This window comes from Streptomyces sp. NPDC017940 (assembly GCF_044328435.1).
In the GTDB taxonomy this organism is placed as follows: Bacteria; Actinomycetota; Actinomycetes; order Streptomycetales; family Streptomycetaceae; genus Streptomyces.
The window spans coordinates 917648-973696 of sequence record NZ_JBIRHJ010000002.1; the positions used below are offsets into that span (position 1 = coordinate 917648).

Sequence of the window (56049 nt, forward strand, 5' to 3'; positions counted from 1 at the left end):
CCGGCTGCGCCGTTCTCCCGGGCGGCCTCCGCGGACGCGTACATCGCCTGGCCCATCCGCTGGCTGACGGCGGCGAGCTTCTCGGCGGCGGCCCGGACGGCGGCGGTGTCGCCGCCGTCGAGCAGCGGCTTCAACTCCGCTGCCGCCGCCTCCACCTCGGCCCTGAGATCGGCGGGAATGCGGCCGCCCCCGGCGGGTGTCCCGGCACCGTCGCCGTCGCCGTCCCCGCCGTTGTCGCGCAGGAACCGCTCGGTCTGGTAGAGGAGCTGCTCGGCCTGGTTGCGGGTCTCGGCGGCCTCGCGGTGCTTGCGGTCCTCCTCCGCGTACTGCTCCGCCTCCCTGACCATGCGGTCGATGTCGTCCTTGGGCAGCGCGGAGCCACCGGTGACGGTCATGCGCTGCTCGCGCCCCGTGGCCTCGTCCTTCGCCGACACGTGCATGATGCCGTTGGCGTCGATGTCGAAGGTGACCTCGATCTTCGGTACGCCGCGCGGCGCGGGCGGCAGCCCGGTCAGGTCGAACACGCCGAGCTTCTTGTTGTACGCGGCGATCTCCCGCTCGCCCTGGAAGACCTGGATGCCGACCGACGGCTGGTTGTCCTCGGCGGTGGAGAAGGTCTCCGAACGGCGCGTGGGGATGGTGGTGTTGCGCTCGATGAGCTTGGTCATGATGCCGCCCTTGGTCTCGATGCCGAGCGACAGCGGCGTCACGTCGAGCAGCAGCACGTCCTTGACGTCGCCGCGGATGACACCGGCCTGGAGGGTGGCGCCGAGGGCGACGACCTCGTCGGGGTTGACGCCCTTGTGCGGTTCCCTGCCGGTGAGCTCCCGCACCAGGTCGCCGACGGCGGGCATGCGCGTGGAGCCGCCGACGAGGATGACGTGGTCGATCGCGGAGAGCTGCACGCCCGCGTCCTTGACCGCCTGGTGGAAGGGGCCCTTGCAGCGGTCGATGAGGTCGGCGGTCAACTCCTGGAACTGGGCCCGGGTGAGCTTCTCCGTCAGGTGCAGCGGGCCGTCCGCGGACGCGGTGACGTAGGGCAGGTTGATGTCGGTCTCGCTGGACGAGGACAGCTCGATCTTCGCCTTCTCGGCGCCCTCGCGCAGCCGCTGCACGGCCATCTTGTCCTTGCCGAGGTCGATGCCGTGCCCGTTCTTGAACTGCCGTACGAGGTGCTCGACGATCCGCTGGTCCCAGTCGTCGCCGCCGAGGCGGGTGTCGCCGTTGGTGGCCTTGACCTCGATGACGCCGTCGCCCATCTCCAGGAGCGACACGTCGAAGGTGCCGCCGCCCAGGTCGAAGACCAGGACGGTCTGGTCGTCGCCCTTGTCGAGGCCGTAGGCGAGGGCGGCGGCCGTCGGCTCGTTGATGATCCGCAGGACCTTCAGGCCCGCGATCTCCCCGGCCTCCTTGGTGGCCTGGCGCTGGGCGTCGTCGAAGTACGCGGGCACGGTGATGACCGCGTCGGTGACGTCCTCGCCCAGATAGGACTCGGCGTCCCGCTTCAGCTTCTGCAACACGCGGGCGGACAGCTCCTGGGCGGTGTAGCGGGCTCCGTCTACGGTGGCGCCGGAGGCGCCCGCTCCGGGCCCGGACTCGGACTCGGGGAAGCGCCAACCGCCGTCGCCCATGTGGCGTTTGACCGAGCGCGCGGTGCGCTCCACGTTCGTGACCGCTTGGCGCTTGGCGACCTCGCCGACGAGGACGTCGCCGCTCTTGGCGAACGCGACGACGGACGGGGTGGTGCGGGCCCCTTCCGCGTTCGCTATGACGGTGGGCTCACCGCCCTCGAGGACCGCCACCACCGAGTTCGTCGTCCCGAGATCGATACCGACCGCACGTGCCATGTTCAACAACCCCTTCCGACGCGGCGCTTCTGCATCCTCCAGCACAAAACTTGAGCGGCCTGTTGTCAATGCCGCCAGCGCACCCGCCGTCCCGGAACCGGCGGGCTCCGGACACGGCGGGCCCCGGACACGGCGGGCCCGGACACGACGAAGCCGCCGACCCCTCGTGCGGGTCGGCGGCTTCGCGCGGGGCGTCAGGCCAGTTTGGCCGAGAGGGTGATCGTCGTACCCGTCAGTGCCTGGCTGACGGGGCAGTTGGCCTTGGCGTCCTCGGCGGCCGCGGTGAAGGCGGCCTCGTCGACGCCGGGCACCTCGCCCTCGACGGTGAGGTGGATGCCGGTGATGCCGGTGCCCGGCTTGAAGGTCACCTCGGCGGAGGTGACGAGCTTGGTGGGCGGGGTGCCCGCGCCGGTCAGGCCGTGGGACAGCGCCATGGAGAAGCAGCTGGAGTGCGCGGCGGCGATGAGCTCCTCCGGGCTGGTCTTCCCGTTCGCCTGCTCGGCGCGGGACGGCCAGGAGACGGCCTGCTGCCCGATCCCCGAGGAGTCGAAGGTCACGGTGCCTGAGCCCTCGGTCAGGCTGCCTTCCCAGACCGTGTGTGCGGAGCGCGTGGTAGCCACGATGCCAAATCCCTTCGGTGAAGTACCTAGGGGTACATCCGATCACACTCCGGGGGGAAACAGCGCGCGTACCCGGGTGCGAGGCCACCCGGTCACGGACTCCCGGCGGGCCGCCCGGACACCGACTCGCGCCGGGGTCCGGGCGGCCGCGCGGCGAGATCGGGCCGTGCGCGTGCCCGGCACGGGACGAGGACGGCCGCCCGGCACCGGCGGTCGCGCGTCACGGTCCTGGAGCGTGTCCTCCTCGCGGTGCTCGACGCGGCCCGTGTGCCCAGCGCGCTCGTCGTGCCGCCCGCCGCCGGGAGCACCCCCGCGGCGCCGGAGTCGCGCGATCCCCGGGAGGCGCTCGCCGCGGCGCAGGACCGGCTGCTCGCCGAGCCGGCGGTGCGCTCCGCCGGGGACGGCGGGGACTGTCCGGCCGTCCTCGCCCAGGACCGGCTGCCCGAGGTCAGGGACGTACCCGGCACGTTCCGGGTGGGCTACGAGACAGCGGGCAACGAGGCTTCTCCGGGCGCCCGCAAGCTCATCGAGATCGGACCCGAGGAGGGCGGGTACCGGACGCGGCGCTGGGTGACGGCGCCCCTGGCGCGGTAAGGGTCACCGGGTGGCGGCCCGCTCCTTGCGGGCCGCCATCCACGCGTACAGGAGCACTCCCACGAAGAGGAAGAGGACGCCCTGGTAGACCGCCGCGTACCCGGCGCCCGCGACGAGCCACATCGAGAAGCCGAACGCGAGCGCGGCGAGCACCGCGTCGCGCACGAGGCGGCCCCGGTCCACGCGCTCGCCCCGGCCGGAGGCGAGGAAGTAGATCTGCGCGGCGGTGGCGAGCAGATACGGCACGGTGGCCGTGAACGTCGTCACCAGGACGAGGACTTCGAAGACGCCCGAGGAGCCCGCCGTGTAGTTGTAGACGGTGAGCAGCGAGGCGAGGACCACGGTGACCAGGACACCGACGGTCGGCACTCCGCGCCGCTTCTTGGCGAACGCGCTAGGGAACAGGCCGTCGCGGGCGGCGGCGTACGGGGCCTGGGCGCTCAGCAGCGTCCAGCCGTTGAGCGCGCCGACCATGGAGACGAGTGCGGCGACCGCCACGGCCGTGCCGCCCCAGGACCCGCCGAACATCGCGTTCACCGCGTCCGAGAACGGCGCCGTGGAGTCGACGAGGTCGTCGTGCGCGACGGTGCCGAAGACGGCCAGGGTGCCGAGCAGATACACGAGGGCCGCGCCGAGGGTGCCGAGGACGGTGGCGCGTCCGACGTTGCGCCGCGGGTCGTGCACCTCGCCCGCGCTGACGGCGGCGGACTCCACGCCCAGGTACGAGAAGAGCAGGATGGCGGCGGACGCGGACACGGCCCCGACGGGGCTGTCGTCGCTCGCCCGGAACGGCCCCAAGTTGGCGCTGTCGAAGAAGAGGAGCCCGCCGAGGGCGACGAGCAGCAGCGGCAGGAACTTCAGGACGGTGGCGACGAGTTGGACGGCGCCGACGTAGCGCGTACCGGCCAGGTTGGCGAGGGCGGGCAGGAGTTGCAGGGTGAGCGCGGCGAGGCAGGCGGTCCACCGGTGGTCGGCCACGGGTATCAGGACGTCGAGATAGCCCACGGCGGCGACGGCGAGGGCCGCGTTCGACACCCAGGTGGTGATCCAGTACGACCAGGCGGCGAGGAAGCCCGCGAAGTCGCCGAACGCGGCGCGCGCGTACACGTACGGTCCGCCGGTGCGCGGGTCGCGGTGCGCGAGCCGCCCGAAGACGAGGGCGAGCGCGACGGCGCCCGCCGTCAGGACGGCGAACGCGACCAGGCTGATGGTGCCGAAGGGTGCGACGGAGGCGGGGAGCAGGAAGATGCCGCCGCCGATGATGTTGCCCATCACGAGGCAGGTGGCGACGGGAAGCTTGAAGCGCCGTGCGTGCCTGCTGTCGTCGGCGGCGCCTTCGCCCTTACCGGCGCGCGGGGTCGGACCGGACTTCGGGGACGCGGGGGAGCCCGGGAGTTCTTCCTGGTGGGGGGCCGGAGCCGACGGGGAAACGGTTCCGGTGTCGTGCATGGGGTGGTGCGCCTCTCGTCGTGCCGTACGCGCGCCCGGGATCGCCGAGCGCACGGCCATGGTCGGGCACGGCCCACGCTGCGCAAAATCAGTGTGTTTTGTCCGGTGCGGCGTGGTCGGCGACCGTAAAAGCTGTCGGGCGGCCGCTGTCCGGGCGGCGAATGTCCACGGGGGTGGCGGGGGTCATGGGAGCCGCGGCGGGAGCGGGTGTGCGCCCGTGCTCCTCCTCGCGCCAGCGGCGCAGCACGGCGTGCACCGCCTCGGCGCCGACGAGTTCACCGCCGTCCTCGACGGCCGGGGACAGCGCGAGCGGTGCGAGCAGGAACGGCAGGGACTGGGCGCCGCCGAGGCCGCCGTGCGAGCCGATCTGTTCCTCGAAGGCGAGGACCTCCCCGTCCTGCGGGTCGTACCAGGAGTTGACCATGATGTCGGCCGTGTGCGGGAAGGAGTCGGTGCGCCGCACGGCGTCGGCGGCGCCCGGCCCGAAGTCGGCGAGGGGCCCGAGGTCCTCGGGGCCCGCGAGGTCGTCGTCCAGGCGGATCTCGGCGCCCCGCGCCCCGAGCACGAGCGCCCCGTGCTCGGCGCTGCGTACGAGCAGGAAGCCGATGCCCGGGTGGTTGGCGAGGGTCGTCAGGAGCGCCGGGTGCCGGCGGTCGATCTCCTCGCGGGTCATGCGGTGCGGCACGTCGGGGAAGGACACCAGGCCGAGGTTGCCCGAGGCCAGGACGACGGGTTCCGCGTGCCGCCGCGGATGGTGCTCGCCCGCGCCCTCCTCGACGGGCCTGCGCAGCGCGGCCCGCACGGCCGAACGGGCCTCGGCTCCGCTGTGGGTGCGCCCGGCGCGGCGGGGCACCGGCAGCCCGGAGCCGGCGCGCACCAGGTCGGCGAGGGTGAGGCCGTAGCGGGCGCGGAAGGTCTCGCCGGGGCTCTGGCCGTGGTCGGAGAGCAGCACGATGCGGTAGGGCCGGGGGGCGTGGTCGGCGACCTGCTCGATCAGGGCGAGGGACCGGTCGAGGCGGCGGAGCACCTTTTGCGCGTCGCCGCTCGTGGGCCCCGAGTGGTGGGCGACCTCGTCGTAGGCGACCAGGTCGGCGTAGACGGCGGCGCGCCCGGCGAGCATGTCCCCGATGACGGCGGCGACCACGACGTCGCGCTCCACGACGGTGGCGAAGGCGCGGATGAGGGGGTAGAGGCCGCCGCGGCGCACGCGCGGGCGGCGCCGGCGAAGGCGGGCCCGGGTCGACTCGACCAGCTCACGGCCGACCTCGGCGACGAAGGACAGGGCGGTGCGGACGGCGTTGGCGGGGTCGGAGAAGTAGGCGAAGTAACCGGCGCGGGAGCGGTTCCTGCGGCCGCGCCTCGCGGCCACCGACAGGACGAGGGCGAGCTGGTCGGCGCCCCCGCCGAAGAGGTTGCCGCGGCTCGCGCCGCCGTCGGCGAGCAGGCCGGGGTCACCGGTGCGGGCGACGGCGCGGCGTTGCAGTTCGGCGGCGGACGCGGGCCGGTTGGAGACCATGACCTCGCCGGTGTCCTTCTCGTACCAGCGGAAGGCGGGGACGTCGTGATTGCTGCCGTGCAGGATGGCGAGCTGGCTCGCGCCGGTCTGGCTCGACCAGTCGGTGCGCCAGGGGACGAGGCGGTGGGTGGCCGCGGGACCCGCCGCACCGCCTGGCCCCGGCGCCGCCCCGAGCCAGCGGGCGACGGTCGGCATGAGCCCCTCGCGCACGGCGTCGGTGAGCACCTCGTGTCCGACGCCGTCGAGCTGGAGGAACAGGAGGCCCGGGGTGCTCGGGCCGTACGGTCCTTCGGCGCGGCGGCGTCTGCGGTCGGCGAGGCGGTACAGGCGGCGGCGGTAGGCGTCGTCGTCGCGGACGGCGAGGGCGCCGCCGGTCGCGGACGCCACGGCCGACATCACGGCGGCGACGACCACCGCGGTCTCGGCGTTGGCGTCGCCGCGGCCGTCGGGGATGAGGCGCAGGGCGAGCAGCAGCACGGAGCCGTTCAGGAAGAACGTGAGCAGGCCGAGGACCAGGGCGGGCACGAGGAGCAGCGCGCGCACCAGGAGCGGCCACACCAGGGCCGACAGGAGGCCGAAGGCGCCGGCGCCGAGGGCCGCGGTGATCGCGATGCGGGTGGAGCTGTCGCCGTCGTCCGACTGGAGCTTGAAGTCGGGCAGGATGCCGGCGAGCACGAGCATCGTGAGCGTGCTGACCGCCCACACGGCGACGACCCGCCACGCGGTGCGGCCCACCTTCCGCCATGCCGTGCGGCCCGTCTGCCACCATCGCCCGTCCCGCACCGCACCCAACCGCCTCACGCCTGTCGACCTGGCCCTCAGCGTGCCACAGGCCGCGGGTTCGCCGCGGTCGGGCGACCTCCGGGGGCGGCAGGACGCGGGGGCGGCAGGCGGGGGCGGCGCGGGGTGACGGGGGTCAGCAGCCGTCGTACCCGGCGGTCGGCATGGACAGGCGGCGGTGCACGCGCGCCTTCATGGGGGCGTCGTACGCCGGCTCGGCCAGGCCCGCGGTCTCGACCCGCACCCCCCGCCGCGCGCACTCCGCGGTGAACTCGTCCGGTGACCGCAGTGCCCGCTCCAGGACCCGGCGGCACGGCACCACGAAGAGGTCGACGAGCCCGGCGTCCACGTCGTTCCACAGGACGGCGTGGTCGCTGCGCAGGCCGTGCACGACGAGTTCGCGCGTCACCACGTACCCCTGCTCGGCGGCCCACCGCGCGCACATGGCGTGCTGGCTGCGCGAGTCCACGAGGAAGGGGTCGGCGTCCAGCTCCTCCAGGGGCGTCAGGCTGGCGATCGCCGCGACCCGCACCGCGCGCGCGGTGGCTGTGCCCGCATGTCCCATGACGTCCCCCTCACCTCCGGCGTCGGCCGCCCCGGGTACCGGCCGTCGACACTACTCCTGGCCGTAGGCTCGGAGACAGTCACACGAAGGAGGAACGGGTGCAGCCCGACGTCACGGTCACTTGGTGGGGCCACGCCACCTGCACGGTCGAGGACTCGGGCATCCGTGTGCTGACCGATCCGCTGTTCGCACGCCGGCTCGCGCACCTGCGCCGCCGCCGGGGCGCGCTCCCGCCGCCGCGTGCGGCCGTCGCGGACGTCGTCCTCCTCTCGCACCTGCACGCCGACCATCTGCACGTGCCCTCCCTCGCCCGCGTCGCCCCCGGCACCCGCGTCCTTCTCCCGCGCGGCGCCCCCCGCTCGGTGCCGGGCCTGCGCAGGCTGTCCCACCTGCGGTTCACGGAGGTCGCGCCCGGCGACGAGGTGCCGGTGGGGGACGGCTCCGGCGGTGTGGTCGTACGCGTCGTGCCCGCCCTGCACGACGGCCGCCGCCTGCCCGTGGGCCCGCACCGCTCCCCCGCCCTCGGCTACGTCGTCGAGGGCCGGGCCCGTACGTACTTCGCCGGGGACACCGGGCTCTTCGACTCGATGGCAGCCGAGGTCGGGGACGTGGACGTGGCGCTGCTGCCGGTCGGCGGCTGGGGGCCCTACCTCGGGCACGGCCACCTCGACCCGGCCCGCGCCGCCGAGGCCCTCGCCCGGATCGCGCCGCGCGGCGCGGTGCCCGTGCACTACGGGACGTACTGGCCGATCGGCATGGACGCGGTGCGGCCGCACGAATTCCACGGCCCGGGCGAGGAGTTCGTCCGGCAGGCCGCCCGCCGCGCCCCGGACACGGCCGTGCATCTGCTCGGGCACGGCGAGTCGGTGCGCGCCGAGGCAGCCCGATGATCCACACCGCGGTGGCGCAGGTGACGCCGGACTCCACTCAGCAGGCGGTGGCCTATCCGTCGTTGTTCCTGCTCGTGGTGGTCGGCGCGCTCGTGCCCGTGGTGCCGACCGGCGCCCTGGTGAGCTCGGCGGCCGTGGTGGCCCTGCACCGGACCGACACCTCGCCGTTCGCGCTCCTCATCGTGTTCGGCGTGGCCTCGCTCGCCGCGTTCTCCGGCGACATGGGGCTGTACTGGCTCGGGCGGCGCGGCATGGGCTCCAGGAACGGTTCGCGCTGGCTGGCCGCCATCCGCGACCGCGCCCCCGAGGAACGCCTGCGGCAGGCCCAGGACAAGCTCGACGACCACGGCGTGCTCGTCCTCGTCCTGTCCCGCCTCGTGCCCGCGGGCCGCATCCCGGTCATGCTGGCCTGCCTCCTCGCGCAGATGCCGGTGCGCCGCTTCGCCCGCGGCAACCTCCCCGCCTGCCTCGCCTGGGCGGTGACGTACCAGCTCATCGGCATCCTCGGCGGCGCCCTGTTCCCGGAGCCCTGGCAGGGCGTGGCCCTGGCGGTGGGCCTGACGGTCGTCATCAGCGCCGCCCCGACGCTGTGGCGACACCTGTGGAGGCGGAAGAGCCCGTCCGGCGTCTGAGGAAGGCGCGCGCGACACGACCTCAGTGCCCTTCCGCGCGCAGTTCGTCCAGCGCCGAGCCGAACCCGGCCAGAGCCCGACGCACGTGCGGCAGTTCCAGGGGGTCGCAGGCGTCGAGCGCGGCGGTGCGCTGCCGCGGGTCCGTGCCGAGGAAGGGGCTCGTGGACAGGCGTACGCGCAGCGCGCCGATGTCGTCGCCGAAGCGGTGGCCGCCAGGTGCGGGCATGCCGAGGCGCTCCTGGAGGTGGTCCTCGAGTTCCTGTGCGTCGGTGGCGCCGCGCGCGGCGAGAGCGGACCGCAACGGCTCCAGGTCGGCGTACAGGTGGCGGCCCGCTCGCGGCGGCCGTACGAGACCGCCCGCCGCGGTCACCCGTTCCCGCACCCCGGCGGCGAGCCGCGCGTGCAGCCGCACCGCCGCGGTGCGGCGCGCGGTGACCTCGTCCGGTTCGGCGAGCGCGTACGCGGCCGCGGCGGCGACCGGCGCGGTGGGGGTGGCGCCGAGCGCGGCGAGCACGTCCAGGGCGCGGGCGCGCAGCGCCGCGGCGTGGCCGGTCGCGGGGAAGCGGGCGATCGCGGCGGGCAGGCCGGGCGGCAGGAACGCGCCGGACAGGTCGCAGACGACGGTGACCTGTGCGGGGGCCATCTCGGCGGGGCCGACGAGCACGGTCTCGCGCGGGCGGTGCAGCGTGTCGCGCCAGGTCTCGTCGCTGACGACGTGCAGCCCCGCCGCTGTCGCGGCCTCGACGGCCTCGTGCACGACCTCCGGCGGCGGCACGGTGGCCGTCGGATCGTCGGCCACCGACAGGACGAGCAGCCGCGGGGCGCCGCCCTCGGCCCGGACGCGGCGGACGGTTTCCAGCAGGGCGTACGGGTCGGGCACGCCACCGCACTCGGCGGGCGTCGGCACGTGGTAGGCGGACCTGCCGAGCAGCCGCATCAGGGGTTCCCACCAGGCGGCGCAGGGGCGCGGCAGCAGGACGTCGCCGCCGACCGCGGCGGCCAGCGCGAGCAGCAGCGGCGCCGCGCCGGGCGCGGCGGCCACGTGCCCGGGGTCGGCGGGCAGGCCGCGCCGGGACCAGTAGCCGCAGGCGGCGTCCAGGAGGCCGCGGTCACCGCCGGGCGGCTGCGCCTCGACCCGGCCTGCGGCGGCGGCGAGGACCGCGGCCAGCTCCGGGAGCACCGGAAGGCCCAGTTCCGGTGGGGGCGGGCCGTACCGGACGGGGCCGCGGCCCTCGTGGTCCGTCCGCCGCACGGGTGCCTCCGCGCGTTTCCGTGGCCGTCCCGGTGCCGTCCCGGTCAGCGGCCGAACCGGCGGTCGCGGCGCAGCCTGTGCACGGCGGCACCGAGGGCCACGACGACCAGGAGGACGCCCGCGGCCAGGGCGGGCTTGGAATCGTTGAAGCCGCCGGTGCGGCCCGCGTGGACACCGCGGGAGACGGCGGGGGCCGTATGGGTGGCGGTGTGGGCGGTACGGGTGACGGTGAACGTCGCCTTCCAGCGGCCGTCGCCGTGGCAGGTGCCGTCGACGGCCCACTGCGACTCCGGGCCCACGGCGTTCGGGCCTCCGCCCTCGAAGGCCTGGGCGTCGGCGATGCGGGCCGTACCCCGGTAGACGGTTCCGGCATTGCCGGTTCCCGTCCCGGCGCCGGTCTCGGTCCGGGTCCCTGTACCGGTCTCGGTTTCGGTCTCGGTCTCGGTTCCGGTCTCGGTCCAGGTGTCCGTCTCGGTCTCCGTCCGGGTCTCGGCCCCCGTCCCCGACTCGGTCCCCGTCCCCGACTCGGTCCCGGTCTCCGTCTCGGTCCCCGTTTCCGTCTCCGTCTCGGTCCAGGTCTCCGTACCGGTGTCGTACGAGGTGTCTGCCCCGTCCCCGGGGGTCGTCCCGCCGCCGGGGTCCAGGTCGTTCGCGGAGGCCTTTCCGGGGCCGGGGACGCCGAGCGGGTCGCCCTCGCCGTTCCGGTTGTTCTGGTGGTGCTGCTCGTTCTGGTGGTGCTCGACGCGCTCGAGGCGGACGGTGCCCCGCTCGAAGGCCTGGGAGTGGGCTTCCATGGTGGCGGGCGCGTTGCCTCCGACGGCCGGGCAGGTGACCGCGACGGTGACGTGCTGACCGGGGGAAACGTGCCGGGGCGTCACCTCGGCGGCGGCGGAGTTCTCCGCGTACGCGGGCGAGGTCGCCGCGAGGGCGCACAGCGCGGCCGTGGTGAGGGTCAGGGCGAGGTGCGGGACAGAAGGGCGCATGAGGCCATTCGAGCGTGGGGCCGCGTCATCCGCGCGGTGTGGCCTCCGGGCGGGTGAGCGGTGAGGTCCGCCCCGCGCCTCCGTGCGCGGGCGATGGCGCCGTCCGCCCCGCGCCAGCGGGCGGCTTCACACCGCCGCCGACTTCAGCTCCCGCTCGAGGCCCCGCCCCTTGGTCTCCACCAGTGCCGCCGCGACCTCGACCAGCTTGCGGTTGGTCTCCTGCGAGATGCGGCGCAGCAGGGTGAAGGCGCGGTCGGCGTCGCAGGTCACGACGTGCATGATGATGCCGCACGCCTGGTCGATGACGGGGCGGGTGCGCAGGGCCTCGCCCAGGTGGTCGAGTTCCGTGAGCGCCGCGCGGTAGTGCCGGTCGCGGACAAGGCCCGCCGTCGCGAAGTCCCCGAGCGCCTGCGCGGGGCCGCAGCCCGCCTCGCCGAGGGCACCGGGACGGAAGCTGAACAGGCTGAGCGTCAGGGTGAGCCCGGACCGCCTGAAGGGCAGGGTGACGCTCGCGCGGACCCCGGAGTCCAGGGCGAGCGCGCGGTACTCGGGCCAGCGCTCGTCGCGCAGCAGGTCCCCCGTGTCGACGGGGGCACCGCGCTCGCGTGCGGCCGGGATCGGCCCGTCGCCGGTGCGCAGCTGCACGGCGACCAGGCGCGCGAGGTCGGGGTGGGTGACCGCGGCGGGCTGTTCCGTGCCGCCGTCGGTGACGGTGGTGCCCGCGCCGCAGCATCCGGCGGTGCAGCGCACGGCCTGTTCGGCGAGTTCCGAGAGCCTGCGGGCCGGCTGGGCGGACTGCGGACCGTCCGTTGCTCGAAGTGTCGGCATCGTGCTGCGCCTTCCTTCCGGTTCCTGCCGCACGGGACGGGGGTCGTGCCGTGTGAGCCTCGTGCGGCCCCGCGCGGCCCTTCCGTGTCCCGCGGGCGCCCCGTCCTTGTCCGACTTCCCGGCGTCGGCCCCCAAAAACGGCGGCAGCCGATACGTTCGACGCATGGCGGAGACCGATCGTTTCGGTGAGGACCTCGCGGACTTCATGCGCCGTGTCGCGGAGTTGAAGGCGGCCCGCGCTGTCCCCTCCGGAGATCTCGGCACCGTCCTCGACGCGGCCCTGTTCGAACTGGAGCACGCGGTGGAGCGGCTGTGGCCGGGCCTGGAGCGGCTGACCGCCGACGGCCCCGCCGCCGGAACGTCGGCCACCCGCGACGAACAGGGGCTGCTGCGCGCCGTCTTCCAGCGGTTCCCGCTCCCCGTGACGCTGGTCGACGGCGAGACCGTGGTGCGGCGCATGAACCCGGCGGCAACGGACCTCACCGGGATGCGCGGCGGGTACGCGACGGGCCGGCCGCTCACCGTCTTCCTCACCCCCGCCGACCGGCCCGCCTTCCGTTCGCAGGCCGCCGCGGTCGCGCGCGGCGAGGGCGACCGGAGCCTGACGGTGCGCCTCCAGCACCGGCCCGAGCTGCCCGTACGGGCGACCCTGACGGCGCTGCGCCCCGGCACCGAGCCCCGCCCCGTGGTCCTCGTCGTGCTGCAACCGCCGGGCCCGCGCGAACCGCTGCCGCGCGGCGTCCGGGGCCGCACCCCCGACCTGGCCGAGGCGACCCGGCACGCCGAACTCCTCGAACTGTCGGACGCCGTGACGATCTCGCTGCTCACCGCGCCCGCCGGGGACCCGACGGCGGTGCTCGGCCGGGTCGCCGACGTCCTGCACGGCCGGTTCGCGGACTGGGTGATCGCCGACGAGGGCGCGGCCCGCCCCCGGCGCCGCCGGGTGCTCGGTCCCCCGGACGGGCCGGTCGCGGACGTCCTCGCGCAGGACCCGGCCGACTGTCCCCTGGTGCGCGACGCGGCCCGCTGCGGCGCCCCCACGCTCCAGGTGCGGCCCGATCCGCCGGAGGGGTTCGGGCGGGACGCGGACGGCGCCCCGGTCCTGGTCCGCGCGAACGTCACGTCCCTGCTGTGCGTGCCGCTCGCGGCGCGCGCCAACGGCCCGGTGGAAGGCGTCCTCAGCCTGTTCCGCACCGGCGCGCGCCTCGCCTTCTCGATGGCGGAGGCGCACGCCGTGGACGTGATGTCACGCCATGTGGCGCTGGCTATGCGGCGTTCGACGTGACCTCGGCGGGCCGCGGGGCGCCGGCGCCGCGGCCGAAGCGTACGGACTCGAGGGTCCCGTCGCCCGCGCCGCCCGCGCTGTCGACGTGTCCCGCGCCGTCGGCCGGTTCGTGGCGGGCCGCCTCCCGCAGGACTTCCTCGCGCATCCGTCCGCAGCAGCGGCTGATCAGGCGGGACACGTGCATCTGGGAGATGCCGAGGTGCTCGGCGATGCGGCTCTGCGTCATGTCGCGGAAGAACCGCATGTAGAGGATGTCCCGCTCGCGCTCGGGGAGCCGGGCCAGGCACGGCTTGACGGCCTCGCGGTCCACGACGGTGTCCAGGGCCGGGTCGGGGCCGCCGAGGGTGTCCCGCAGCGCGTAGCCGTCGTCGCTGCCGGGCAGCTCGGCGTCCAGGGACAGCGCGGTGAAGCTGTCCAGGGCCTCCAGGCCGGTGGCGGCCTCCTCCTCCGTCATCCGGGCCCGCTCGGCGATCTCGGCGACGGTCGGCGGGCGCCCCGACACCGTCTGGGACAGGTCCTGGCAGGCGAACCGCACGCGGTTGCGCAGGTCCTGGACCCGGCGCGGCACGTGCAGGGTCCACATGTGGTCGCGGAAGTGACGTTTGATCTCGCCGGTGACGGTCGGTACGGCGTAGCTCTCGAAGGCGTTGCCGCGCTCGGGGTCGTAGCGGTCCACGGCCTTGACCAGGCCGAGGGCCGCGACCTGGCGCAGGTCGTCGAGTGCTTCGCCGCGGCCGCGGAAGCGTCCCGCGAGGCGCTCGGCCATGGGGAGCCAGGCCCGCACGATCTCCTCGCGCAGCGCGTCCCGCTCGGGGCCGTGCGGCAGGGCGCAGATCCGCCGGAAGGCCTCGGCGGTGTCGGGGGCGTCGTCGTGCGGGTGCCGCGTGGAGCGGCGCGGCCGGGGGATGAGGGGAGCCCCTGCCTGCTCGGGGTGGGCGGACCGCTCGGGGTGTGCGGTGCCGTCGTGCCGGGCCGTGTCCGCGGATCGTGCTGCATCAGTTCGTGCTGCATCAGATCGCATGATGCGTGCAACTCCCTTGGTGCCGGTGCTCGGAGTGGAACGGTCACCGTGGGAGCGCGTAATGAAGCGCGGGGCGTGCGCCTGCCAGTTCCTGGGCACACCCGGGGACGAGCGGAGCCGCTCCCACGGACGTGCCTCCGGTCCGAAGCACTGTTCCCCCGCCTGCCCCCGGCCCGGGACGGCAAACAAACCCCCGCGCACCCGCGACGCGTCCGGGTGTTTCCCATCCGGCCCGCTGGACACCCGGTCCCCAGCACCGCGTGCCCGTTCGCCCCCGGAGGGCCCGGTGAAACCCCAGTGAACCCGGAGGACACCGACATGACCGCGAAGGTCGCCGACCACATCCTCGAACGGCTGCGGGCCTGGGACGTCAGTTGCGTCTTCGGCTATCCGGGGGACGGCATCAACGGCCTGCTCGCCGCCTGGGGCAGGGCCGACGACCGGCCCCGCTTCATCCAGGCCCGGCACGAAGAGACGGCCGCGTTCGAGGCGGTCGGCTACGCCAAGTTCGGCCATCGCCTCGGGGTGTGCGTGGCCACGTCGGGTCCGGGCGCGATCCACCTCCTCAACGGTCTGTACGACGCCAAGCTCGACCACGTACCGGTCCTCGCCCTCGTCGGCCAGACGGACCGCAGCGCCATGGGCGGCTCGTACCAGCAGGAAGTCGATCTGCACACGCTGTACAAGGACGTCGCCGGTGACTTCGTGGAGACGGTGACGGTTCCCGAGCAGCTCCCCAACGTCATCGACCGGGCCGTCCGCACCGCGTACGCGCGCCGCTGCCCGACAGCCGTGATCATCCCGGCCGATGTGCAGGAGCTCGACTACAGCCCGCCCACGCACGACTTCAAGATGGTGCCTTCGAGCCTGGACCGCAGCGCGTGGACCGCGCTGCCCTCGCCGACCGCCCTGCGGCGCGCCGCCGACGTGCTCAACTCCGGCGACAAGGCGGCCCTGCTCGTCGGCCAGGGCGCGGCGGGCGCCCGCGCCGAGGTCGAGGAGATCGCGGACCTGCTGGGCGCGGGCGTCGCCAAGGCGCTGCTCGGCAAGGACGTCCTGAGCGACGAGCTGCCGCATGTCACGGGCGCGATCGGACTGCTCGGCACCCGCCCCTCGTACGAGCTGATGCGCGACTGCGACACGCTCCTGACCATCGGTTCCAGCTTCCCGTACACGCAGTTCCTGCCGGACTTCGGCAGTGCGCGCGGCGTGCAGATCGACATCGCTCCGCACATGATCGGGATGCGCTACCCCTACGAGGTGAACCTGGTCGGCGACGCCCGTGCCACGCTGCGCCAGCTGATCCCGATGATCTCCGAGGAGCGGAGGGAGACGGGCCGCGAGTGGCAGACGGAGATCTGCGCGAACGTGGAGCGCTGGCGGGGCGTCCTGGAGCGCAGGGCCGAGCTGGCCGCCGACCCCGTCAACCCCGAGTTCGTGGCCCGTGCGCTCGACGCGCTGCTCCCCGACGACGCGATCGTCACCTGCGACTCGGGGTCGACCGCCAACTGGTTCGCGCGCCATCTGACGATGCGGGGCGACATGCGGGCCTCCCTGTCGGGGACGCTCGCGTCCATGGGCTGCGGGGTGCCGTACGCGATCGGCGCGAAGTTCGCCCATCCCAACCGGCCCGTGGTGGCGCTCGTCGGGGACGGCGCGATGCAGATGAACGGGATGGCGGAGCTGATCACAGCGGCCAAGTACCGGCACCGCTGGGACGACCCCCGCCTGGTCGTCGGCGTGTGGAACAACCAGGACCTGAACCAGGTGACGTGGGAGATGCGGTCGATGGGCGGCGCGCCCGCCTTCCTGCCCGCGCAGTCCCTGCCGGACGTGCCGTACGCGGACTTCGCCCGCTCGATCGGTCTCACGGGCATCCGCGTGGAGCACCCCGACGACGTGGCCGAGGCCTGGCGTGCCGCTCTCGCGGCGGACGGCCCCGCGGTCGTGGAGTTCCTGACCGATCCCGCGGTGCCGCCGATCCCGCCGCACGCCACCTGGGACCAGCTGGAGTCGACCGCGGCCGCCGTCCTCAAGGGCGACGCGGACCGCACCGCGATGGTGAAGCAGGGGTTCAAGGCGAAGGCCCAGGAGTTCTTCGGGGGCAAGAAGGGTTGAACGGGACTGATCGGGCAACCAGGACACGAAGGAAGAGAGAGGTCTCGGCACCATGGCGGAGTACGTGCGGGAAGTCATGACACCGGCGGTCGTCGCGGTCCGCCCCGACGCCTCGCTGGTCGAGGCGGCGCAGCTGATGCGCGCCCAGGACATCGGTGATGTCATGGTCACGGGCGGCGGTCAGATCATCGGCGTCCTGACCGACCGGGACATCACCCTGCGCGCCGTCGCCGAGGGCGCGGATCCGCTGACGGTCAGCGTCCACTCCGTGTGCACGCCGAACCCGGTCGTGGTGGCCCCCGACGACACCGTGTCGGAGGCCGTGCAGCTGATGCGCACCCACGCGGTGCGGCGGCTGCCCGTCGTCGAGAGCGGCACCCCGGTCGGCATGGTGAGCATCGGCGATCTCGCTCTCCACCAGGACCCCTCGTCCGCGCTGGCCGACATCAGCCGGGCCGAGGCAGGACACCACCCGAACCACTGAAAGGCACATCGACCCATGCGCATCGCATTCCTGGTCGCCCCCGAAGGCGTCGAACAAGTGGAGCTGACCGAGCCCTGGCAGGCCGTGGTGGACGGCGGCGGCGAGCCCGTCCTCGTGTCCACGGAGTCCGGTTCGGTGCAGGGCTTCAACCACCTCGACAAGGCCGACACCTTCCCCGTCGACCAGGTGGTCGGCGAGGTCTCGGCGGACGAGTTCGCGGGCCTCGTCCTTCCCGGCGGTGTCGCCAATCCGGACCTGCTGCGCACGGACGAGGACGCGGTGGCGTTCGTCCGCGCGTTCTTCGAGCTGGGCCTTCCGGTCGCGGCGATCTGCCACGCGCCCTGGACGCTGGTGGAGGCGGACGTGGTACGGGACCGCACGCTGACGTCGTGGCCGAGCCTGCGCACCGACATCCGCAACGCCGGCGGCAACTGGGTGGACGAGCAGGTGAAGGTCTGCGACGGCGGCTCCAACACCCTGGTCACCAGCCGCAAGCCGGACGACCTCAAGGCGTTCTGCGAGGCGTTCATGAAGGAGTTCACGCGCGCCGCGGACCGGTAGGACACGGGGCCGCCCCACCCCTTCGCCCTCACGCCGTGCGCCGTCACGCCGCGCGCGCCCGTGTGCGGCAGACGCCGACCCGGAGGACCATAATGGGCACCACGGACCAATCCCTGCTGCTGCGGCACGGTCGGGCACTGGACCTGTTCACCGAACGGGTCCACGGCGTGGCGCAGGACCAGTGGGGCGGGCCGACGCCGTGCGCCGAGTGGACGGTGCGGGACCTCGTCCAGCACCTCGTCGTCGAACAACTGTGGGTGCCGCCGCTCGTGCGGGACGGCGCCACCGTGGACGAGGTCGGCGACTCCTTCGAGGGCGACGTGACCGGTCCTGACCCCGTCGCCGCCTGGGACACCACGGCGGACGCGGCCCGCGCCGCGTTCGCCGGGCCCGGTGCCCTGGACCGCACGGTGCACCTCTCCTACGGCGACACCCCGGCACGCGACTACTGCGCGCAGATGACCACCGACCTGGTAGTGCACAGCTGGGACCTGGCGCGGGCGGTCGGCGCCGACGAGCGGCTGCCGGACGACCTCGTCACCGCCGCCCTGCACGAAGTGCGGCCGTACGCCGCCGAGTTGAGCGGGAGCGGCCTCTTCGCCCCCGCCGTCGAGCCCCCGCCGGGGGCCGACGCGCAGACGGAGCTGCTGTGCCTGCTGGGCCGCGCGCCGTAGCGCTGGGAGGTCGGGAACGGGCCGGGCGTACGCGGGCGGCGGCCGGAAGTTGCGGGCCCGGCCGGCACGGGGGTTGCCGGAAGGGGATCACGGGCCCGCGACCCGATGGCCGGTCCGCCGGGCATGGCCGGGCCGGAGGCACCGGAGTTCCGTCTGCGGCCGGCGTCCCGGAGGAGACCTCCACGACGACGACCGGTCCGTCCGGCGCCGACGCCAGCCTAGGCGGAGGCCGAGCCGGGCGACGATCCGCTGAGCGCGTCCGTTGTCCGGATAGCGCAGCGGTTCCGGATTCCGGACGCCAGGCCTTCGCCACCCCGACCCACCTCCCTCAGCCCCCTCAGCCCCGCAGGGTCTGCGAGGGCAGCTCCCCGAAACGCGCCCGGTACTGCTCGGCGAAACGCCCCAGATGGGTGAATCCCCAGCGGAAGGCGACCTCGCTGACACCGCGCTCGCCGGGCCCCGCCGCACGCAGCTCGTCCCGCACCCGGGTCAGGCGCACCTCGCGTACGTACGCCATCGGCGTCATGCCCACGTACCGCTTGAAGGCCTCCTGGAGCCAGCGCACGCCGACCCGGGCCTCGGCGGCGAGCTCCGTGGTGGTGTGGGGATGCTCGGGCCGCTCCCGCACGGCGGCCATGGCGCGCTTGACGGGGGTGGGCCGCAACTTGGGGGCGGGGCCTTCGAGCTGGTCGCGGTAGCGGTGCCCGGCGGCCAGCAGAACGCCGTTCAGGAGCGCCTCCTGGAGCGGTGCGGCCACCAGCGGGTGGCTCAGCGTCGCGGACTCCTCGCGCAGGTCGTCGGCGACGGTGCGCACGAGGCGGGTCCAGCCGAGGCCGTGACCCGCGGTGGTGTCGAACTCCGGGTCGAAGGGCACCGGGCCGTGGGCGGGCCTGCCGATGAGCCGCTCCAGGTTCTCCTCGAGGGCGGCTCGGTCGACCTTGACGGCGACCACCCGGCAGTCCCCCGACCACCGGTCGAGGTAGGTGTCCCCGCGGGGTTGCAGGACGGCGGCGCGCCGCGGTCCGGTGCGGAGCACGGCGGGGCGGGGGCCCTGGCGCCAGGCCATGTGCCCGCTGAGCGGCACGTTCACGTGGTACGACCCGAGCTCGCCGAAGCGCATGCGCACATCCGCGCCGCAGTGCAGGTCCCCGATGGTGAGCGCGCCGAGCTGCCCGATGGTGAAGTCCGCGAGGAAGGGGCGCGGGCCCGCCAGCACATCCATGAAGTTGCTGTAGTACGCGGTCCCGAGCAGGTCCCGGGCCTCGTCCACGTCACTGGTCCCGAAGGACGTCCTCACCACCACGGTCTCCCCCACTGCGCAGCGTACGGCGTGGTTCCGCCACGCTACCGCCCGCGCTACCTGGCTCGCGCCACCCGCCTCTCGTCCCATACGGGCTCGGGGGTCTCCCGGACCTGGCCGTCGGCACCGAAGACCAGATAGCGGTCGAACGACCGGGCGAACCAGCGGTCGTGGGTGACCGCCAGCACCGTGCCCTCGTACGCCTCGAGTCCCTCCTGGAGCGCCTCGGCCGACTCCAGGTCGAGGTTGTCGGTGGGTTCGTCGAGCAGCAGGGCGGTGGAGCCCCGCAGTTCGAGGAGCAGGATCTGGAAGCGGGCCTGCTGTCCGCCCGAGAGCCGCTCGAAGCGCTGCTCGGCCTGGCCTGTCAGTTCGTAGCGGCGCAGCCGGGACATCGCGGCGCCGCGGGCCTGGGCGTGCTCGCGCCACAGAATGTCGAGGAGGGTGCGGCCGAACAGCTCCGGGTGGTCGTGCGTCTGCGCGAAGTGTCCCGGCACGACGCGCGCGCCGAGCTTCCACTCACCGGTGTGCCGCACGGGGTTCTCGGCGTTCGCACCGTTCCTGGCGTTCTCGCCGTTCTCGAAGCCGTGCGCGAGCAGGCGCAGGAAGTGCGACTTGCCCGAGCCGTTCGAGCCGAGCACGGCGACGCGTTCGCCGTAGAAGACCTCCAGGTCGAAGGGTTTCATCAGGCCGGTCAGCTCCAGGCCCTTGCAGGTTATTGCCCGCACCCCCGTGCGCCCGCCGTGCAGACGCATCGTGATGTCCTGCTTGCGCGGCGGCTCCGGCGGCGGACCCGCCTCCTCGAACTTGCGCAGCCGGGTCTTGGCGGCCTGGTAGCGCGAGGCCATCTCGTCGCTGCGCGCGGCGTACTGCTGCATGTCCAGGACCAGGCGCTTGAGCTGGGCGTGCTTCTCGTCCCAGCGGCGGCGCAGCTCCTCGAAGCGCGCGAAGCGCTCCTGGCGCGCCTCGTGGTACGTCGCGAATCCCGCGCCGTGCACCCACACCTCGGAGCCGCCGGGGCTCGGCTCCACGCTGACGATCTTCTCGGCGGCGCGGGCCAGGAGCTCCCTGTCGTGGCTGACGAACAGGACGGTCTTGCGGGTCTCCTTCAGGCGCTCCTCCAGCCAGCGCTTCCCCGGCACGTCCAGGTAGTTGTCCGGCTCGTCCAGGAGGAGGACCTCGTCGGTGCCGCGCAGCAGGGCCTCGAGGACCAGGCGCTTCTGCTCGCCGCCGGAGAGCGTGCGCACCTCGCGCCACTGGGCCTTGTCGTAGGGGACGCCGAGCGCGGCCGTGGTGCAGATGTCCCACAGCGTCTCCGCCTCGTACCCCCGCGCCTCCGCCCAGTCGGACAGCGCCTGCGCGTAGCGGAGCTGGGCCGCCTCGTCGTCGACGGTCATGATGGCGTGCTCCGCCTCGTCGACGGCGCGCGCGGCCTCCCTGATACGGGGCTGCGCGACGGAGACGAGGAGGTCGCGGACGGTGGTCCCGTCCCGTACGGAACCCACGAACTGGGGCATGACCGCGAGACCGCCGGACACCGTGACCGTGCCGCCGTGCGGTTGCAGCTCCCCCGCGATCAGCTTGAGCAGCGTCGTCTTCCCCGCGCCGTTCGCCCCCACGAGCGCCACCGAGGCGCCCTCGCCGACGCGGAACGAGACATCACCGAGCAGCGCTCGACCGTCCGGCAGGTAGTACTCGATGTGCGCTGCTTCCAGGTGTCCCATGCGGGTGATTGTCCGGGGGCGGGCCCGGGGCGGGCAAACGGTTTGCGGGGCGCGCGCCGTGCCGCCGGACCGGGGGCGTCGGTCGGGCCGCGGGGCGTCGGTCCGGCCGCGGGCCGTCAGCCGTGCCACTGGGCCGTTGCAGGGGGCGGGGCGGGGGTACGCGGCCGGTATGACCTCTGATGCCGCTCCGCCCCTGTCCTCGCTGGCCGCCCGGGCCCTGTCGACGTCCTCGGTGTCCTCGGTGCCCGCGCCGTTCCTCGCGTCCCCGTCCGACAGGCCGGGGAACCGCCTCATGGCGCTCGACCGCCGGGTGTTCGACGCGGTGGCCGCCCAGCACTGGCCGGGCGCCGACGAGCTGCTGCCGCGGCTCAGCCGGGCCGCGAACCACGGGCGGCTGTGGTTCGGCGTGGCGGCGGCGCTCGCCGCGACCGGGCGCCCGCGGGCCCGGCGGGCCGCCGTCCGCGGCGTGGCGTCTTTGGCCCTCGCCTCCGCGACCATCAACACCCTCGGCAAGCGGACGGTGCGCAGGGCGCGTCCCGTCCTCGACACGGTGCCGATGGTGCGCAGGCTCAAACGGCAGCCGATCACCACGTCGTTCCCCTCCGGGCACGCCGCGTCCGCCGCGGCCTTCGCCGCCGGTGTGGCCCTGGAGTCCCCCCGGCTCGGTGCGGCCGTCGCCCCGCTGGCGGGCGCCGTCGCGCTGTCCCGCGTCTACACCGGGGTGCACTTCCCGAGTGACGTGCTCGTCGGTGCCGCGCTCGGCGCCGGTGCCGCGTTCGCGGTCCGCGGGCTCGCGCCCACCCGCTCGCAGCTGCCCCCGCCGGGCCGCCCGCGCGTCGAGGCGCCCGCCCTGCCCGGCGGGCGCGGCCTCGTCGTGGTCACCGTCAACGGCGCGAGGACCTCGGGTCGGGTGCACGACCTGCTCGACGCGCTGCCGCACGCCGAAGTGGTGACCTGCGAGCCCGGCGACCTGCCCGACGAGCTGGAGAAGGCCGCGGCCCGCGCCCGCGCCCTCGGTGTGTGCGGCGGCGACGGCACCGTCAACGCGGCCGCCGCCGCGGCCCTGCGCCACGGCGTGCCCCTCGCCGTGCTGCCCGGCGGCACGCTCGACCACTTCGCGTACGACCTCGGCGTGGAGGAGGCCTCCGACCTGGCGCGGGCGGTGGAGACAGGGGAGGCGATAGCCGTGGATGTGGGCCGGTTCCGCTCGGCGGCCGGGGAGGGGTACTTCCTCAACACGTTCAGCCTCGGCGTCTACCCGGAGCTCGTGCGCGAACGCGAGCGCTGGTCGCACCACGTCGGCGGCTGGGCAGCGGGTATCCTCGCCGCGGCCCACGTCCTGCGCTCCGACCAGCAGCCGCTGCACGCCGAGATCGGTGGCAGCCGGCGGCCGCTGTGGCTCCTCTTCGCCGGGAACTGCCAGTACAACCGCCTCGGCCTGGCGCCCGCACGGCGCTTCGACCTCGCCGACGGGGTGCTCGACGTACGCATCGTGCACGGGGGCCGCAGGCCCGGCGCCCGGCTCCTCGCCGCCGCCCTGACCTCACCGGTGGAGCGCTCCCCCGTCCAGACGGCGGTCCGCCCCAACCGACTGCGCCTGTCCGGCCTCGCACCCGGCACGAAGATCGCGCACGACGGCGAACTCCGCGACGTCGAGGGCGACCTGGTCCTCGACAAGCTGCCGGAGGCGCTGACCGTCTACCGGCCGGGGCAACCGTCCTGAACCCGACCTGACCCGTCGGCCACCCGACCGAAGAGTGAGACGGGGGTCTCATGATGCGGTACGAGCTGCCTACAGTGCGGCCATGACGCCATCAGAGCAGCCCCGCGCCGAGACCCGCGCCGAGACCGCCGTCTACACCCACGGGCACCACGAGTCCGTCCTTCGCTCGCACACCTGGCGCACCGCCGCCAACTCGGCGGCCCACCTCCTGGACGCCCTGGAGCCGCACCATCACATCCTGGACGTCGGCTGCGGGCCCGGCACCATCACCGCCGACCTGGCCGCCCTGGTCCCGCAGGGGCACGTCACGGGCATCGACCGGGCCCCCGGCGTCCTGGAGCAGGCCCGCGCGACCGCCGCCGCGCGCGCCCTTGGCAACGTCACGTTCGACACCGGCGACGTGCACGCCCTCGCGCACCCCGACGACTCCTTCGACGTCGTGCACGCCCATCAGGTGCTCCAGCACGTGGGCGACCCGGTCCACGCCCTGCGCGAGATGCGCCGGGTGTGCAGGCCCGGCGGGATCGTCGCCGTGCGCGACAGCGACTACGCGGCGATGACCTGGTACCCGCAGGTGCCCGGGCTCGACGACTGGCTCGCCCTGTACCGCCGCGTGGCCCGCGCCAACGGCGGCGAGCCGGACGCCGGGCGGCGACTGAAGGCCTGGGCCCGGCAGGCCGGTTTCACGGACGTCACGGCGGGCGCGGGCACCTGGTGCTACAGCACGCCCGAGGAGCGGGCCTGGTGGAGCGAGCTGTGGGCGGACCGGACGGTGGCGTCCGCGTACGCCGGGCGCGCGACCCGGGGGCACACGGACGCGGCGGGTCTCGCGGCGATCGCCGCCGCCTGGCGGGAGTGGGGGCGCGCGGAGGACGGCTGGTTCGTGGTCCTGCACGGTGAGGCGCTGTGCCGGGCCTGAGCGCCGGCTGTCAGCCCCTGGGGAGCAGCGGTCCCAGCGGTCCGAGGTCCAGGTTCAGGTCCTCGGGCCGCAGCCCGTACCGTTCGCGGAGGCGCTTCATCCGGTCCTCCAGGAGCATCAGGGTCATGCCCACCCGCTCCTCCTGGTCCTCCGTCAGCTCACCGGTGTCGAAGCGGCGGATCGCCTGCCGCTCCATGAGCTGGCGCAGCAGCTCGACGACGGTGAGGACGAGGGCGACGAGGTCCCGTTCCACGGTGTCGGGTTCGAGGTCGAGCTTGGTGGTCTGCTTGGGCTGGGGCGTCTGCGCGGCCTGGGGCGTCTGCGCCGTCAGGGGCGTCTGCGTCGGCTGGGCGGTCTGCGCCGTCCGGGCCGACTCGGCCGCCTGAGTCGTCCGGCCTGCCTGAGCCGCCTGGTCCGCCTGAGCCGCCTGGCCCGCCTGAACCGTCTGGCCTGCCTGAGCCGTCCGGTCTGCCTGAGCCGTCTGCTTCATGTCCGTCGTCACGACGCCTCCCTCTCGTCGAGCAGCCCGCGAAGGCCGTTCTGCTCGCCCACGTCGGGCCACGGTGCCTTCACCTGTTCGTTGACCGAGCTGATCAGCGCCTTCAGGTCGATACGGACGAGGTCGACGTCCGCGATGCGCAGCGTGATGTCACCCGCGAGGACCACTCCGCCGGCGAGCAGCCGGTCGAGCAGGTCCACGAGGGCGATCTCCCGTTGGGCGAACGGGTCGCCCACGCCGCTCATGACGCCTCGCCGGGACCCCGGCTCGCCACGCCCGCCGTACCCGCTGTGCCTGCCGTACCCGCTGTATCCGCCGTACCCGCTGTGCCTGCCGCCCCGTTCAGGGGCGCCTCGGGTTCGGCGTCGTCCGTGAAGGAGTACGCGGCCCACGGCCCCGTCACCTCCACCTGGAGGCCCGGCCGGGTGCCCTCCGCCCTGCCGACCAGTTCGAGGAACTCCTCGGACCGGGCGCGCGGCACCAGATACGCGGAGTTGAGGACGTTGCGGCCCGCGCCCGCGTCCGTGAGCGGCCCGCTCTGCGGGGGGTGCAGCCGCGCGTCGGACGCGTACCCGGCGAGGTCCTCGTGCAGCTGCCGGGCGAACGCCTCGGCCCGCGCCGCGGACTCCTCACGCGCCGCGTTGCCGGCCCGGCGCCGCCGCAGATAGTCCCGCCCCGACTCCGGCGCGCCCGACGGCTGCGGGGCGGCGGCCCCGGCCGTGCTCTCCTCGCCGAGCCACACCTTCACACCCCACTCCACCTGGCCGTCGATGCGGTCCAGGATCCGGCGCAGCCGCTCGGACTCGTCCTGGAGCATGGCGCGCACGCCGCTGTCGTCACGGAAGACGGTGCCGAGCCGCAGCGGCAGCGGGCAGGTCACGGTGGTCAGCGCGGCCACGACCCGCTGGTGCGCGCGGGCCGTCTCCGCCAGCCAGTCCAGGTCCTCCAGGTGCGCGTGCAGCTGCTCACGCCCGAAGTCCCGCTCGGGGACCGGGCTGAGGACGGCCACCAGGCCCTCGTGCGCGAGCTGTCGCGGCGGCGCGCCGCCGACGCCGGTCAGATCGGCGTGCAGCGGCGCGTCCAGGGGGCGGCATACGGCGTACACATAGCGCAGTTCATCGGTCACGTTCGCGTTCTCCTCGGCCGTCGGCCTTCTTACCCTGCTCCTCCCCCGCTCCGGGGCCAAGAGCGCCGCCGTCCACCCTTGTGCCCTGTTCCAGTTGCTCCACACGGCGGCGCAGTTCCTCGTTCTCGCGCGCGAGCTCCGTGCGGCGCGCGCCGCTGGACAGCGCCGGGTCGTCCTCCCACCAGTCGATGCCCATCTCCTTGGCGCGCTCGACCGAGGCGACGACGAGCCGGAGCTTGATCGTGAGGAGCTCGATGTCCAGCAGGTTGATCTTGATGTCACCGGCGATGACGATGCCCTTGTCCAGGACTCGCTCAAGGATGTCGGCGAGGTTGGCGCCGCCCTGGGGGGCGCCCTGGAGGGACGAGGACGGCATGCGGCTCGCGGTGGTCATCGACGGCTCCGGCGGCCGCCCGCCGAGGCGTAATCGCCGCGCGGCTCCTCCTCGTCGCCCTCGGGCTCCGCGCCCTCGTTCTCGTAGCGCTCCTCCTCGTCGTCCTCGTACGGGGCCTCGTCCTCGGCCTCGTCCTCGGCTTCGTCCTCGTACGGGGCGTCCTCCTCGGCCTCACCTTCGTAGGAGCCCTCATCGGGGTCGTCCTCGGCGCGCGGCTCGTCCTCGTCGACGTCTTCGTCGGCGGGCTCGTCCTCGTCGGACTCGACGTCGTCGTGCAGTTCGTCGTCGTCGGACTCGACATCGTCCCGGGGCTCGTCGTCGGCCTCCACGTCGTCACGGGGCTCGTCGTCGTCGGCCTCCACGTCGTCACGGGGCTCGTCGTCGTCCGCCTCGTCGGCCTCGACCTCGTCCTCGTACGACGCCTCGTCGCCCTCACGGTCCGCCCCGTCGCCACGCACCTCGTCGCCGCCCTCGGCGTTCTCGGTGTCCTCGGCGTCCTCCTCGGCGGTCACCTCGTCGTGGCTGCGCACGACCTCACCGTCGCGGATCTCGGCGCGCCAGCCGTCGCTCGCCTCGCCGCGCATCGTGATGTGCCGGGCGTAGTGCTTGAGGTCCAGGCGGGCCCGGCGGCCCTGGGCGCGCCAGATGTTGCCGGTCTTCTCGAACAGGCCCTTCGGGTAGTACTCGATGATCAGCAGCACCCGGGTCAGCTGCTCGCCGAGCGGATGGAAGGTCACCACGCCCTTGGTGGTGCCCTTCGCGCCCTCCGACGTCCAGGAGATGCGCTGGTCCGGGACCTGCTCGGTCACATGGGCCTTCCAGCTCCTGCTGGACCAGAACACCTTGAGCTGCCAGTCGGAGTCCGTGTCACCCGCCGGGGTGGCGCTCTTGACGCCCTTGGCGAAGGTGGAGAACTCCTGGAGCTGCGTCCACTGGTCGTAGGCCTCGCGCACCGGCACGCCGACGTCGACGTACTCCAGGATGACGGTGGGCTTCTGACCGCCGCCGCCCTTCTTGCGTCCGCCGGTGGCGTTCTTCAGGGCGCCCTTGACGGAGTCCTTGAGGCGGCTGCCGCCGAGTTCCACGGCGCTGCGCAGCGGGCCCTTGCCCTCGGCGAGCTTGCGGCCGCCCTCAAGGGCGAGCTTGCCGAAACCGGGGCTCTTGCCGTCCGCGATGTCGTTGAGCTTGACGGTGGTCTGCCCCAGCTTGCGGCCCACTCCGACGAGCGCGCGTTCGGCCTGCGCCATCACATAGGCCCTGGCCTCGTCCTTCAGGCGGTCCGCCGCCGGGCTGTTGACGGCGGCGCTCAGCGGATTCGACGAGCCGGAGTCCTCGCGGGAGTCCTGACGTGCGTCAGCCATCGTTGGCCCCCTTCGCGCGGGCCGTCTTCTTCGCGCCGCTGCGCTGCTGCGTGGAGCGGGACTGCGTGCCCCGCTTCTGGGTACCGCGCGCGCTCTGCGCCTTGCCCGCCGGAGCGCGCTTGCGCTGGGGGCGCTGCGTGCTCTGCTGCTCGGGCTCGTCGTCGGCGCCGTCCGCGTCGTCGGCGCCGTCGGCGCTCTCGGGGTCCGGCTTCCGGCGGCGCGACGTGGTGCTCTTCTTCGTGGCGCCGCGGGCGGCGGACGTGGCCCTCTTCGTCGCCGAGCCGGACTTGCGGGCACCCGACTTCGCGGCCTCGCCGGTGGACTCGCCCGCGTCGCGCGCCTTGTCGGCCGCCTCGTCGGCGTCCGGGGCCTCGTCGGGCACGGCGCCGGAGAGGCGGTCGCGCACGTCCAGGGTGCGGTCGTGCAGCCGGTCGGCGAGTCCTTCGATCTGCCGGTCGAGCAGCGATCCCGTCGCCGCCTTGCCGACACCCCGCAGATCCTGCTTCAGCTGGTCGCCGATCTCCTTGAACTGCGGGTTCTTCTCCATCTGCTGCGACACCGCGCGGGCTATCCCCGCGGGGCTCAGCTGCATCTTGCGGCCTGCCACCATCGTGCCCACCGCGAAGGCGAACTTCGCCTTCTTGGTGCGCCCGAGGAGATACCCCGCCCCTACGGCGAGGCCCACTGCCATTCGGTTCATGACGTCACTGTCCTGCCTGTGCCGGCTGTCGGGTCATCCGCCTGGGCCACGTCGCCGACTGGCCCGTGGCCGAGGCGGGCGAGGAGTTCGTCCTCGCGACGGTCGAATTCACTCTCGTCGATCTCGCCCGCTTCCAGGCGCTCGGTGAGCTGGGCGAGTTCCTTGCGGACGGCCGAAGGGTCGTAGTACTGCCGCTCCGCCTCGTCGACCACCCGCTGGAGCACCCACATGGTGCCGCGGGCGGGAGCGAGCGGCAGGGCGAGGAGTTCACCGATGAGTCCCATGAGCGGAGCTCACCTCCTTGGCTCGTCGCACGACCGCCGCGCTCAGCGCACCCCGGTCGTGCTGCTGGCGGCGTCGGCGTGCTGTGCGGGCCCCTCGTCGACGAAGCTGTAGGGAGGCAGCGGCCCGTGCACCCGCAGCTCCAGGTGGGGCTGGGTCTTGCGCAGCTCCTCGACCGCGGCGACGAAGCCGTCCGCCGTCTCGCGCCGTACCAGGAAAGACACGTTGGCCAGCCAGCCGGAGCCCTCCGGGCCCTCGCTCACGGCCTCCGCACACGGTTCAAGGGCGCGGCGCACCTCGATGCCGTCGCTGACCTCACGGTTGCGCACGGCGTTGGTCACCTGCTCGCCCAGCTGCAACTTCTGCTCGTAGTTGCCGCCGCCGGCGCGCCGGTTGTTCTCGACCATGGCGCGCAGCTCGGGGTTCTCTGCGAGCACCTGGTGCAGCACGGCCTGCTCGTCATGGGCGGCCTTGACGTTGTACTCGGCCCTGCCGTCGAGCGCGCGCAGCCGCTCCTCGTAGTGGTCGGCGAGTTCGGAGAGCACCGCGACGACGGCTTCGTCGTCGTCCGCGAGGCTGCCGAAGCGCATCGGCAGGACGGCGCCGCTCGCGCCCGCCTCGTCCAGGACGCTCTGGTGGGCGAGCAGGTCGCGTCGCTTGGGACGCAGGTCCTCGGGGCTGTCGGAGACGATGGCGGCGAGGTTGCCCTGCCGCACGATGCGTACCTTGCGTGCCGGTTCGCCGATGCCGCCCATGCCCTCCGGCAGCGCCGGGTGGGTCGCGGCCGCGATGCCGTAGATGTACGTGGTCACTCCTGCTCCTCCTTCCGGCTGCGGGACGACGTCGAGCGCCGGGCGCGCGGACGGGCCTCTTCCTTGGAGCGGCCTTCGTCGCGGGCCTGGCTGAAGGCGTCGGATATCGTCTCGGCCGCGCCCGAGAGCGCGCCCTTGGACTTGCCGCGCGCGCCGGACTCGGTGACCTCACCGACGAGGTCGGGCAGGCCGGGGTTCTTGTGCGGACCCGCTTCCAGGTCGAGGCGGTTGCAGGCCTCGGCGAACCGCAGATAGGTGTCGACGCTCGCCACGACGACTCGTACGTCGATCTTCAGGATCTCGATGCCGACGAGCGAGACACGGACGAAGGCGTCGATCACGAGGCCCCGGTCCAGGATGAGTTCGATGACGTCGTACAGGCCACTGGTACCACCTGCACCGCCGGACTGCTGTGCTGGGACGACGGTCATGCCGGCCAGCCCTCCTTGCCTTGGGTGTTCGGGGTATGAATCGTCTTACCGTGTTGCTCTGGTACTGCTCTGAAATGTGCTTTATATGCGTATAGATGTACGAGCTAGATGTACGAACTACGTGTACGGGCCAGATGTATGGACTGGACGTACGGGCGACTCGGCCGCGGTAGTCGGGAGCGGCTCAGCCGCCGGGCCGCGACGGATCCGCGCGGCCGCGCTCGTAGCGCCGCACGCGCTTGTAACCGGTCAGCTCACCGTGCGGATCGAGGGTCACGGCGTAGGTCGCGAGCAGGCTCATCGTGTCCGGCACGCGCTCCAGTTCGAGCACTTCGACGGCAAGTTCCCAGCCGTCCTCGGTGCGTTCGAAGGACGACACGGACTCGGCGGTCATGCCGGTGAGTTCCGCCAGTTGCTCACGCGCGGCGCGGAGCACCACGACGGGGCCGGGCAGTTCCTCGGATTCGGACTTCTTCTTGCTCTGGTTGCTGGGCGTCTGCGTCATGGTCACCTCCTTCTTCGAGTGACCCCGCATGCGCCGCTCAAACCCATGGGGTGTGCTTCACGCGCCGCGCAGGGCCCGTAGCTTGCGGCGTGCCGGGCCGAGGGCGCGGGGTGAACGCGGCAGCCCCGCCCAGGGATCGGCGCGGGCCTGCTGAACGGCGTCGGCGACGGTCCAGCGCGCGGCGTGCGTGCCGGGGTCGTCCAGCTGGTCCCAGCCGAGCGGCACCGCGACGGGCCCGCCGGGCTTCGCCCGTACGGAGAACGGGGCGACGGCGGTCTGCGCGTAGGCGTTGCGCTGCACGTCGAGGTAGAGGCGGTCGCCGCGGTCCTTCTTGCGCACGGCCGTGGTGAGCCGGTCGGGGTGGGCGTCGGCGAGCAGCGCGGAGACCTCCTTGGCGAAGTCGCGTACGTCGTCGACGTGGTCGCGGCGGGTGAGCGGCACGATCACATGGAGGCCGCGCGACCCGGTCGTCATGAGGGCCGACGGCAGGCCCACCTGATCGAGGACGTCGCCCAGCTGCCGGGCCGCCTCGCGCACCGTGCCGAACACGTCCGCGGGATCGCCGTCCTTGGGCGGATCCAGGTCGAACACCAGGCGGTCGGGGTGCTCGGGACGGTCGGCGCGGGACAGCCACCGGTGCGGGGTCACGCAGGCCTGGTCGACGAGGTGGACCAGGGTGGCGCTGTCGTCGCACACGGTGTGCGTGACCGTCCCGCCCTCCTTCTCGACCTCGGCGCGGGTGATCCAGTCCGGGTAGTGGTCGGGGGTGTCCTTCTGCATGAACATGGGGCCGGGTACGCCGTCGGGGTGCCGCTCCAGCATCAGCGGCCTGCCCCGCAGATGGGGCAGCATGAAGGGGGCGACGGACCGGTAGTAGTCGACGAGGTCGCCCTTGGTGATGCCGACTCCCGCCTCCTCGCCGCCGTCCAGGGGCAACAGTACCTTCTCCGGCCGGTGCACCTCCACGGTGCGCCGGCCGGCCCGCACCTTGCGTGCCGCGGTGCTCATGACGTCTCCTGACGGGCTCTCAGCGCACCGCGTGCTCGACGAGGAGCCGCACCGCAGCGGCGATGGACTCCGCGTCGATGCCCGCGGCACGCAACTGCTCGGCGGGCAAGGCCGAGCCGGGCATGGTGGTCACGGCGAGCCGCGCGAGGCGGGGCACCGGGCCGCCGTCGCAGAACGCGTCGAGTACGGCGTCGCCGATGCCGCCCTCCTGCCGGTGGTCCTCGACGGTGAGGAGGCAGCCGGTGCTCGCGGCGGCCTCGCGCAGGGTGCGCCGGTCGACGGGTTTGACGGAGTACAGGTCGATGACGCGGACGGGGAAGTCCGCCCGCGCGAGGGCGTCCGCGGCCCTCAGCGCCTCGTGCACGGTGGTCCCGGCGGCGACCACGGTGAGTCGGTCGGCGTCGGAGGACCGCAGGACCTTGGACCCGCCGACCGGGAACTCCTCGTCGGGCCCGTACAGGACGGGCGTGGCGCCGCGCGAGGTCCGCAGGTAGCGCACGCCCTCCAGGTCCGCCATGGCGGCGACGAGGCGCGCGGTCTGGGGGGCGTCGCACGGGTAGAGGACCGTCGAGCCGTGCACGGCGCGGAACATCGCGAGGTCCTCCAGGCCCATCTGGGAGGGCCCGTCCTGGCCGATGGCGACCCCGGCGTGGGAGCCGACGAGGTTGACGCCCGCGCCGCTCACCGCCGCCATCCGCACGAAGTCGTGGGCACGGGTGAGGAACGCGGCGAACGACGACGCGTACGGCACCCAGCCGCGGGCCGCGAGCCCGACGGCGGCGCCGACCAGCTGCTGCTCGGCGATGTAGCACTCGACGTACCGCTCCGGGTGCTCCTTCGCGAAGTACTCGGCGCGGGTGGAGTCGCCGACCTCGCCGTCCAGGACCACCACGTCGCCGCGCGCCGAGCCGAGCGCGGTCAGCGCCTGGCCGAAGGCGTCCCGCGTCGCGACCTCGTCGCCGACGTCGTAGCGGGGCAGCTCCAGGTGTCCGCTGCGCACGGCGTGCGGGGACCGGGCGGCCGGGGGCGCCTCGACGTCGACGCGCAGCCGCCTGTCGCCGCCGAGTTCGCACACCGCGGCCTCCGCGTCGGACAGCGGCTTGCCGTGCAGCCCCTCGCGGTTCTCGGTGGCTTCGACGCCCTTGCCCTTGACGGTGCGGGCGAGGATCACGGTGGGCCGCCCGGTGGTGGCGCGGGCCTGGTCGCAGGCGTCGTCGACGGCCTCGACGTCGTGTCCCTCGGCCTGGACGACGTGCCAGCCGAAGGCGGCGAAGCGGCGCTCGTAGGCGTCGAGGTCCCACTCGTGGCGGGTGGGTCCGCGCTGGCCGAGCCGGTTCACGTCGACGATGAGGGTGAGGTTGTCGAGGCGTTCGTACGAGGCCTGCTCGGCGGCCTCCCACACCGAGCCCTCCGCCAGCTCGCTGTCACCGCACAGCACCCACACCCGGTACGGGATCCGGTCCAGCCGCTTGCCGGACAACGCCATGCCGACGCCGATCCCGATGCCCTGCCCGAGCGAACCGGTGGCGACCTCCACCCACGGGAGCCGCCGAGGCGTGGGGTGGCCCTCCAGGCGACTGCCCTGGGCGCGGTAGGTGAGCAGTTCCTCGTCGGTGAGCGCGCCCGCCGCCTTGTACGCGGCGTACAGCAGCGGCGAGGCATGCCCCTTGGACAGGACGAAGCGGTCGTTGCCGGGGTGGTCGGGGCGGGCGAAGTCGTACCGGAGGTGCCGGGCGAGCAGCACCGCCATCACGTCGGCCGCCGACATGGACGAGGTCGGGTGCCCGGAGTTCGCGGCGGCCGCGGCCCGCACGGAGTCGACGCGCAGCTGCTGTGCCAGCTCGTGGAGCTGCTCGTAGGGGTCGGTCGCGGTCACGTGACGCTCCGCGCCGCCGGGTCCTTCCGTGTCCCCGCCGTAGGTCGAGCTGTCCGCCATCGTCGTCACCCCTCAGCTCTTCTGGTCCTTCGCGTCCTTCTGGTCCTTCGCGTCCTTCGGGTCCTTCGGGTCCTTCGGGTCCTGGGAGTCCTTCTGGGTCTTCGCCGGATCCTTCTGGTCCTTCGCCGGATCCTTCTGGTCCTTCGCCGGATCCTTCTGGTCCTGGGAGTCCTGGGAGTCCTTCTGGGTCTTCGCCGGATCCTTCTGGTCCTTCTGATCCTTCGCCGTGTCCTTCTGGTCCCTCTGGTCCCTCTGGCTCTTCGCCCCGTCGTTGTCCGGTGCCGGTACCCGGGCGAGTTCCGGGGACGACGATTCGAGCGGTACCGACCAGGACCGCACGAGGCCCAGCTGCACGCCCTGGCGGGGCAGGGCCGCGTCCAGGAGCCAGTCGGCGGCGACCCGCACCCGGTTGCCCGGCATCGCGGCCAGGTGGTATCCGCGGGTCACGGCCCCGGCGATCGGCCCGGACAGCGGTACGCCGAGGGGGTTGGCGGCACCGCTCACGCCGCCCAGGTCGACGGTGAAGCCGAGGTCGTGGTGGCGGTAGGAGCGGCGCTCGCCGATGCCGAGCGAGGCGGCGACGTTGGTACCCGCGACCTTGCCCTGCCGCCAGGCGTGCTGGGCGGTCATCGCCGTGTACTGCCCCGGCTTGGCGAGGTCCGGCACGGCGGCCGCGTCACCGCACGCGAACACCTCCGGGTGCTCCGGCACGTTCAGGAACGGGTCGACGACGAGGCGGCCCCGCTCGAGCGGCTTGCCGACCGACGCGACCAGCGGGTCGGGGCGCACGCCCACGCACCACACGAGAGTGCGGGTGGGCACGAAGTCGCCGTCGTCGAGCAGGACGCCCTCGCGCGTGGCCTCCTTCACGGACGTACCGGTACGAACGTCGACGCCACGCCGCCGCAGCACGCGGTCCGCGGTGTCGGAGAGCCGCCGGTCGAGTTCGGGCAGCACGCGCTCGGCGATGTCGAGCAGCACCCAGCGGGGCCGGATGCCCGCCCGCAGGGGCTGGCGGCGCAGCAGGGACTGTGTGAACAACTGGCCGTGCGCGGCGACCTCGACGCCGGTGTAGCCGGCGCCCACCACCACGAACGTGCAGCGCGACCGGCAGGTCTCGGCGTCGTCGGCGGCCGCGGCGAGTTCGATCTGCCGGGTCACGTGGTCACGCAGGTACAGCGCCTCGGGCAGTCCGCGGAAGCCGTGGGCGTTCTCGGCGACACCCGGCACCGGCAGGAGCTTGTTGACGCTGCCCACGGCGAGGACGAGCCGGTCGTAGCTCAGCTCACCGCCGTCGCCCTCGGGGCCGGTGTAGCGCACGGTGCGCCGGTCCAGGTCGATGCCGTCGGCCTCGCCGAGCACCAGGCGTACGTGGCGCAGGGACCCGGTGAGCGACACGGTGACCCGGCGCGGTTCGAGGACACCGGCGGCGACCTGGGGCAGCAGCGGCAGGTACAGGAAGTAGTCGGTGGGGTTGAGCAAGGTGATGTCGACGCGGCGCCGGGTCAGCCGGGACAGGGTGCGGGCGGCCTGGAACCCCGCGAACCCGGCGCCGACGATCACGACGTGGGGGCGGCCCGTAGTGCGACTGGAAGTTCGGCTCACGTGGTCCTCCGGCGTTGTCCGGTACGTCAGGTGTGCTCCGGGGCGAGCTTCCCGCGTGCCCTGGGTCGCGGCGGCGAAACACCGCGCCGTTTGCCGCCACGCCTTCGGGCTACCCGGGAGACGGGCCGTCCCCGCGAGGCCGCGGAGGTCTCGCCGGGACCCGGCCGGCCCCCCGCGCACCCGCGGTTCCGGGCCGGCGACACATCAGACCCAGGCGAAAGGCCGCCCATGCCCGACTCCGGACCCGTCCGCGTGGAGGCCCCCGCCGTGTCGGCGTACACGATCCCGGCGGACGCCCCGGAGGCCGACGGCACGTTCGCGTGGGACGCCACCACGATCGTCGTGGTGGAGGTGACCGGAGGCGGCGCCACCGGCACCGGCTGGACGTACGCCCCCGCCGCCACCGTCGGCCTGGTCAAGGAAGTCCTCTCCCCCGTGCTCGGCGGCCGTGACGCCTTCGCCATCCCCGCGGCGCACGACGCGCTGGTCAAGGCGGTGCGCGACACCGGCCCCCAGGGCCTCGCGTGCCGGGCGATATCGGCGCTCGACATCGCCCTGTGGGACCTCAAGGCCCGGCTGCTCGAAGTGCCGCTGGTGCGCCTGGTCGGCGCGGCCCGTGACGAGGTCCCCGTCTACGGCAGCGGCGGCTTCACCACGTACCACGACACCCATCTCGCGGCCCAGCTCAACGGCTGGGTGCACGGGCAGAGCATCCCGCGCGTCAAGATCAAGATCGGGGAGAGCTGGGGGCGCGCCGCGGCCCGTGACGTGGCCCGCGTGCGCACGGCACGTGAAGTCGTCGGCAGGCAGGCGGAGTTGTACGTGGACGCGGGTGGCGCGTACACGCGCAAGCAGGCCGTGCGGATCGGGCGGGTGCTCGCCGAGCACGGCGTGGGCTGGTTCGAGGAGCCGGTGGCGGCGGACGACCTGCACGGGCTCGGCCTGGTGCGCGACGCGCTCGTCAGTGACGTGGTGGCGGGCGGACGCGGGTCCGACCTGCCGTACTTCGCCCGCACCGTCCCGTCCGTCGACTGCCTCCAGGCCGACGCCACCCGCTGCGGCGGCCTCACCGGCTGGCTGCGCGCCGCCGCGCTCGCCGAGGCGCACGGCCTGGAGATCTCGGCGCGTGGCGCCCCGCACGCGCATGTGGCGGCCGCCGCGTGCGTGCCGAACCTGCGGCACGTGGAGTGGTTCCACGACCACGTCCGGATAGAGTCGATGTTCTTCGACGGCGCCCTCGACCCCACCGGCGGCACCGTCCGCCCGGACGGCGGCACGGGCCACGGCCTGCTGCTGCGCACATCGGACGTGCAGGAATACCGGGTCGCGTGAGAGGGCCGGGACCCGGCACGCTCGCACACCATGGAAGCCGAACGCGGCGCCGAGCGCGCCAGACACCCCGAACGCGCCAGATACCCTGAGTATGCCAGTCGCCCCGAGCACGCAGAGCACACCAGGCACATCACCAGGCACACCGAACTCGGGCAGCACACAGTCGTCCCGGACGACGGACACGCACCCCACGTCCTCCTGATCGGCGGGCGCTCGGGCGTGGGCAAGTCGTCGGTGGGCCGGGAGATCGCGGCACGGCTGCGAGCCGCCGACGTGGGGCACGCCCTGATTGAGGGCGATCTGCTCGACACCGTGCACCCCGCGCCACCGGACGATCCGCACCGTTCCCTGCTCACCTGCCGCAACCTCGCCGCGCTGTGGGCGAACTACGCGGCCCTCGGCTGCCGCCGCCTCGTGTACACCAACACCGCCGCCGTCCTGCCGTCCGAGGAGTGGCTGTTCACCGAGGCCCTCGGCCGCCCCCGGCTGGTCCGGGTGCTCCTCACCGCCACCGACGCCACCGTCGAACAGCGCCTGCGGGGGCGTGACGTGGGATCGGAACTCGATCAGCAGCTGCGGCGCAGCGCGTACATGGCCCGGCGTCTCGACGCCTCGGTGACGCCAGGCACCCACCGGGTGCCGACGGACGGCAGACCGGTGGGTGACATCGCGGCCGAAGTCGTCGCGCGGGCGGGCTTCACGCCCTGACCGGCGCCGGGTGGGGCGTCCGCGTCACCGCGTGCGCGTGCCGGAGGAGTCGGGCTGCTGCTGGGTACCGTCCGACGGAACCGAGGGGAAGCCCGCGATGCCGCCGGTGGGGGCGGCGGCGGGAGGCGTCGCGGGAGCCGCGGGGGCCGCAGGGGGCACTGGGGCCGCGGGAGTTGCGGGAGTCGCGGGCATCGCGGGAGCCGCCGTCGCGGCGGTCGCGGCGGGCACGGGTGCCGCGGGCACAGGAGGAGCCGCGGGCGTGCCGTGGGTCGCCGCACGGTCTCCCACAGGGGCCTGCGGTGCGCTCGCCCGGGAGCCCTTCGGGGACGGCCGGGCCGCGTTGCGCGTCAGCACGGCGGCACCGGCGAGCAGCACGGTCACGATCAGCGCGGCGGCCCAGTCGGGCAGGCCGAGCGCGAGCGCCAGGCCGACGGTGAGCGCGGCCGCGGCACCCGCGTACAGCGTGAGGGCACCGGAGGTGGCGTACAGGGCGGCCTTGCGGCGCTGCTTGGCCGCGGCGTGGGACAGCTCCGCGCGCAGTTCGTCGCGGAGTTCGTCACGCAGCGTCTGGCGCAGGGACTCGTGCACCGCGTCGCGGACGACCTGCGACAGCACGTCGCCCAACGTCCTGTCCGGCAGCGGTACGTTCTGGTCCTGGACCGGCATGTTCTCGTCCTTCCTGTACGGAGCTGTCGGGACCCCCGGGTACCCCCGGCCCGCGCCGCGTAACGGGTGGCGGCCGCCTCGCTGTCGCGGTGGGCGCGAGGTGGGCGGAATGGATCTCCTGGCGCCACGACGCCAACTAGGCTCGTCCCCATGGAGATCCTGGGAACCGTGCTGCGTGTCTGCGTCAGGGACTTGGAGGCGTCCGTCGCGTTCTACGAACGGCTGACGGGCAGCACAGCGATGCGTTTCGAGCGGGGCGGCGTGTCCGTGGCCTCGGTCGGCTGCTTCCTGCTCATGAGCGGACCCGAGGCGGAGCTCGAGGTCCTGCGCAAGGTCGGCGCGACGATCGCCGTCAAGGACGTCGACGAGGCGCTCGCCACGCTCAGCGCGTCCGGGGCGCACATCGTCGCCGGGCCCGTGCCCACACCCGCGGGCCGCAACCTCATCGCGATGCACCCCGACGGCGCCGTCTTCGAGTACGTCGACCGCAAGGTGGCCCCCACGCCCTGACCTTCCGCGACCTTCCGCCCGCCGCGCGTCGGCCCGCCCCGCCCGGGGACGGGCCGCCGCGCGCGCCCGGGGCCCGGCGGGCCTACGGGCGCCTGCGGAAGTCGTACCTGCCCGGCAGCGGTTCGTCCGACAGGGCCGCCCACACCTGGCCGATGCTCTCCTCGCCCTCCCGCAGGTCCGCGACCTCGAAGCCGTCGGTGAAGACGGCGAGCGCCGCGGCGGCCTCGCCCTCGGCGAGCAGCAGCCGCGCCTCGATCAGGCGGAAGCGTCCCGTCGCCCGCGTGCCGGGGTGCAGCCGTGCCCACACGCCCCGGGCCGCCTCGTGGCGCCCCACGGCGAGGAGCGCGTCGAGGGCCTCACGGCCGAGCGCCGCGGTCGCCGCGACCCACGCGGCCCCGTCGTCGCGCCGCTCCGCGCACAGGTCGTCGAAGGCCTCCGCGTACCGGTCGGCGGCCCGCTCCCCGTGCCCGGACTCCCGGTCGGCGACGGCCAGGCAGCGCAGCAGCGGCCAGCGGGACGGCGCGAGCGCGAGCCCGCGCTCCCAACTGCGCACCGCCTGCGCCAGGTCCCCGGCGTGCCACTGCGCCACCCCCAGGTGGTACTCGGCGTGCGGCCGTGCGGGCGCGGTCTCCAGCATGTCCCGCCAGTGCCGGGCGACCAGCGTAGGTCCTGGCGGCGCGACCCGCCGGGGCTCGGGCACGGCGCCGCTGTGCAGCAGTTCGCGCCACGGCTCCTGCTCGGGCCCGAGCGTGGCCTCGGGGAACGGTGTGCCGGGCAGCTCGTACCCGGCGCGCAGCACTTCGAGCGCGCCCCAGCCCGAGCCGGTGGCGAGGACCTCTCCGGGTTCGGTGTCGGCGTACGGCCGCCACCGCTCGTACGCGGCCGCGACCGCCCGCTCGGGCAGTGCCTCGGCGAGCCGTGCGCCCACCTCGTTCCTGGCCGCCGCCCAGTCGTCGCCGTACGCCGTGTCCGGTGCCACGGACAGCGGGCCGTACGCCTCCATCCACGCGAACTCGCTCTCCGCGTCGAGCCGTACGTGCTCCTGCTGGGTGCGGGCGAGACCCGCCTGGATCTCCGCGTACCCGCCGGTGCCCGGCTCGGTCAGCCACTCCTGCCAGCGCCGCCCGCCGGGCCCGCTCCCCCACACGAAGAGCTTGCGGCCGCGCAACAGGGGCGTGGACGTCTGCACGACGCCGTGTCCGTCCGCGTCGACCGCGGCGATCCAGGGGCGCGTCCCCTCGGGCACGTCGTAGAAGTAGTCGGCGGAGAACTCGCCGCGCGTGGGGTGGGTGCGGTCCACGCCGTCGTGCTCGGGCACCGGGACCTTGCGCAGCGCGTGCGTGCAGTCGTGGTGCCAGGCCTCGTCGGCGGGGGCGAGCACCCTGCGGTCCTCGGGCACGGCGGCGTTGGACCACCAGTAGACGGGCACCGGCTTCTCGTGCGGATTGCGGACGCGTACGCCGACGTACAGGAAGTCGGAGTCCGCGGGCAGCCACAGGTCGACCTGGAAGGGGGTGTCGCGCAGCCGCTCCCACTCCCAGAGGCGCACCATCTCGCCGCCGTCGGGCGCGCTCACCCTGGCGGCGTGCAGCGGTGCGCAGGACAGCGCGGTGTGGCCGGTGGCGCCGATGTTCCACTCGACGCCGCCGGAGTACCAGGCGCCGTTGAGCGCGAAGGCGGCCGGCTGGAACACCGGGTTGCGATAGAGCAGTTCGCGTCCCGTCCGCTTGTGGTGCAGGGAGTGGATCCTGCCGCCGAGACCGGGGAGCACGGTGACGCGCAGCCGCTCGTTCTCGATGACGATCGTCTCGAAGTCGGTGGGGGTGCGCTCGCGGCCGTAGCCGTCGCGAATCCGTGCGGGCAGCACGGACCGCAGCGGCTCGTACGCGAGTTGCCGCGCCATGTCGCGCGGCAGCGTCTGCCTGTCCCGGTCCCCGACGCGGTGCACCCGGGCGGGCGGCCTGAGCGGCGGCAGCGGGTTGTCCGCCCCCAATCCGGCTGCCGGCAGGGTCAGTACGTCACGCCGTACGGTCGTCGCCAACGCGCCCTGCTCGGTTCACGGATGGTGCCATGGAACACGCTCGGCGCCGCCCCGGCCAGGCCGCCTGCCGGTCAGGACGGTGCGAGGGCCGCCACCACGACGTCGGTGAGCACGTCGCCCGCGGCGCCGTCCGGGTCGAGGTCGGGGTCGTAGATCGTCACGTTGAGCCCGGCACAGCGCGGGGAGCGCACCAGCGGGCGCAGCAGCGCGAGCAGTTCGTCGGGGTGCAGGCCGTCCGCGTCGGGGCTGTCGACGGCCGGCATCACGGAGGGGTCGAGCACATCGGCGTCGAGGTGCACCCAGAAGCCGTCGAGCGCGGTGTGCTCCAGGCCCTTGAGGGCGGTGCGGGCCACGTCGGCGGCGCCCCACTGGCGCAGTTCGCCGACCGTGACCGTGGGTATCCGCAGGGCGCCGAGCTCGCCCCGGTCCTCGTCCTCGTCGCGCATCCCGAAGAGGCGCACGTCCTCGTCGCGCAGATAGGGGCGCAGGCCTTCGATGTCGGTGAGGTCGTCCTGGCCGCGGCCGGTGGCGAGCGCCAGTTCCTCGCCGCCCGCGGCGCCCACGTGGTCGGAGTTGCCCGGGTGGCGGAAGTCGGCGGACGCGTCGATCGCGGCGAGTCCGTACCGTCCCAGGCGCCGCAGCGCCAGGGACGCGCCGAGTTGGATGGAGCAGTCGCCGCCGAGGACGACGGGCAGGTCACCGGCGCGGACATGCGTTTCGATGCGGTCGGCGAGGCGCGGTGTGTAGGCGGCGATGGCGGCCGCGTTGAAGACGCCGTCGCCCTCCTTCCAGTCGCCGCGGTCGTAGCGCGGCGGCACCACCACGCCGCCCTCCACGGCGCCCAGACGGCGCAGGATGCCCCGTTCGCGCAGGGCTCCGGCGAGTTTGTAGCAGCCGGGGACGGTACCGGGGGCGGGTGGGCGCAGGCCCAGGTTGGAGGGGGCGTCGATGAGCACGGTGTTTCGCATGCCGCCATCCTCCGCGACGGGCACCGGCTGGCTCAACGCCCTTTCCCGGCCGCGTCGCGGGCCCGCATCCCGGTGGTGAGGGCCCAGCGCTGGTGGTCGCGCCAGGCGCCGTCGATGAAGAGGAACTCGGGTGAGAAGCCCTCGAGGCGGAACCCGGCGCCGCGGGCGAGCGCGATGGAGGCGGCGTTGCCGGGCTGCACGTTGATCTCCAGGCGGTGCAGCCGCAGCTCCCCGAACGCGTACCGCACCACGAGCCCGAGCCCTTCCCGCATGAAGCCGCGCCCCGCGGCGTGCGCGAAGGCGCCGTAGCCGAGGGAGCCGCTGCGGAAGCCGCCCTCGACGATGTCGTTGACGTTGATGAAGCCCGCGAGGGCGCCGCCCGCCCGTTCGTACACGAGGAAACCGGCCTTGGCGGGGTCCTCGATGAGCCCGTCCGCGTAGCCGGCGTACTTCTCCACGGTGGTCGGCGGGAACAGCCAGGGCCGGTGCAGGCCGCGGCTCTCCCGTGCCCGCCGTGCGAACTCGACGCCGTCGGCGCGGGTGTAGGGGCGTATGCCCACGCGGGGCCCTTCGGCGAAGGTGACGGGGTGCATGCGCAGCATCCGGCCACGCTACCCGGCGGTGCGGGCCCTCAGCCCGGGCGCCCGCGCGTGACCGCCGTCACCGGCGGCGGCTGAGGAAGAACGCCCCGCACAGGGCGCCGATCAGGCCGGTGCCGAGGAGCGCCATCCACAGCGGCATGGTGACCTCGGGGATCAGCAGCCGGATCTTGGTGCTGCGGGTGTTCTCGAAGATGAAGACCAGGGTGAGGGCCGCGATCACCGCGACGGCCACCCGGCCGGGCGTCATCAGATCGCCGATGCCGCCCTGCCGTGCCGTGGACGGCCCCTGCGAACCGCCCTTGGAGCTCCTGGGGCTCATGTGTGGACCCTTCCGTTCCGTCGAAGCGCCGGCCGCTCCCCCCGGGTCCAGCATGGGCAGCCGTACGGCATCCCGCGCGGTGGGTGTCGCCGGAGGCGGGGCGGGGTGGGCCGTCCGGGTGACGGTTACGGCTCGGGTTCACGGCGCGACGGGCAGCCGCAGCTCGCCCGGATCGCCGCGTCCGTTGGTCACCGTCACCGGCTTCACGCCCCGGTTCCCGATGTACGCCGCGTCGCTGGCCGCGATCACGAACTGCAACCGGTGCCCCGTGTCGTACCGGTGCACCGTCCCCGGCAGCGTCAGCGTGAACGCCTCACGCACATCGGGCACCCGCACGGGGGCGACGAGGCGCCGCACCAGCGTCCTGACGCCGTTCGGCGCGACGTCGTACAGCTTGGCGAAGAGGACCAGTCGGTCGGCGGCGTCCCCGGAGCCCTGCACGCGTTCGGTCGCCGGTGAGCGGACCCGGAGCCTCGCGCGGGGCGCGCCGACGACGTCGAGGGGTGCGGTCAGCGGCGCGGTCGTCCAGCTCAGGTAGGTGTCGGCGGTGTCGTACGGCGGCGGGTCGGGCAGACCGATCAGGCCCGCGAGCGAACTCTCCGAGTGGCTGGTGGGCGTCGACAGGTTGCGGTACGCGCGACTGCCGGGGACCACGTCGCCCGGACGGTCGACGAGTCTGCCGTCGCCGGACAGATACAGGGACCTGGTGGGCGCGGGGACGGCGGGCGCGGTGGCGTAGGCGCGGGCCGGGTCGTCGATCCAGTCCCGGTGGTAGGCGAAGTCGGGGCCGGTGTCGGCCCGCCGGTCGTGGCGCAGGTACCTCTCGAACCAGGCGAGGACGCGCCTGCCGACGTAGCTCGTCGCGAGGGTGCCGTCGCCGAGGTCGAGTTCCCCCGCGGGTGGGGCGTCCATGCCGCGGCTGTGGCCCCAGGCCTGCCAGATCATCTTGGCGGGGGTGCCCTGCCGCTTGAGGGTCCGGTACGTCGCCGCGGCCTCGTTGAGGTTGAAGAGCGTGTCGGCCTGGCCCTGGACGAGCAGGGTGGGCGCCCGGACCTTCGGCAGGTAGGAGACGGGCGACACGCTGCGTACGAAGTCGAGCACGCGCCGGCTCTCGGCCGCGGGATAGTGGCCGGAGGTGAGGGTGCGGAAGGCCGTGCACGCCTGGGTGACGAAGTGCAGGCACTCCGGGCCGTTGAGGCGGGTCGGGTCAAGGCTCGGCGCGACGAGCGGCTGCCCCTCGCCCGTCAGGTGGAAGCCTCTGATCCACTGCCACTTCGCCGCTCCCGGTACCTCCCGGCGCGCCCCCGGGGGCTCGACGGCGCTGTTGGGCGCGAGCGAGTACGCCAGGTCGTGCCAGGTGATCAGCGGGACCAGGGCGTCGACGCGGTGGTCCACGGCGGCCGTCGCCAGCTGGACGGCTCCGCCGTAGGACGCGCCGAGCATGCCGACGCGCGGGTCGTCCCTGCCGTCCCGGGTGACGAAGTCGGCCACGGTGCCGTCGTCGGCGGCGCGTGCTCCGGCGAGGAAATCGAGCAGCCCGGACGCCGCGCGGCCGTCGATCTCCGGGTCGTCCAGGGAGATCAGGCACCCCGAGGCGCCGAAACCGAGCCCGGAGTAGACGAGCCCGACGTATCCCCGCGCGGCGACCGCCTTGCCGAGGGCGGCGGTGGGCGCGTCCGACTTGTTGCCGCCGAACCCGTTGGTCGCGAGGACGGCGGGCGCGGGGTGGGCGCGGTCGACGCCCGTGGGCCGGTACAGGTCGGCGTCGACGGTGCAGTTCCGGCCGCCGGCGGGGACGGTGAACTTCAGCGGCGTGACGGTGTACCCGCCGGTGCCCGCCCGTGCGGCGCCCCGCCCGTCAGCCCGTACGCCACCCCGCTCACCGTCAGCCCGTACGCCACCCCGCTCACCGTCAGCCCGTGTGCCACCCCGCTCCCCGTCGGCCCGCGCGCCGCCCCGCTCCTCGTCCGCCCCGGCGACGGGCGCGGCGAGCACGAGCGGTGCGAGCAGCGCGGCGCCTGCCAGCGCGGTGAGCCCGCGACGCAGGGCACGCCGGCTGCGGCGGCGGGGCGGGCCCGCCCCGGGCAGGGCGCGGGCTGCCCGGGGCGACCGGGATACACGGAGTGCGAGGACCTTCACGCAGAGGACAACCGCCTACCGGCCGGTAGGTGTCGGCTCGGGGCTCACGGGGTGAGCGCGGGCACGTCCAGTCGGAGCACTCCCGCGTCCGCGTCCAGCTCGCCCGGCACACCGAACGGCACCGTGAGCGACCCGTCGCAGTGCCCGAAGCCGAAGTCCTCCACGAGCGGTACGCCCAGGTCCCCGAGCCGGTCGAGCAGCACGGCGCGCACGGCGTCGTAGGGACCGCACTCCTCCCAGGAGCCGAGGGCGACCCCCGCGACCCCCGTCAGCCATCCGGCGCGCAGGAGCTGCGTCAGGCAGCGGTCGATCCGGTACGGCTCCTCGCCCGTGTCCTCCAGGAACAGCAGCCCGCCCCGCGCGGACCGCCGCGCCGCGGGCACCCCCACGTCGGCCGAGAGCAGCGAGAGGCAGCCGCCGAGGGTGACCCCGCGCGCCCTGCCGCCCACCAGGGCACGGCCGGGCGCGGCGACGACCTGGACCGCCTCGGGTTCGAACAGCGTGCGGCGCAGGTGTTCCTGGGCCCGCGCGTTCTTGAGGAAGTCGGCGCCCGCGACCATCGGCCCGTGCAGCGTCACGAGGCCGAGCCGGAGCGCGAACGCCTCGTGCAGCGTGGTGATGTCGCTGAACCCGAGGAACACCTTGGGCCCGGCCGCGCGCAGGGCGTTCCAGTCCACGAGGTCCGCCATCCGCGCGGCTCCGTACCCGCCGCGCGCGCAGAACACCGCCGACACCGACGGGTCGCACCAGGCCCGCTCCAGGTCCCGGGCCCGGGCGGCGTCGGCGCCCGCGAGGTGGTCGAGCTCCGGATGCCGGTCGAGGGCGTGCGGGGCGGCGACCGGGTCCAGGTCCCAGCCGCGCAGGATGTCGAGCCCCGCCTGAAGCCGGTCCTCGGGTACGGGCCCGCTCGGGGCGACGACGGCGACCCGCGCGCCGGGACGCAGTCGCGGGGGCCGGACCAGGGGGGCCGCGGGGACGGCGCCGGTCACTTGGCCAGCTCCAGCGTCGGCGTCCCGCCCGCCGGGTCGAGGTGGAACACCTGCGCGTACAGGGACAGCTCCGCCTCCAGGACCCGGACGACCGTCTCCGCCCGCCGGAACCCGTGCCCCTCCCCCTCGAAGGCGATGTAGGCGTGCGGCACGCCGCGTCGCTCCATGCGCTCCAGGAGCAGCTCGCACTGGGCGGGCGGACAGATCACGTCGTCCAGGCCCTGGAGCAGCAGGAACGGGGCGGTGATCCGGTCGGCGTGGCGGGCGGGCGACCGCTCCTCGTACCGGCCGGGCACCTCGGCGTAGGGGCCGATGAGCGTCTCCGGATACTGCGACTCGAAGTCGTGGGTCTCCCCGTCGCGCCAGGATTCCAGGTCGAGGACGGGGTAGAGGATCGTGCCGCAGGCGTACACGTCGGTGGTCGCCAGTGAGGCCGCCGTCGTCCAGCCGCCCGCGCTGCCCCCGCGGATCGCGAGCCGCGCCCGGTCGGCGGTGCCCTCGTCGGCCAGGGCGAGCGCCACGGCCGCGCAGTCGTCGACGTCGACGGCGCCCCACTGCTCCCGGAGCCGGTTGCGGTAGGCGCGGCCGTATCCCGTGGAGCCGCCGTAGTTGACCTCGGCGACGCCGATGCCGCGTGAGGTGAAGTACGCGATGGCCAGGTCGAGGACGAGGGGCGCGCGGCTGGTGGGGCCGCCGTGCGCCCACACCACGTACGGCGGCAGCTCGTCGTCGGGCGCGAGGTGGCCGGGGTGGTGCGGCGGGTAGATGTGGGCGTGGATCTCGCGCCCCTCGGGGCCGAGGAAGGTGCGGATCTGCGGTTCGGGGTAGTACGTGGGGTCGACGGGGTCGTCGTGCGCGGCGCCGATGACACGGGCCCGCCCGGTGCGGGTGTCCAGCTCCACGACCTCGTAGGCGCTGCGGGGGCTCGCGGCGATCCCGGCGACGCGGGTGCCGTGGACGGCGAGCGAGGCCGACCACTCCGACCAGGGCCCGGCCGCGTCGACGACCTCGCCGGTCTCGGGGTCGAGTATGCCGAGCGCGGTGGCGCCGGTGCCGTGCACGACGGCGATCAGACCGCTGTCCAGGGGCGCGAACCAGCTGAGGCCGAGCTGCCAGAGCGGTCCGCCGAACTCCTCCTCACGGGGGCACAGCGCGAGCGCCGCACTGTCGGGTGCCGTGCCCTCCGGTGCCGCGTCGTCGGGTGCCGCGTCCTCGGGTGCCGTGCGGTACAGGTTCCACCAGCCGGTGCGGTCGCTGACGAACAGCAGCCGTCCCTGCCGGTCCCATTCGGCCTGGACGACGGACTCCTCGGGGCCGCCCGCGAGCACCAGGGGGGTGTCGAAGGTGCCGTCCGCGCGGACGTCGGCGACCAGGAGCTCCGTGCCGTCCCACGGCATCCGGGGGTGGTCCCAGGCGATCCAGGCGGCCCGGGCCCCGTCCGGTGCGAGCCGCGGGCCCGTCACGAAGCGGTGCCGGCCGTCGGACAGCTCCCGCACGGCGGACCGGTCCTCGGCGGCCGAGCCGTCGAGGGGCACGGCGGCCACCACCCGGCGGACGTCCGTCGGCTCCGGGCCGGTGAACTCCTCCAGGACGCACCACACTTCGCCGCGGTCCCGGCACAGGCGCAGATCGGCGAAGCGCAGCCCGCCACCGACGGCGGACAGCGGCGTCAGGGGTCTGGGTTCGGTCCCGGGCACGTCCGGTTCGTACGCGTAGAGGCGCTGGTCGGCGTGGTCGGCGAAGACGAGCAGCGGTCCGCGCGAATCGCCCGTGCGGGCGTCCGCCGCCCAGGGCAGGCCGCCGTACTCGATGACACGGCTGCGGACGTCCCAGGGGGCGGGGAGCACCGGCTCCTCGCGGCCGTCCGGCCGTCGCCGCACCAGGGCGCGCCTGCCGCCCTCGGTGGGGCGCGGCTCCGTCCACCACGCCTCGTCCCCGACGAAACCGACGAATGCGGGACTGCCGTCGTGGGCCGCCGCGAGCGCGGCGTCGATCGGGGACAGCCACGAGCCGTAGGGCTTGGTCTGAGCCATGTCGTTCATCTCCCCCAGGGGTCGGTCGGGCCGTGCGCGGGAAGCGGTCAGGCCGTGCGCAGAAAACGGTCGAGTACGCGGGTGCCGAAGTGCAGCGCCTCGACCGGCACCCGCTCGTCGACGCCGTGGAAGAGCGCCTGGTAGTCGAAGCCCTCGGGTGTCCGCAGCGGCGAGAAGCCGTAGCCGCGGATGCCGAGCCGCGAGAACTGCTTGGCGTCGGTGCCTCCCGACATGCAGTACGGAAGGACGTGGCCCTCCGGCGCGAACTCCTGGACGGCCGCCCGCATCCCGGCGAACGTGGGCGTGTCCACCGGCGCCTGGAGGGCCACCTCCCGGTGATGGAACTCCCAGTCGACGTCCGGCCCCGTGAGCCGGTCAAGGGTGGTGCGGAACTCTTCCTCGCCACCGGGCAGGAATCGGCCGTCCACATAGGCGGTGGCCTCCCCCGGGACCACGTTGACCTTGTAGCCGGACGTCAGCATGGTCGGGTTGGCGCTGTTGCGGACCGTGGGCTCGACGAGCGCGGCGGTGGGGCCGAGCTTCTCCATGAAGGCGTCGACGTCGAAGCCGGGCGCCTCCGGGTCCGCCTCGAGGCCGTACAGCTCGGCGAGTGCGATCAGGGCCGCCCGCACCGTCGGGGTGAGCCGCACCGGCCAGCGGTGTTCACCGATGCGGGCGACGGCGGCGGCGATCCTGCTGACCGCGTTGGCGCGGTTCACCTTCGAGCCGTGCCCCGCGGTGCCGCGGGCGGTGAGCTTGAGCCAGCCGGTGCCGCGCTCGCCCGCGGCGATCGGGTAGAGCTGGTTGCCGCGGCCGTCGTGGAAGGTGAACGCGCCGGACTCGCTGACGCCTTCCGTGCAGCCCTCGAACAGCTCGGCGTGCCGGTCGGCGAGGAAGCCGGAGCCGTCGAGCGCGCTGGCCTCCTCGTCGGCGGTGAACGCGATCACGATGTCCCTGCGGGGCCGCGCCCCGGCCCGCGCCCAGCTCCGGACGACGGCGAGGATCATCGCGTCCATGTTCTTCATGTCGATGGCGCCGCGCCCCCACACGACGCCGTCGCGGATCTCCCCGGACAGGGGGTGCACGCTCCAGTCGGCGGCCTCGGCGGGGACGACGTCGAGGTGGCCGTGGACCAGGAGCGCGTCGGCGCCCGGGTCGGCGCCCGCTATCCGGGCGACGACGTTGGTGCGGCCCGGGGTGCGTTCCAGGAGCTTCGGTTCGAGACCGGCCTCGGCGAGGCGCCGCGCGGCGTACTCGGCGGCGGGGCGTTCGCGGCAGGTGCCGTCGCCGTGGTTGGTGGTGTCGATGCGGATGAGCTCGGAGGTGAACCGGACGACTTCGTCCAGTGCGCGCTGGTCGATCGGGTCAGCCATACTGCTCCTCGACGGCGGCGGAGGCGATCGTGGTGACCGCCTTGAACGTGCGAATGCCTTCGTACATGGTGTCGCTCGTGTACGCGACCTTCCGCTCCGCCACGCGCCGCACGCCCGGAACGACCGTCACCGCCATCGACAGGTGCTCCGCGTCGAACTCGACCTCCACCGTGAAGGGCCCGCCGGCCACCGGCTCGTGCCGCACGGCGAGGGGCACCGCGTCCTTGGCGGCGGCCCGGATGTCGGCCGCCGTGCGGGCCGGGGTGCGGCAGATCGCCGCGTACCGCGACACGTGGTCCTTGACGGCGACCTTCAGGGCGCCGGGCGCGTAGCCGAGGGCGTCCTCGCAGGCCAGGTCGTCGCCGGTGACCAGGACGACCGGTACGCCGTACTCCGCGACGACATGGGAGTTCAGGAGCCCCTCACTGGCCCGGACGCCGTCGACCCACACGCCGGTGATCTGGTTGGCCAGATAGGTGTGCGCGAGGACGCCCTCCGCGCCTGCGCCCGCGTGGTAGCCGACGAAGGCGATGCCGTCGACGTCCGCGTGCTGCACGCCCTCGACCATGGACAGCGACTTGTGCCGTCCGGTGAGCATCTCGGCCCGCACGTCGAGCTGCTCCAGGAGCAGGTTGCGCATGGTCCAGTGCGCCTCGTTGACGAGCACCTCGTCGGCGCCCCCGTCGAAGAAGCCGAGCACGGCGGCGTTCACGTCGGAGGTGAACAGCGAGCGGCACCGCTCCCACTGCGGTGTGCCGGGCAGCACGTCGGCCGGCCAGGTCACACCGGTGGCGCCCTCCATGTCGGCGCTGATCAGGATCTTCATGCCTCGAAACCGTACGGGGTCCCACCGACCCCGTGCCAGGCCTGTGGATAACTCTCACCGGCCCAGACCAGTGCCGTCACTCGGGGCGCCCTACGACCGCCCCGCGACCAGCCATCGCGAGGGCAGTTCGATGCGGCTGCCGTCCGCCGCGCGCTCGGTCGTCAGGAGCGGCAGCTCACCGTTCGCGAACACCGTGAGCCCCGCCTCGCGGACGAATGCGGCGACGTCCGCGTCGGCCACCTCGCCCGGCGCGATGCCGTGGGCGAAGACGGGGGCCAGCTTGGGCGGCGGCCCCCCGGCGCCCTCGGCCAGGCCGCGCAGGACGGGGCCCGCGGCCTCGGCGAGTTCGACGGCGAAGGCCCGGCCGCGTTCGCCGACGAGCGCCGCGATGCCGTGCAGGAGCGGCTGCCGGTCGGCGGGCTCGCACTGGTGCAGGACCCCGCGCATGTACACGTTCACGTCGCCCAGTTCGGCGTGCAGCTGCTCGAGCTCGCTCCGCTCGGCGGCGTCGAGCTGGCGGAACTCGGCCTGACCCGCCGGGTCCCCCGCCCTGGCGCGGGCCACGGCGGCCGCCGACAGGTCCACGCCGAGCACCCGCGGGAAGCGGTCGGCGAGGAAGCGGGTCTGGGTGCCGTTGCCGCAGCCGAGGTCCACCAGGGGCAGTCCCGGAGCGGTCAGATACGGCTCGAACAGGGCCAGGTGGCGGCCCGCGGTGAGGGCGGGCTCGGAGTCCCAGAGGACGGCGCCCGCCTCCGGGGGCGCCTCGCCCCAGAACCCCTCCCACGCCTGCTGGTACCGACTGGTGACGCCCATGCCCAACTCCCCGGAGATGCGACTGGCGTCGCCGAAGCCGGCGACAAGATCGGTCTACCGCGCGCGGGGGCGCCCGACAAGTCACCGGCGCACACCTTCTCTGCGCTTTCGACCCGCGTTCGCCCGGGGCGCGGGCCCGGGGCCCGTCGCGTGCGGACCGGTTCCGTGGGGAAATGACGGCGTGCGGGACTGCGGCGGGCGGAACTAACGCCCTGACAGCGCCAGTTCGAACCACACGGTCTTGCCGCCGCTGGTCCTGCTGGTGCCCCACTCCTTGGCGAGGCTGGTGACGATGCGCAGGCCGCGCCCGAACTCGTCGCCGGGCCCCGCGCTGAGCAGTGTGGGGAGCGTCGCGTCGTCGTCCTCGACCTCGCACAGGAGTCGTCCGGAGCGCACCAGACGCAGCCCGATGCGACCGCCGTGCGTGTGCCGTACGGCGTTGGTGACGAGTTCGCCGGCGAGCAGCACGGCGGTGTCGGCGAGGGCGTCGAGGCCCCAGTCCCGCAGTCGGGCGCGGACCAGGTCGCGGGCCCTGCTGACCTCACTGGGGTCGGGGGCGAGCCGCCAGTGCCCGACGTCCGTGGAGGCTACGCCGTTGAGCCTGGCCATCAGGAGGGCCACGTCGTCCTTGCGGCCGCCGCTGCCCGCTTCGGAGAAGGTCGCGGCGAGGGACCGGATGATGGTGTCGCAGGCGGCGTCCATGGACGCCGCCGGGTGGGCGGCCGACTCGACGAGGGTGGCGAGGCCGACACCGATGTCCTCGCCGCGCACCTCGACCAGGCCGTCGGTGCACATCAGGAGCCGGTCACCGGCGGCGACCCGGACCCGTACGGACTCGAACGGCACGCCGCCGACGCCGATGGGCGCGCCGGTGGGCAGGTCGAGCAGTTCGCTGCGGCCGTCGACGGCGCGTACCAGGACGGGCGGGATGTGGCCCGCGTTGGCCAGGTGCAGTTCGCCGGTGATCGGGTCGTACACCGCGTACAGGCAGGTCGCCAGATAGTGCTCGCCGAGCCGCTGCGCCAGGTCGTCGAGGTTGCGCAGGAGTTGGGCGGGCGGCAGGTCGAGGGCCGCCATGGTCTGTACGGCCGTGCGCAACTGTCCCATCATCGCCGCGGAGTTGAGGCCGTGCCCCATGACGTCGCCGACGACGAGGGCGGTGCGCGCCCCCGGCAGTTTCACCGAGTCGAACCAGTCGCCGCCGACCCGGCCGAGCAGGGTGCCCGGGAGGTAGCGGGTGGCGATGTCGCATCCCGACATGCGGGGTTCGATGTGCGGCAGCATGCTGTCCTGGAGGGTGTCGGCGACCGACTCCTGGTAGGTGTACATGCGGGCGTTGTCCAGGACGAGGCCCGCGCGGGCGGCCAGTTCGGCGCCGGTGACGCGGTCCATGTCGGTGAAGACGGGCCGCTCCCGGTGGCGCAGCAGGATCATGAAGCCGAGGACGACGTTGCGTGCCTTCAGGGGTACGACCAGCATCGACCGGTGGTTGATCAGCGGCCGGATGTCGCGCTTCTCGAACTGGGAGGCGATGGCGTTGCCCATCTCCTCCGTGATGCGCGGTACGAGGACGGGGTCGCCGGAGGTCATGCACTGGAAGAACGGGGTGTGGGCGGGGAACGGCATGGACTCGCCGACCGGCACCACGTCGTCCCAGCGGCCCGGCTCGTCGGTGTGCTCGACGGCGACGCGGTGCCACATCGTGGTCTCGTCGGGCACCCCGTCCGGGAAGCCCTCGCCCGCGACGACCTGCTCGCGCAGATAGGTGCCCGCGACGTCCGTGAACCGCGGTACGACGGCCTTGCTGACCTCCTGGATGGTGCGGGCCAGGTCGAGCGAGGAACCGATGCGCCCGCTCACCTCGTTGAGGAACTCCAGGTGCTCGCGAACCGCCGCGTACTCGAGGTCCTCGGCCTCGTCGTCCGCGCCGCGGGCCTCCGGGGCGGGGGCGAGGCCGGCGGCGGCCGCGGCTTCGGCGCGCCGCCTGCGGGCCCGGCGCTCGGCGCGCCGCGGCACACCCCAGTCGGGGGTGACGGGTACGCGGTCGTGCTGGCTGAACTCCAGGACGGGATAGCCGAGTTCCAGGACCTGCGCGACGATGCGGGCGCTCTCTCCGACGCTCATGCTCGGCAGGATGTCCGGGAGGCGATGGGCGAGTTCGTCGGCGCCGGGGAAGTCGGTGTGCAGGGCGAAGCCGGGCGCTATGCGCTCCATGCGGTCGGCGGGGGCGCCTTCGGCCCCGCCCGCCGCGGTCAGCCGGGCGGCGTCGGCGGCGAGGACGAGCAGCCGCTCGGGCCCGGGCCCCACGAGGGGGTAGGCCCACCACAGGACGTCGATGCGGCCGTGCCCGTGCGGTGCGGGGGTCAGCCGGGCGCGGCCCGCGGCGGGGTAGGACGTGCGGCCGTCCAGGGTGCTGCCGAGGTCGGGGCCGTCGGGGCCGAGCACGTCGTGGTCCCCGTAGGCGGTGTCGTCCTGCGGGAGTGCTCCGGAGACGGGCAGCAGGTCGCCTGCGGGGCGGCCCACGGCTTCCTCCTTGGCGTACCCGAACAGGCGGCGCGCGCCGGTGCTCCAGTGGGACACCAGGCCTTCGCCGTCGATGACGACCACGGCCAGGGGGACGCGGCCGGACACACCGCTGTGCGCGGCCGGTCCGCCGTCCGGGCTCCCACGCTCCATGGCTTCGGCTCCTTCCCGCGGCGCGGCAAGCAAGACCTGCGTCGTCCCGAGCCACCGTCCGTCCCCGACCACCGTACGGCGGTCGCGGTCCGCCGTGCGGCGCTATCCGGGAAATTCCCGCGGCGGGGCGCCGCCGGAGCGAGACTCCGCGTCCCGGCTCGGGAGCGAGAGCCCCCGCGCTCGCGGATCTCAGTCCTCGTGCCCCAGTTGCAGGTCCCGTTCCGTCCTGCCGCCGCCCGCCACCTGGAGGACCGTGGCGACCGGCGGGTATCCGGCCGCGATCACGGTGTACTCGCCCGACGACAGGTCGATGAAGCGGAAGGTGCCTTCGGGGCCGGTGGTGAGGGTGTCCACGACGTTGCCCGCGGCGTCCAGGAGCGTCACGCGCGCGTCCTCGACGGGCCGTCCGCCCCCGGCGCGCACGGTGCCGCGCAGCACCGCTCCCCCGGCGAGTTCGATGTCCTGGCGGGTCTCCCGTGAGGCCTGCACGCTGACGGGCAGCGCGGCCGGGCGGAAGGCGGGCGCGCTGCCGGCCAGGGTGTACTCGCCCGCCACCAGGTCCGTGATCACATAGCCGCCCTCGCGCCCGCTGCGGGTGGCGGCGACGACCTCGCCGCGTACGTCGGTGAGGGTCACGGCGGCGTCCCGTACGGGCGTGCCGTCGGCGGTGCGGACGCTGCCCGCGAGCCGCCCCGCGCCGCCGAGGACCACGTCGAGCCCCACCGGGCGCTCGCCGACGGTGACCGTGACGGCCTGCGGCTGGTGGCCGCCCGCCGCGGCGATCAGGACGAACGACCCGGCCCCCGGCGTCGAGAGGGCGTACCGCCCGTCGTCGCCGCTCGCACCGCGTCCGATCTGGCGGCCGGTGACGTCGATGAGCGTCAGGGCCGCGCGCGGTACGACGGTGCCGTCCGGGTGCTGCACGGTGCCGCAGACGGGCAGTCCCGCCGCGTACGCGGTGCGCGCGGGCGGGACGGCGGCCTCCGTGACGGGCGCGTGCACGGGGCCCGGGGCGTGCGGGGAGGGCGGCTGCGGGATCGTGGACGACACGGCGCTGGACACGAGGGGGGTCTCCTTGAGGAAGCAGGCGAGCAGCAGGCCGAGGACGAGGACCGGGACCAGGTAGAGGAAGATCCGCGGCATCGCGTCCGCGTACGCCTGGATGTAGCCGTCGCGCAGCGGGGCGGGCAGCGCGTGGACGAGGTGCGGGGTGATCGATTCGGCGTCGGGCAGGTCGGCGCCCGCGGGCAGCCGTCCGTCGAGGGCGTCGGTGAGGCGGTCGGCGAAGAGGGTGCCGAAGACCGCGGCGCCGACGCTCCCGCCGACCTGCCGGAAGTAGTTGTTGGCGCTGGTGGCGGTGCCGAGGTCGGCGGGCGGCACGGCGTTCTGCACGGCGAGGACGAGCACCGGCATGACCAGGCCGACACCGGCGCCGAGGAGTGCCATCCAGATGCTGTACTGCACCTGTGGCGTGTCCGCCTCGAGCCGGGACAGGAGGTACATGCCGACCACGGAGAGGGCGCTGCCGAGGACCGGGTAGATCCGGTAGCGCCCGGTGTGGCTGATGAGTTGGCCCGCGACGATCGACGCGCCGACGACTCCGCCCATCATCGGCAGCATCAGGAGGCCGGACTCCGTGGCGCTCGCCCCGTCGACCATCTGTAGGTAGGTCGGCAGGTAACTGGCGGCTCCGAAGAGCGCGACGCCCACGACGAGGCCTACTAGACCCGTGATGTTGAAGACCGAATCACGGAACAGGCGCAACGGGATGATCGGTTCTGCCGCGAAGCGTTCGACGAGGAGGAAGAGCAGGCAGGAGACGACGGCGCCCGCGGCGAGTCCGAGGACGACGCGCGAGCCCCAGGCGTACTCGGTGCCGCCCCAACTGGTCAGCAGGACCAGGCAGGTGGAGGCGGCGGCGAGGAGCAGCGCGCCGAGGACGTCGAACCTGCCCCGGGCCGCGGGCTTCGGGAGCTTCAGGACGAGGGTGACGACCAGGAGCGTGACCAGGCCGAAGGGCACGTTGAAGTAGAAGCACCAGCGCCAGGAGACATGGTCGGTGAAGAAGCCGCCGAGGAGCGGTCCGGCGACGGAGGCCAGGCCGAAGGAGGCGCCGATCATGCCCATGTAGCGGCCTCGCGCACGCGGCGGCACGATGTCGGCGATGATCGCCTGGACGCCGATCATGAGGCCGCCCGCGCCGATGCCCTGGAGGGCCCGGAAGGCGATGAGCTGGTCCATGGTGCGGGACCAGCCCGCGAGCGCGGAGCCGACGACGAAGACGACGATGGCGAACTGGAAGACGCCCTTGCGGCCGTAGAGGTCGCCGAGCTTGCCGTAGATGGGCAGGCCGACGGTGGAGGTCAGCAGGTAGGCGGTGATCGCCCAGGACATCCTGTCCAGGCCGTGCAGCTCGCCGACGATCTTCGGCAGCGCGGTGGCGACGATCATCTGCTCGAGCGCGGCGAGCAGCAGGGCGAGCATCAGCGCGAGGAAGACCGTGCGGACCCGGGCGGGGCCGAGCCCCTGCGGGGCCGGGTGCGCGGCGCCCGGTGGCGGCGGCTGCCGGGACAGGTCCTGCCCCGGTGCCCCCGCCGGGGGTTGAGCGGCCGCCCGTTCACCGTGTCCGGCGCCCGTCGCCAGCGTCGTCCCGCCCACCTGGTGCTCCCCTCGTCGCGCCCGCGCCGCCCATCCCTCGCATCACGCGCCAACATAGAAGTAAGCGCGCAAGCGGGACGAGTCGCACCGGGCGCGCACCGGCGCGCGTTCGCGCCGGTGAGAGCCCTGTGGCGGACGACTGGGCCGTTGTGAGAACCACTCGAACCGGTGAGCGTGACAACAACCCCGAGCGGGTGCGGGAGTTGGCGGGCCGGGGGCGTCCGGCCCGCCGCGCGGGGCTACTTCTCGACTTCGGCGGCGAGCCTGTCGAGCACCGCGTCGTAGATCCGGGCGAGGCCCTTGGGCGCGAACGTCTTCTCGAAGAAGCCGCCGATGCCGCCCGCGCCGTTCCACACCGTGGTGACGACGACGCGTGCGGCGCCCTCGCCGGCCGGGGTCACCCGCCAGGTGGTGACCATGGACGAGTTGCGGTCCTTCTCGACGAGCTCGCCGTCGGTGGGCTCGCTCACCTCGAGCAGGCAGTCACGGATCCGCTTGCTGGTGGCCTGGAGCTTCCAGTGGACGAGGGTGCCCTCGCCGTCGCCGCCCTCGCGCACCTCGTACTCGCTGAAGTGCTCCGGAAGGATCTTCGCGCGGGTGCCGCTGTAGTCGGCCAGCGCATCGAAGACGTCCTCCGGCCGTGCCGCGATGATGCGCTCAGTGACCGCCTCGACCTGCGCCATTGCGTTTCCTCCAGCAGTTGTAGGTGTCTCGCGGGTGGGACGGTCAGCCAACCACCCCGCACACCGGCGCCCCAAATCGGGGTCCGTGCCACGTTCGCACGATCAAGGGAACATGTGTTCTATTCTGTGGTCGGGGGTGCTCGTCACTGTCACGGAGGAGGCGCCATGCGCTGGGAGAATCTGTCCGACGGCCCGCGAGCGGCCGCCGCGGACGCCGCGCTGTTCGGCGCCGACGCGGTGACCACGCGGACCGACACCCCCGGGTTCCGCGGGATCACCTTCCACGAGATCC

General features: G+C 73.9%; 52 protein-coding genes (2 of these 52 only partly in view). 14 read left to right on the forward strand and 38 right to left on the reverse strand.

Going from position 1 to position 56049, the window contains the following annotated elements; translation table 11 throughout:
* Together dnaK and ACH4DX_RS09485 are read right to left on the reverse strand one after the other, a co-directional pair.
* Positions 1–1847, reverse strand: the 5' portion of a protein-coding gene (dnaK, locus tag ACH4DX_RS09480) for a molecular chaperone DnaK (protein ID WP_398154655.1). The gene continues 295 nt to the left of window position 1, outside the view; the window shows 1847 of its 2142 coding nt (coding positions 1–1847); it begins with the start codon at positions 1845–1847; its stop codon lies beyond the left edge, outside the window.
* Positions 1848–2041: 194 nt separating this feature from the next.
* The gene (locus ACH4DX_RS09485) at positions 2042–2467 is read right to left on the reverse strand and encodes an OsmC family peroxiredoxin (RefSeq protein ID WP_398114932.1); all 426 of its coding nucleotides are present in this window, start codon (positions 2465–2467) and stop codon (positions 2042–2044) included.
* Positions 2468–2716: 249 nt separating this feature from the next.
* On the opposite strand from ACH4DX_RS09485, the gene ACH4DX_RS09490 reads away from it, so the two are divergent.
* The gene (locus ACH4DX_RS09490) at positions 2717–3061 is read left to right on the forward strand and encodes a hypothetical protein (protein WP_398154656.1); all 345 of its coding nucleotides are present in this window, start codon (positions 2717–2719) and stop codon (positions 3059–3061) included.
* 3 nt (positions 3062–3064) lie between these two features.
* Here ACH4DX_RS09490 and ACH4DX_RS09495 read toward each other — a convergent pair whose 3' ends face one another.
* The 3 genes from ACH4DX_RS09495 to ACH4DX_RS09505 all read right to left on the reverse strand — a co-directional run bounded on the left by ACH4DX_RS09495 (position 3065) and on the right by ACH4DX_RS09505 (position 7371).
* Complete coding sequence (locus ACH4DX_RS09495) at positions 3065–4510, reverse strand: amino acid permease (protein ID WP_398154657.1); 1446 nt, start codon at positions 4508–4510, stop codon at positions 3065–3067.
* Between the two features lie 88 nt (positions 4511–4598).
* Positions 4599–6707 carry an alkaline phosphatase family protein gene (locus tag ACH4DX_RS09500; RefSeq protein WP_398154771.1) on the reverse strand — a complete coding sequence of 703 codons (2109 nt, stop codon included), beginning with the start codon at positions 6705–6707 and terminating at the stop codon, positions 4599–4601.
* Positions 6708–6942: 235 nt separating this feature from the next.
* The gene (locus ACH4DX_RS09505) at positions 6943–7371 is read right to left on the reverse strand and encodes a hypothetical protein (RefSeq protein ID WP_398114938.1); all 429 of its coding nucleotides are present in this window, start codon (positions 7369–7371) and stop codon (positions 6943–6945) included.
* 98 nt (positions 7372–7469) lie between these two features.
* On the opposite strand from ACH4DX_RS09505, the gene ACH4DX_RS09510 reads away from it, so the two are divergent.
* Positions 7470–8261 (forward strand): MBL fold metallo-hydrolase, encoded by a 792-nt coding sequence (locus ACH4DX_RS09510; protein WP_398154658.1) that lies wholly within the window; start codon positions 7470–7472, stop codon positions 8259–8261.
* Complete coding sequence (locus ACH4DX_RS09515) at positions 8258–8893, forward strand: DedA family protein (protein ID WP_398154659.1); 636 nt, start codon at positions 8258–8260, stop codon at positions 8891–8893. Before ACH4DX_RS09510 ends, ACH4DX_RS09515 begins: the two co-directional genes overlap by 4 nt.
* Positions 8894–8915: 22 nt before the next feature.
* On the opposite strand, the gene ACH4DX_RS09520 is transcribed toward ACH4DX_RS09515, so the two are convergent.
* The 3 genes from ACH4DX_RS09520 to ACH4DX_RS09530 all read right to left on the reverse strand — a co-directional run bounded on the left by ACH4DX_RS09520 (position 8916) and on the right by ACH4DX_RS09530 (position 11956).
* Positions 8916–10145 (reverse strand): aminotransferase class I/II-fold pyridoxal phosphate-dependent enzyme, encoded by a 1230-nt coding sequence (locus ACH4DX_RS09520; RefSeq protein ID WP_398154660.1) that lies wholly within the window; start codon positions 10143–10145, stop codon positions 8916–8918.
* 44 nt (positions 10146–10189) lie between these two features.
* Positions 10190–11128 carry a hypothetical protein gene (locus tag ACH4DX_RS09525; protein ID WP_398154661.1) on the reverse strand — a complete coding sequence of 313 codons (939 nt, stop codon included), beginning with the start codon at positions 11126–11128 and terminating at the stop codon, positions 10190–10192.
* A gap of 126 nt (positions 11129–11254) precedes the next feature.
* Positions 11255–11956: an ANTAR domain-containing response regulator gene (locus tag ACH4DX_RS09530; RefSeq protein ID WP_398154662.1), complete on the reverse strand. Its 702-nt coding sequence runs from the start codon at positions 11954–11956 to the stop codon at positions 11255–11257.
* 163 nt (positions 11957–12119) lie between these two features.
* On the opposite strand from ACH4DX_RS09530, the gene ACH4DX_RS09535 reads away from it, so the two are divergent.
* On the forward strand, positions 12120–13241 hold the full coding sequence (locus tag ACH4DX_RS09535; protein WP_398154663.1) for a PAS domain-containing protein: 1122 nt from the start codon (positions 12120–12122) through the stop codon (positions 13239–13241).
* Here the strand turns inward: ACH4DX_RS09535 and ACH4DX_RS09540 are convergent.
* Positions 13222–14262, reverse strand: coding sequence for an RNA polymerase sigma factor SigF (locus tag ACH4DX_RS09540; protein ID WP_398154664.1), 1041 nt, complete (start codon positions 14260–14262; stop codon positions 13222–13224). The genes ACH4DX_RS09535 and ACH4DX_RS09540 overlap by 20 nt on opposite strands.
* A 318-nt stretch (positions 14263–14580) precedes the next feature.
* Between ACH4DX_RS09540 and ACH4DX_RS09545 the strand changes: the two genes are divergently transcribed.
* From ACH4DX_RS09545 to ACH4DX_RS09560, 4 genes are all read left to right on the forward strand, one after another.
* Positions 14581–16380 carry a thiamine pyrophosphate-requiring protein gene (locus ACH4DX_RS09545; protein WP_398114953.1) on the forward strand — a complete coding sequence of 600 codons (1800 nt, stop codon included), beginning with the start codon at positions 14581–14583 and terminating at the stop codon, positions 16378–16380.
* Positions 16381–16432: 52 nt separating this feature from the next.
* Positions 16433–16864, forward strand: coding sequence for a CBS domain-containing protein (locus tag ACH4DX_RS09550; protein ID WP_398154665.1), 432 nt, complete (start codon positions 16433–16435; stop codon positions 16862–16864).
* Positions 16865–16879: 15 nt separating this feature from the next.
* Positions 16880–17425, forward strand: coding sequence for a type 1 glutamine amidotransferase domain-containing protein (locus ACH4DX_RS09555; RefSeq protein WP_398114956.1), 546 nt, complete (start codon positions 16880–16882; stop codon positions 17423–17425).
* A gap of 92 nt (positions 17426–17517) precedes the next feature.
* Entirely contained in the window at positions 17518–18099 is a 582-nt protein-coding gene (locus tag ACH4DX_RS09560) for a TIGR03086 family metal-binding protein (RefSeq protein WP_398154666.1), read from the forward strand.
* Positions 18100–18436: 337 nt separating this feature from the next.
* Here the strand turns inward: ACH4DX_RS09560 and ACH4DX_RS09565 are convergent, their stop codons facing one another.
* Together ACH4DX_RS09565 and ACH4DX_RS09570 are read right to left on the reverse strand one after the other, a co-directional pair.
* The gene (locus ACH4DX_RS09565; protein ID WP_398154667.1) at positions 18437–19414 is read right to left on the reverse strand and encodes an AraC family transcriptional regulator; all 978 of its coding nucleotides are present in this window, start codon (positions 19412–19414) and stop codon (positions 18437–18439) included.
* A 41-nt stretch (positions 19415–19455) separates the two neighbouring features.
* Positions 19456–21120: an ABC-F family ATP-binding cassette domain-containing protein gene (locus tag ACH4DX_RS09570; RefSeq protein ID WP_398154668.1), complete on the reverse strand. Its 1665-nt coding sequence runs from the start codon at positions 21118–21120 to the stop codon at positions 19456–19458.
* A 292-nt stretch (positions 21121–21412) separates the two neighbouring features.
* Between ACH4DX_RS09570 and ACH4DX_RS09575 the strand changes: the two genes are divergently transcribed.
* Both ACH4DX_RS09575 and ACH4DX_RS09580 read left to right on the forward strand, forming a co-directional pair.
* Positions 21413–22843 carry a bifunctional phosphatase PAP2/diacylglycerol kinase family protein gene (locus ACH4DX_RS09575; protein ID WP_398154772.1) on the forward strand — a complete coding sequence of 477 codons (1431 nt, stop codon included), beginning with the start codon at positions 21413–21415 and terminating at the stop codon, positions 22841–22843.
* 82 nt (positions 22844–22925) lie between these two features.
* Entirely contained in the window at positions 22926–23762 is an 837-nt protein-coding gene (locus ACH4DX_RS09580) for a methyltransferase domain-containing protein (RefSeq protein ID WP_398154669.1), read from the forward strand.
* Between the two features lie 10 nt (positions 23763–23772).
* On the opposite strand, the gene ACH4DX_RS09585 is transcribed toward ACH4DX_RS09580, so the two are convergent.
* The 13 genes from ACH4DX_RS09585 to ACH4DX_RS09645 all read right to left on the reverse strand — a co-directional run bounded on the left by ACH4DX_RS09585 (position 23773) and on the right by ACH4DX_RS09645 (position 34379).
* The gene (locus ACH4DX_RS09585) at positions 23773–24093 is read right to left on the reverse strand and encodes a gas vesicle protein K (protein WP_398116075.1); all 321 of its coding nucleotides are present in this window, start codon (positions 24091–24093) and stop codon (positions 23773–23775) included.
* Positions 24094–24260: 167 nt separating this feature from the next.
* Positions 24261–24506 carry a gas vesicle protein gene (locus tag ACH4DX_RS09590; protein WP_398114965.1) on the reverse strand — a complete coding sequence of 82 codons (246 nt, stop codon included), beginning with the start codon at positions 24504–24506 and terminating at the stop codon, positions 24261–24263.
* Positions 24503–25387, reverse strand: coding sequence for a GvpL/GvpF family gas vesicle protein (locus ACH4DX_RS09595; protein WP_398154670.1), 885 nt, complete (start codon positions 25385–25387; stop codon positions 24503–24505). Before ACH4DX_RS09595 ends, ACH4DX_RS09590 begins: the two co-directional genes overlap by 4 nt.
* A complete protein-coding gene (locus ACH4DX_RS09600) occupies positions 25377–25781 on the reverse strand; it encodes a gas vesicle protein (protein WP_398114969.1) in 405 nt (134 codons plus the stop codon). Before ACH4DX_RS09600 ends, ACH4DX_RS09595 begins: the two co-directional genes overlap by 11 nt.
* The gene (locus ACH4DX_RS09605) at positions 25778–27142 is read right to left on the reverse strand and encodes an SRPBCC family protein (protein ID WP_398154671.1); all 1365 of its coding nucleotides are present in this window, start codon (positions 27140–27142) and stop codon (positions 25778–25780) included. Before ACH4DX_RS09605 ends, ACH4DX_RS09600 begins: the two co-directional genes overlap by 4 nt.
* Entirely contained in the window at positions 27135–27842 is a 708-nt protein-coding gene (locus ACH4DX_RS09610) for a DNA primase (protein WP_398114973.1), read from the reverse strand. Before ACH4DX_RS09610 ends, ACH4DX_RS09605 begins: the two co-directional genes overlap by 8 nt.
* Positions 27839–28126, reverse strand: a complete 288-nt coding sequence (locus ACH4DX_RS09615; protein WP_030560980.1) for a gas vesicle protein GvpG — start codon at positions 28124–28126, stop codon at positions 27839–27841. Before ACH4DX_RS09615 ends, ACH4DX_RS09610 begins: the two co-directional genes overlap by 4 nt.
* A gap of 42 nt (positions 28127–28168) precedes the next feature.
* A complete protein-coding gene (locus ACH4DX_RS09620) occupies positions 28169–28936 on the reverse strand; it encodes a GvpL/GvpF family gas vesicle protein (protein WP_398154672.1) in 768 nt (255 codons plus the stop codon).
* Positions 28933–29367 (reverse strand): gas vesicle structural protein GvpA, encoded by a 435-nt coding sequence (locus ACH4DX_RS09625; RefSeq protein ID WP_398114977.1) that lies wholly within the window; start codon positions 29365–29367, stop codon positions 28933–28935. The genes ACH4DX_RS09620 and ACH4DX_RS09625 overlap by 4 nt, the downstream gene beginning before the upstream one ends.
* A gap of 184 nt (positions 29368–29551) precedes the next feature.
* Positions 29552–29872 (reverse strand): gas vesicle protein, encoded by a 321-nt coding sequence (locus tag ACH4DX_RS09630; protein ID WP_398114978.1) that lies wholly within the window; start codon positions 29870–29872, stop codon positions 29552–29554.
* Positions 29873–29929: 57 nt separating this feature from the next.
* Positions 29930–30880, reverse strand: a complete 951-nt coding sequence (gene ligD, locus ACH4DX_RS09635) for a non-homologous end-joining DNA ligase (protein ID WP_398114979.1) — start codon at positions 30878–30880, stop codon at positions 29930–29932.
* Positions 30881–30899: 19 nt separating this feature from the next.
* Positions 30900–32816 (reverse strand): transketolase, encoded by a 1917-nt coding sequence (locus tag ACH4DX_RS09640; protein ID WP_398154673.1) that lies wholly within the window; start codon positions 32814–32816, stop codon positions 30900–30902.
* A gap of 12 nt (positions 32817–32828) precedes the next feature.
* Positions 32829–34379 carry an NAD(P)/FAD-dependent oxidoreductase gene (locus ACH4DX_RS09645; protein ID WP_398154773.1) on the reverse strand — a complete coding sequence of 517 codons (1551 nt, stop codon included), beginning with the start codon at positions 34377–34379 and terminating at the stop codon, positions 32829–32831.
* 270 nt (positions 34380–34649) lie between these two features.
* On the opposite strand from ACH4DX_RS09645, the gene ACH4DX_RS09650 reads away from it, so the two are divergent.
* Complete coding sequence (locus ACH4DX_RS09650; protein WP_398154674.1) at positions 34650–35753, forward strand: enolase C-terminal domain-like protein; 1104 nt, start codon at positions 34650–34652, stop codon at positions 35751–35753.
* Positions 35754–35951: 198 nt separating this feature from the next.
* Positions 35952–36461, forward strand: a complete 510-nt coding sequence (locus tag ACH4DX_RS09655; protein WP_398154774.1) for a hypothetical protein — start codon at positions 35952–35954, stop codon at positions 36459–36461.
* Between the two features lie 24 nt (positions 36462–36485).
* Here the strand turns inward: ACH4DX_RS09655 and ACH4DX_RS09660 are convergent, their stop codons facing one another.
* Positions 36486–37127 carry a phage holin family protein gene (locus ACH4DX_RS09660; protein WP_398154675.1) on the reverse strand — a complete coding sequence of 214 codons (642 nt, stop codon included), beginning with the start codon at positions 37125–37127 and terminating at the stop codon, positions 36486–36488.
* Positions 37128–37277: 150 nt separating this feature from the next.
* On the opposite strand from ACH4DX_RS09660, the gene ACH4DX_RS09665 reads away from it, so the two are divergent.
* Complete coding sequence (locus tag ACH4DX_RS09665) at positions 37278–37637, forward strand: VOC family protein (RefSeq protein ID WP_398114989.1); 360 nt, start codon at positions 37278–37280, stop codon at positions 37635–37637.
* Between the two features lie 82 nt (positions 37638–37719).
* On the opposite strand, the gene ACH4DX_RS09670 is transcribed toward ACH4DX_RS09665, so the two are convergent.
* The 13 genes from ACH4DX_RS09670 to ACH4DX_RS09730 all read right to left on the reverse strand — a co-directional run bounded on the left by ACH4DX_RS09670 (position 37720) and on the right by ACH4DX_RS09730 (position 55757).
* The gene (locus tag ACH4DX_RS09670; protein WP_398154676.1) at positions 37720–39678 is read right to left on the reverse strand and encodes a DUF5107 domain-containing protein; all 1959 of its coding nucleotides are present in this window, start codon (positions 39676–39678) and stop codon (positions 37720–37722) included.
* Positions 39679–39749: 71 nt separating this feature from the next.
* Positions 39750–40646, reverse strand: a complete 897-nt coding sequence (locus ACH4DX_RS09675; protein ID WP_398154677.1) for an arginase family protein — start codon at positions 40644–40646, stop codon at positions 39750–39752.
* 32 nt (positions 40647–40678) lie between these two features.
* Positions 40679–41248 (reverse strand): GNAT family N-acetyltransferase, encoded by a 570-nt coding sequence (locus ACH4DX_RS09680; protein WP_398154678.1) that lies wholly within the window; start codon positions 41246–41248, stop codon positions 40679–40681.
* 58 nt (positions 41249–41306) lie between these two features.
* The gene (locus ACH4DX_RS09685; RefSeq protein WP_398154679.1) at positions 41307–41567 is read right to left on the reverse strand and encodes a hypothetical protein; all 261 of its coding nucleotides are present in this window, start codon (positions 41565–41567) and stop codon (positions 41307–41309) included.
* A gap of 138 nt (positions 41568–41705) precedes the next feature.
* Entirely contained in the window at positions 41706–43706 is a 2001-nt protein-coding gene (locus ACH4DX_RS09690; RefSeq protein ID WP_398154680.1) for a CocE/NonD family hydrolase, read from the reverse strand.
* Between the two features lie 44 nt (positions 43707–43750).
* Positions 43751–44695 (reverse strand): LD-carboxypeptidase, encoded by a 945-nt coding sequence (locus ACH4DX_RS09695; protein WP_398154681.1) that lies wholly within the window; start codon positions 44693–44695, stop codon positions 43751–43753.
* Positions 44692–46737, reverse strand: a complete 2046-nt coding sequence (locus ACH4DX_RS09700; RefSeq protein WP_398154682.1) for an LpqB family beta-propeller domain-containing protein — start codon at positions 46735–46737, stop codon at positions 44692–44694. The genes ACH4DX_RS09695 and ACH4DX_RS09700 overlap by 4 nt, the downstream gene beginning before the upstream one ends.
* 38 nt (positions 46738–46775) lie before the next feature.
* Positions 46776–48101: a M20/M25/M40 family metallo-hydrolase gene (locus tag ACH4DX_RS09705; protein WP_398154683.1), complete on the reverse strand. Its 1326-nt coding sequence runs from the start codon at positions 48099–48101 to the stop codon at positions 46776–46778.
* A complete protein-coding gene (locus ACH4DX_RS09710; RefSeq protein WP_398154684.1) occupies positions 48094–48927 on the reverse strand; it encodes a M55 family metallopeptidase in 834 nt (277 codons plus the stop codon). The genes ACH4DX_RS09705 and ACH4DX_RS09710 overlap by 8 nt, the downstream gene beginning before the upstream one ends.
* Positions 48928–49017: 90 nt before the next feature.
* Positions 49018–49740, reverse strand: coding sequence for a class I SAM-dependent methyltransferase (locus ACH4DX_RS09715; RefSeq protein ID WP_398154685.1), 723 nt, complete (start codon positions 49738–49740; stop codon positions 49018–49020).
* Positions 49741–49944: 204 nt separating this feature from the next.
* Entirely contained in the window at positions 49945–52416 is a 2472-nt protein-coding gene (locus ACH4DX_RS09720) for a SpoIIE family protein phosphatase (protein WP_398154686.1), read from the reverse strand.
* Between the two features lie 189 nt (positions 52417–52605).
* Complete coding sequence (locus ACH4DX_RS09725; RefSeq protein WP_398154687.1) at positions 52606–55074, reverse strand: MFS transporter; 2469 nt, start codon at positions 55072–55074, stop codon at positions 52606–52608.
* Between the two features lie 239 nt (positions 55075–55313).
* On the reverse strand, positions 55314–55757 hold the full coding sequence (locus ACH4DX_RS09730; protein ID WP_398115013.1) for an SRPBCC family protein: 444 nt from the start codon (positions 55755–55757) through the stop codon (positions 55314–55316).
* 165 nt (positions 55758–55922) lie between these two features.
* Between ACH4DX_RS09730 and ACH4DX_RS09735 the strand changes: the two genes are divergently transcribed.
* Positions 55923–56049, forward strand: partial view of an Rv2578c family radical SAM protein gene (locus ACH4DX_RS09735; protein WP_398154688.1) — the 5' portion only. Its footprint extends 905 nt past the window's final position; only the first 127 of its 1032 coding nucleotides appear in the window; it begins with the start codon at positions 55923–55925; its stop codon lies off the right edge, out of view.

What these genes read in the sequence shown, in the direction of transcription:
- ACH4DX_RS09495 (WP_398154657.1), bottom strand. Translation starts at nt 4,510, where the DNA reads ATGCACGACACCGGAACCGTTTCCCCGTCGGCTCCGGCCCCCCACCAG.
- ACH4DX_RS09500 (WP_398154771.1), bottom strand. Translation starts at nt 6,707, where the DNA reads ATGCTCGTGCTCGCCGGCATCCTGCCCGACTTCAAGCTCCAGTCGGAC.
- ACH4DX_RS09505 (WP_398114938.1), bottom strand. Translation starts at nt 7,371, where the DNA reads ATGGGACATGCGGGCACAGCCACCGCGCGCGCGGTGCGGGTCGCGGCG.
- ACH4DX_RS09515 (WP_398154659.1), top strand. Translation starts at nt 8,258, where the DNA reads ATGATCCACACCGCGGTGGCGCAGGTGACGCCGGACTCCACTCAGCAG.
- ACH4DX_RS09525 (WP_398154661.1), bottom strand. Translation starts at nt 11,128, where the DNA reads ATGCGCCCTTCTGTCCCGCACCTCGCCCTGACCCTCACCACGGCCGCG.
- ACH4DX_RS09530 (WP_398154662.1), bottom strand. Translation starts at nt 11,956, where the DNA reads ATGCCGACACTTCGAGCAACGGACGGTCCGCAGTCCGCCCAGCCGGCC.
- ACH4DX_RS09535 (WP_398154663.1), top strand. Translation starts at nt 12,120, where the DNA reads ATGGCGGAGACCGATCGTTTCGGTGAGGACCTCGCGGACTTCATGCGC.
- ACH4DX_RS09540 (WP_398154664.1), bottom strand. Translation starts at nt 14,262, where the DNA reads ATGCGATCTGATGCAGCACGAACTGATGCAGCACGATCCGCGGACACG.
- ACH4DX_RS09545 (WP_398114953.1), top strand. Translation starts at nt 14,581, where the DNA reads ATGACCGCGAAGGTCGCCGACCACATCCTCGAACGGCTGCGGGCCTGG.
- ACH4DX_RS09550 (WP_398154665.1), top strand. Translation starts at nt 16,433, where the DNA reads ATGGCGGAGTACGTGCGGGAAGTCATGACACCGGCGGTCGTCGCGGTC.
- ACH4DX_RS09555 (WP_398114956.1), top strand. Translation starts at nt 16,880, where the DNA reads ATGCGCATCGCATTCCTGGTCGCCCCCGAAGGCGTCGAACAAGTGGAG.
- ACH4DX_RS09560 (WP_398154666.1), top strand. Translation starts at nt 17,518, where the DNA reads ATGGGCACCACGGACCAATCCCTGCTGCTGCGGCACGGTCGGGCACTG.
- ACH4DX_RS09570 (WP_398154668.1), bottom strand. Translation starts at nt 21,120, where the DNA reads ATGGGACACCTGGAAGCAGCGCACATCGAGTACTACCTGCCGGACGGT.
- ACH4DX_RS09575 (WP_398154772.1), top strand. Translation starts at nt 21,413, where the DNA reads ATGGCGCTCGACCGCCGGGTGTTCGACGCGGTGGCCGCCCAGCACTGG.
- ACH4DX_RS09580 (WP_398154669.1), top strand. Translation starts at nt 22,926, where the DNA reads ATGACGCCATCAGAGCAGCCCCGCGCCGAGACCCGCGCCGAGACCGCC.
- ACH4DX_RS09590 (WP_398114965.1), bottom strand. Translation starts at nt 24,506, where the DNA reads ATGAGCGGCGTGGGCGACCCGTTCGCCCAACGGGAGATCGCCCTCGTG.
- ACH4DX_RS09600 (WP_398114969.1), bottom strand. Translation starts at nt 25,781, where the DNA reads ATGACCACCGCGAGCCGCATGCCGTCCTCGTCCCTCCAGGGCGCCCCC.
- ACH4DX_RS09605 (WP_398154671.1), bottom strand. Translation starts at nt 27,142, where the DNA reads ATGGCTGACGCACGTCAGGACTCCCGCGAGGACTCCGGCTCGTCGAAT.
- ACH4DX_RS09610 (WP_398114973.1), bottom strand. Translation starts at nt 27,842, where the DNA reads ATGAACCGAATGGCAGTGGGCCTCGCCGTAGGGGCGGGGTATCTCCTC.
- ACH4DX_RS09615 (WP_030560980.1), bottom strand. Translation starts at nt 28,126, where the DNA reads ATGGGACTCATCGGTGAACTCCTCGCCCTGCCGCTCGCTCCCGCCCGC.
- ACH4DX_RS09625 (WP_398114977.1), bottom strand. Translation starts at nt 29,367, where the DNA reads ATGACCGTCGTCCCAGCACAGCAGTCCGGCGGTGCAGGTGGTACCAGT.
- ACH4DX_RS09630 (WP_398114978.1), bottom strand. Translation starts at nt 29,872, where the DNA reads ATGACGCAGACGCCCAGCAACCAGAGCAAGAAGAAGTCCGAATCCGAG.
- ligD (WP_398114979.1), bottom strand. Translation starts at nt 30,880, where the DNA reads ATGAGCACCGCGGCACGCAAGGTGCGGGCCGGCCGGCGCACCGTGGAG.
- ACH4DX_RS09640 (WP_398154673.1), bottom strand. Translation starts at nt 32,816, where the DNA reads ATGGCGGACAGCTCGACCTACGGCGGGGACACGGAAGGACCCGGCGGC.
- ACH4DX_RS09650 (WP_398154674.1), top strand. Translation starts at nt 34,650, where the DNA reads ATGCCCGACTCCGGACCCGTCCGCGTGGAGGCCCCCGCCGTGTCGGCG.
- ACH4DX_RS09660 (WP_398154675.1), bottom strand. Translation starts at nt 37,127, where the DNA reads ATGCCGGTCCAGGACCAGAACGTACCGCTGCCGGACAGGACGTTGGGC.
- ACH4DX_RS09665 (WP_398114989.1), top strand. Translation starts at nt 37,278, where the DNA reads ATGGAGATCCTGGGAACCGTGCTGCGTGTCTGCGTCAGGGACTTGGAG.
- ACH4DX_RS09675 (WP_398154677.1), bottom strand. Translation starts at nt 40,646, where the DNA reads ATGCGAAACACCGTGCTCATCGACGCCCCCTCCAACCTGGGCCTGCGC.
- ACH4DX_RS09680 (WP_398154678.1), bottom strand. Translation starts at nt 41,248, where the DNA reads ATGCTGCGCATGCACCCCGTCACCTTCGCCGAAGGGCCCCGCGTGGGC.
- ACH4DX_RS09685 (WP_398154679.1), bottom strand. Translation starts at nt 41,567, where the DNA reads ATGAGCCCCAGGAGCTCCAAGGGCGGTTCGCAGGGGCCGTCCACGGCA.
- ACH4DX_RS09700 (WP_398154682.1), bottom strand. Translation starts at nt 46,737, where the DNA reads ATGAACGACATGGCTCAGACCAAGCCCTACGGCTCGTGGCTGTCCCCG.
- ACH4DX_RS09705 (WP_398154683.1), bottom strand. Translation starts at nt 48,101, where the DNA reads ATGGCTGACCCGATCGACCAGCGCGCACTGGACGAAGTCGTCCGGTTC.
- ACH4DX_RS09710 (WP_398154684.1), bottom strand. Translation starts at nt 48,927, where the DNA reads ATGAAGATCCTGATCAGCGCCGACATGGAGGGCGCCACCGGTGTGACC.
- ACH4DX_RS09715 (WP_398154685.1), bottom strand. Translation starts at nt 49,740, where the DNA reads ATGGGCGTCACCAGTCGGTACCAGCAGGCGTGGGAGGGGTTCTGGGGC.
- ACH4DX_RS09720 (WP_398154686.1), bottom strand. Translation starts at nt 52,416, where the DNA reads ATGGAGCGTGGGAGCCCGGACGGCGGACCGGCCGCGCACAGCGGTGTG.
- ACH4DX_RS09730 (WP_398115013.1), bottom strand. Translation starts at nt 55,757, where the DNA reads ATGGCGCAGGTCGAGGCGGTCACTGAGCGCATCATCGCGGCACGGCCG.